The sequence below is a fragment of the Rathayibacter sp. AY2B9 genome (assembly GCF_002931595.1).
In the GTDB taxonomy this organism is placed as follows: Bacteria; Actinomycetota; Actinomycetes; order Actinomycetales; family Microbacteriaceae; genus Rathayibacter.
Map to the genome: position 1 here is coordinate 1 of NZ_PSUB01000006.1, position 57671 is coordinate 57671.

The window sequence follows — 57671 nt, forward strand, 5'->3', positions numbered from 1 at the left end:
GCGGGACGGGGGCCCCGGACCCGGGGCGCCACGGCCCCGGGCCCGAGGCCCCCGTCCCGCGGTCCGATGTCCCCCGACCCGGTCCCGCGGGAGTCTCCGGGCGTCAGCCCTTCACCGCTCCGCTCATGATGCCCGCGATGAGCTGGCGTCCGGCGAGCAGGAACAGCACCAGCAGCGGAATCACCGAGAGCACAGCGCCGGCCAGCACGATCGAGTAGTCGACGTAGTAGCCCGACTGCAGCTGCGCGAGCGCCGTCTGCAGGGTCGGGTTCGTCGGGCTGAGGACGATCAGCGGCCAGAGGAAGTCGGTCCAGGCCATCATGAACGTGAAGAGCCCGAGGATCGCCATCGCCGGTCGCGCCGCCGGGACGGCGACGGTGAGGAACGTCCGGAACTGGTTCGCTCCGTCCACGCGCGCCGCCTCGATCAGCTCGTCCGGGATCACGTCGACCAGGTACTGCCGCATGAAGAACACGCCGAACGCGGTGACCAGCGTCGGCACGATCACGGCGCCGAGCGAGCCGGTCCAGCCGAGCTGTCGCATCAGGATGAACAGCGGGATGATGCCGAGCTGCGTCGGGATCGCCATGGTCGCGACCACTCCGATCATCAGGCCGTCGCGCCCGCGGAACCGCAGCTTCGCGAAGGCGTAGCCGGCGAGCGTCGAGAACGACACGACCGAGAGCGTGATGATCCCCGAGACGATGACGCTGTTCAGCAGCGCCGTCCAGAACGGGATCGCCGTCAGCACCTGCGAGGCGTTGGCGAGGAAGTTGCCGCCCGGGACGAGCGGCAGGGTCTCGCTGCGGGTCGCGTTCGAGCCGCTCGCCACGACGAACGACCACCACAGCGGATAGGTCGAGCCGAGGATGAAGGCGCTCAGCAGCCCGTACGTGAGGAAGCCGGGCCGGTCGACGCGGCCGGCGCGGGAGGCGCGGACGCGGCGCACCGGGAAGGCGGCGGAGGTGGCGGGGGCGGTCATCGCTCGCTCTCGTTCTGGCCGAGGCCGGTGGTGGTGAGCAGGGGGTCCGCGGCGGCGATCTCGTCGGCGGTCGCGGGGCGGGCGGAGCGCCGCTTCGAGCGCTGCGAGATCCGGTTCTCGACGGAGGCGATCCGCCGCGAGATCGCGAAGTTCAGCAGGCCGATCAGCACGATCAGGAGGAACAGCAGCCACGCGATCGCGGCCGCCTCGCCGAAGTTCTGGCGGAAGAACGCCATCTCCCAGAGGTAGAGGACGGTGGTCTGGAACTGCCGGTCCGAGCCGCCGATGCCGCCCGCGTTCGACACGTCGAACAGGCGCGGCTCCGCGAAGATCTGCAGGCCGCCGATGGTGGCGGTGATGATCACGAAGATCAGGGTCGGCCGGATGCTGGGGATCGTGATCGAGCGGAAGCGGCGGAACGCGTTCGCCCCGTCGATCGCGGCCGACTCGTGCAGCTCGCGCGGCACGGCCTGCATGGCGGCGAGGAGGATGAGGGCGTTGTAGCCGGTCCAGCGCCAGTTGACCATCGTCGCGATCGCGACGTGGCTGGCGAGGCGGTCGTTGGTCCACTCGATCGGGCTGATGCCCACCAGGCCGATCAGATTGTTGATCAGGCCCTCCTGGTCGCTGAAGACGCTCGAGAAGATCAGCGCGACCGCGACCGGCGAGACGATGTACGGCAGCAGGACGCTCATCCGCCAGAAGGTGCTGGCTCGCAGCGCCTGGTCGAGGGCGGCTGCGAGCAGCAGCGCGACGGCGAGCTGCGGGATCGTGGAGAGCAGGAAGATGCTCAGCGTGTTGACGATCGAGTTCCAGAAGAAGCGGTCGCCGAGCACGGCCGCGAAGTTCGCGAACCCGACGAAGTCGCCCTGGCCCTGGAGCAGCTGCCAGTCGTAGAGCGACACGACGAGCGTGTAGACCAGCGGGAACGCTCCGGTGAGCGCGAAGAGCAGGAAGAACGGCGAGATGTAGAGGTAGGGCGAGGCCTTCACGTCGAAGCGGCTCGCGCGCTGGCGGAAGGTCAGCGGGAGTCGGGGCGCCGGGCGCCGCTTCCCCGCGGGGGGCGTCGCCGTGGTCGGCGGGGTGAGTGTGCTCGTCATGGCGCTCTCTTCGAGGTCGAGTCGGAGTCGGAGGGGATGCGGCGGGGCCGGCCGGGAGGGTCTCGGGCGGCGGGCCGGAGAGGCCTCGGGCCGGCGGGCGGCAGCGTTTCTCCCGTGCGGCGGGGCGGCCCGGGATGCGGACGGCCCGGCCGCACGGGGACCGGGAGGTCCGGTGGCGGCCGGACCTCCCGTGTCGGGTGGGCGTCGTCCCGGAGGCGTCAGCCCCCGGGCGTCGGCCCGACCGGATCAGTCGACGAGCTCGTCGAGGAGCTGGAGCGCCTCGTTCCAGCCCTCCTTGCCGTCGATCTCGCCGCGGTCGACCTTCTGCAGGACCGGTCCGAAGACGTTCTCCTGGATCAGCGAGTCGTCCGGGCCCTTGTACTGGGCGACGACGCCCTCGGCGCGCTGCGCGAGGATCGCGCCGGTCGGGGAGTCGTTCATGCCGGGGTCGGGAGCGGCCGCGGAGGCGAGCTCCTTCTGCGCGTCGAGGGTGCTCGGGAACGGTCCGGCCGCCTCGAACGCCTTCAGCTGCTGCTCCGGCTCGCTGAGCCACGACGCCAGCGCGGCGGCCTCGGCGGGGTGCTTCGACTGGGTCGGGACGGAGAGGAACGAGCCGCCCCAGTTGGCGGGGCCGCCGGGGAAGACGTCGGCGAAGTCCCAGCCGGTGGCCTCGGCGTTCCCGCCGCCGGCCTCGACGTTGCTCTTCAGCGTGCCGAACATCCAGCCCGGGCAGACGAAGGTGGCGAAGGTCTGGTCGGTGAACGACTTGCCCTTGTTCCAGTCCCACGCCTTCTGCGCGGCCGAGAGGCCGGAGGCGGTGGCGTCGGTCAGCTGGCCCCAGCGCTCCTCGAGCTCCGGGTTGCCCTCGACGTTCAGCTCGCCGTCGGAGGTGTAGTACCCCTCGGGCAGCTGGTTCACCATGGCGTTCCAGACGAATCCGGAGTGGTCGAACCAGGCCTTGCCGGTGGCGTCGTGGTACTTCTGACCGGCGGCGAAGTAGTCGTCCCAGGTCGCGTCCGGTCCGCCGAGCATCTCGGCGACGGCGGCGCGGTCGGTGGGCATGCCGGCGGCCTCGAAGGCTGCGGTGTTGTAGCAGAGGCCCTCGGGTCCGATGTCGGTGCCGTAGCCGATGACGCGTCCCTCGGGGTCGGTCGCCTGCTCGTACTTCCAGTCGACCCAGTCGGCCTTGCGGTCCTCGATGCCGTGGTCGCGCAGGTCGACGAACTGGTCCGAGACCTCCATGACGGAGCCGAGCCAGCCCTCCTCGATGGCGACGACGTCGGCGAGTCCGGACCCGGCGGCGAGCTTCGTGAACGCGTCGGTCCGCGCGTTGCCGCCGGTGTCGATGTTGTTCGGGACGATGGTGATCCCCGGGTTGGCGTCCTCGTACTCGCCGTAGAGCTCGTCGAAGCCCATGGCGTTGAACGTGGTGACGGTCAGCTCGATCTCGCCGCCCTCGGAGGCGTCGGATCCCGACGAGCATCCGGTGACGATCAGGGCGAGGGCCGAGGCGCCGGCGATCGCCGCGGCGATCCTGGTGCGTCGTGAATAGGGCACGGTCACTCCTTCGTGATGGTGGTGGGGCACCCCTGCGAGCGCTCTCACGCGTGCTGTTCCGCGTATGTGAGAGCGCTCTCACGAGATGTGCGGCGAGCTTACGCACGCCCCCGCGGAGAGGTCAAGCGTTTTCGAGAGAGCGCTCTCATCAAATTGATGGTCCGCGCCCAGCCGCGCGCCTCCCCGCCGCCCTCGCCCCCGCGAGAACGCAGAAGTCGCGGTACTCGAACGCGAGTACCGCGACTTCCGTGGACTCACCGCCCTCTGCCGATCGAGTAGCGGCTACTCGACCAGCAGGGCCGACCTCAGCCCACCAGCACCGCGAAGCCCTGCGCGGGCAGCTGCACGGACACGGCTCCGGACGGCGCCGTCTCGCTCACGAGCGCGCCGTCCTGCGAGTAGACGCGCAGCGTGCCGGAGCCGCCCGAGACGCCGATCGCCGTGGTGCGCACCCCGTCGGTGGAGTTGCGGATCAGCTCGGTGCGGCCGCCCTCTCCTCCGACCACGAGGCGCGTCACCAGCGGGCGCACCAGCAGCGCGTCGAGGCGCGTCCGGCCGCTCAGCGGGCGGACCTCGACGCTCGACGAGCCGGCCGGCACGGTGCGGCGGAGCTTCTCCGGGAGCAGCGCGCCCGACGCCTCCGTGACCCCCTGCGACCCGACGGTCGAGCGGAGCAGGTCGAGCGGGCGCGTGCCCGATGTCCAGACGCTCAGCGGCGTGCGCTCCGTACCGCGCTGCGGCTGGTCGATGACGGCCTCCACCACGCGGTCCTGCGTGGACGGACCGATCGGGATCGACACCGCGCGGCGCGGGTCGGTCAGCGAGAGGTACGAGCCGCTCCAGCCGGCCTCCCCGGTCCAGGACGACTCGGGCGTCACGACGGTGCCGCTGCGCGCGCTCTCCGCCTCGACCAGCGTCAGCCCGTCGCGCGAGCGCTCGGTGGCGACGGAGCGGGCACGGTCGGCGACGTCCGGGTGCTCGTCGAGCGCCAGCATCGCCAGCAGGCCGTGGATGGTGCTCTCGGCGCCGCTGTTGCGGTTGACGGAGCCGTCGGCCTGGACGCCGTCGAAGACGACTCCGGTGGCCGGGTCGTAGACCGGGGCGAGGCTGCGGTTCAGGCCGAAGAACCAGGCGCCCTGCACGGCCGCGAGGTCGGTGAAGGCGCTGGAGCCGGTGGCGTCGGCCAGGGCGAGCGAGTTCTGCAGGCGGGAGTCGGCTCCGTAGGCGATCTGCACGCGGTCGGTCGGAGTGGGGTTCCAGCCGTTGTCGGGGCCGCCGGCGGTGAGCAGCTCCGGAGCGAAGCGGGCGCCGTCGACGATCGCGGGCTCGAGGAGGGAGGAGTCATCGAGCGCCGCGGACGACGCGGCGAGTCCGCCGGCCATCTGCGACGACCAGGAGTGCCAGAGCGTGCGCGACTTCATCCACGGGAGGATCGCGCCGTACGGCCAGGCGGTGGTGTCCGCTTCCGTCGTCGTGGTGCGGGCGTAGGCGGCGACGCCCTCGGCGAGCTCGGCCGTGCTCGTGCGGACCGCGGAGTCGTCGGGGGCGGCCTCGAGGTAGGCGGAGAGGCCGAGCAGCGCCTCCGAGGTGGCGTCGGCCCCGTCGACGATCAGCCAGGCGGGGACCTGCACGCCGTCGGCCTGCGCGTACTCCCCGTAGCGCGTGAGCACCTCGCGGTCGACCGCCGCGACGCCGAGGCGCAGCCGCTCCTGCAGGAAGGCGGCGAACTCCGGATCCGTGTCGCGGAACGCCGCGTAGCCCTCGCCGAGCGCCCAGAGCGTGCGGGCGAGCCAGTAGCTGTCCTCGGAGTCGCTCGGATCCGGCAGCTCGACCGGCTCGGCGCTCGCATTGAGCTCCCCGTCGGTCTGCATCCAGAGCACCACGTTCCCGGCGTCGTCGCCCTCGGTGGTCTGGAAGTAGGCGAGGGCGCGGAGCGTCTCGAAGGCCTTCTCGCGGCTCTCGGTCGATCCGGTCTGCTGCCAGTGGCGGAGGTAGACGACCGCGGCGCGCGAGATGTCGTCGGTGTTGAACGCGCCCTGCTCGTAGTCGCCGGTCGCCGGATCGAGGCGGCCGCCGCCCACGCGCTCGAAGGCGCCGCCGTCGCGGGCGTCGGCGTAGGTCCACGGCATCACCAGGGTCGGCTCCTCGTCGAGCCGGTAGGTGGTGTGGCCGGGCTCGGGCACCGGAGTGGCGGTGTCGAGGAGGAAGTCGAGGTGCGCCGTGTTCGTCAGCGGCTCGGCCGCCTGCGCGGGGGTCGCGCCGAGGGCGAGGCCCCCGACGGTGAGGGCGGCGGCGGCCAGGACGGCCGCCGATCTGGTGAGCGTGTTCGTCATCGAACTCTCCTTGGGTGGGGGATGTGGGGGGCGCATCTCGATAGGCCCGCGATACGGGCTGCTCGATCAGCGGGAGGCGCCGGCGGACTCGATCAGCGGCGTCAGCCGTCCGTGCGGACGAGGCGGGCCGCGCCGATCTTCGAGTCGGCCATGCCGTAGAAGACGTAGTGCTGCCCGTCGATCTCCTCGATCGCCGTCGGGAAGACGACGTTCGGGACGATCCCGCTGCGCTCCTCCTCCGTCTCGGCCTCGAGCAGCGGCTCGGCGGTGCGCGCGATCACCCGCGACGGGTCGTCGCCGTCGAGGAGGATCGCTCCGGCCGAGTAGTTCACGTGCTGCTGCTGCGCGAAGGCGCTGTCGATCACTCCGGTCACCCCGTGGTGGATGAGCAGCCACCCCTCGGGCACGCGCAGCGGCGCGGGTCCGCCGCCGACCTTCAGCTCCTCGAACGGGAACTCCGGGCCCGCGAGGAACCGGTGCCGGGTCCAGCGCGTGAGGCTCGCCAGGTCGCGGTCGACCTCGTCCACCGGCACGTAGCTGATCCAGATGCTCTGCCGCGGGTCCTCGATCCCGGCCGGGAGGCGCACGCCCTCGCCCGGCCGCGTCTCGCCGAGGTCCCACATCGGCCGGTGCAGCACCGCGAACGAGCGGGTGCCGTCCGGGGCGGCGACGATCTCGGGGAAGAACACGCAGTCCTTGTTGTGGAACAGGCCCAGGTCGATGTCGAGCGCGTCGTCGTAGGCGAAGGTCACCGGGCCCAGGCGCCGCCAGTCGCGGAGGTCCTCGGACACGGCGAGCGCCGTCCGGGGCCCGAGCGGCCCGTAGGCGACGTACGTCATCACGTGCAGGCCGAGCGCCTCGATGAAGGTGATCCGCGGATCCTCGACGCCGGCGTTGTGCGCGCCGCGCTCGAAGCCGCGGTCGGGCGCGAGCACGACGCCCTCGCGCTCGACTCCGACGGGCACGCCGCCCTCGACGACCACGCGGGCCAGGCCCACGCGGGAGACGTTGCCGGCGGCGACCATCCGGGGCAGGAGGTACAGCTCGCCGTCGGGTCCGCGGCCGCTGCCGGGGTTGAGCACCCCCTCGGCTTCGAGGGCGTCGCCCGGGGCGGGCTCCATTACGACGCCGACGCGCTCGAGACGGTAGGGGACAGTGGTGAGGGTGGGAGACATGGTCAGCCTTTCACTCCGGATCCGAGATCGGTCGAGACGAAGTAGCGCTGGAACACGATGAACAGCACCACGACGGGCGCGGCGAGCACGACGGCTCCCGCGAGGATCGCCCCGAACGGGTTGTCGGTCGACGACGCCACGTTCGAGATGTAGTTGGCCAGGGACACGGCGAGCGGCTGCAGCGACGCGTCCTTGGTGATGAGGAACGGCCAGAGGAACTCGTTCCAGGGGCCGATGAAGGTCAGCAGCACGGCGGTCACCAGCGCGGGCCGCACCAGCGGGAGCGCGATGGTCCACAGCAGCTTCAGCTCGCCGGCGCCGTCGATCCGGGCCGCCTCGAACAGCTCCTTGGGGAGCTGCAGGAAGTACTGCCGGAAGATGATCACCGCCGTCGAGTTGATGGCGAACGGCAGGATCATCCCGAGGTGGCTGTCCGCGAGGCCGTAGTCGCGCGCGATCAGCACGTAGAGCGGGATCTGCAGCAGCTGGAACGGGATGACCTGCACCAGCAGGGCGAGCGCGAACACCGCGTTGCGCCCCCGCCACTGCAGCATCGCGAGCGCGTATCCGGCGAGGACGCCGAAGAACACCGTGCACAGCAGCACGCCGCCGGTGAAGATCCCGGAGTTGACCAGTCCGGTGAGCAGGCTGATCCGCTCGTTCACGTTGACGTAGTTGTCGAGCGTGAGGTTGCCCGGCTCCGGGATCGCTCCCGCCAACGTGGGGTCGGGATCCGTCTGCAGGGATCCGACGATCATGTAGTAGAAGGGGAAGAGGAAGACGATCGCGCCGATCGCGAGCACGACCCCGCGCAGGATCACGGCTCCGCGGCTGGAGCCGACGGGGCGCCTCCGCGGGGCTTTCTCCGGGGCGGCGGCGGGCACGGCCGAGGCGGCGCCTCCGGCACTGGACAGGGTGCTCATGAGTTCCTCTCCCCCGCGAAGCGGTTCTGCAGATAGGCGATGACCAGCACCAGCAGCACCAGGACCACGCCGATGGCCGAGGCCACGTCGGGCTGCCCCTGCTGGATCCCGAGCTGGTACATCAGCAGCACGGGCGAGGCGGACGCGCCGTTGGGGCCGCCTCCGCCGGTGAGGAGGTAGGGCTCGGTGAAGAGGTTCGCCCCGGTGACGGTCGACACCAGCAGCACCAGGAGGGTCGCGGGCCGCACGCTCGGCACGGTCACCGACCAGAACTGGCGGATGCGTCCGGCGCCGTCGGTCGAGGCCGACTCGTAGAGCTCCTTCGGCACGTTCTGCAGCGCCGCCAGGTACAGCAGGATGTAGAACCCGAGCTGCTTCCAGGTGACGTAAAGAGCGATGATCGGCATCGCGAGCTGCTCGTTGATCAGCCACGACGGGTTCGGCGCGAGCGGCCCGAGGAGGCTGTTGACCAGTCCGTTCCCGTTGAAGAGGAACAGCCACACGCCGACGACCGCGACGCTCGCCGTGACGTAGGGCACGTAGAAGCTGACGCGGAGGAACGTCCGCAGGTGCACGACCTTGTCGAGCGCCGCGGCGAGAAGCAGCGAGAGCACCACCGTCAGCGGCACGTTGATCACCAGGAAGATCCCGATGTTGCCGAAGGAGCGGATGACCTGCGGGCTCGAGAACGCCGTGACGAAGTTGTCGAGGCCGACGAACGGCCGCTCCACCTGCACGCCGGGAGCCGCGAAGAAGAAGTCGTGGAACGCGATCCAGACCGAGTAGACGACCGGGAACGCGAAGACCGCGAGCACGAAGAGGAGGTAGGGGCTGCCGAACAGCAGCCCGAGGGGCTGGGGCCCGAGGACGCGGTGCAGGAGGCTCCGCTTCCCCGGCGCCCCGGCCGGCGCGGGCCGGCGGGTGAGGGTGGTCACGGCCGGGTCACTGCTGGCCGGCGAGCCCGGTGACGGTCTCGGCCGCTCCGTCGAGCGCCGTCGTCACGTCGCCCTCGCCGAAGATGACCGTCTTGCCCCACGCGTCGCGGATCGCCTGCAGCATCTGCACCGTGTTCGGCCCCGACGGCACCTCGATGGTGCGGCTCGCCTGGTCGCCGAAGCGCTGGTAGGCGGGGTTCGCTTCGAAGTAGTCGGCGTAGGTGGTCTGCAGGTCGGTGCGCAGCGGCATCTGGCCGGTGGTCTCCAGCAGCGAGCGGTCCTGCTCCTCGCTGGTCGCGAACTTCAGCACCTCCCAGGCCGTGCCCTTGTTGGCGCAGGCGGAGTAGAGGCCGACGTTCTTCGCGTCGCTGAAGGTCCAGGTGTCCTCGGCGGGCGTGCCGTCGGGGGTGGGCACCGAGACGGAGCCCCAGTTCAGGTCGTCGTAGACCGAGACCGCCCACGGGCCGACGATCGACATCGCGGCCTGGCCGTCGGCGAACGCGTCGCCCTGGTACTGCTCACGGCCGGCGAGGCCCTGGTCGTAGAGGCTCTTCCAGAAGTCGGCGACCTCGTAGCCCTCGTCGTCGGCGAAGGTGGCCTTGCCGTCCTCGACGAGGCTCGTCCCTCCGGTGGCCGCGGCGTAGAGCGGTATGAAGTCGAACTGCGTCTGGAAGAACTCGCTGGTGGGAGCGGGCTGGATCGCGGCGGGCGCGGCTCCCGACTCGACGAGCGTCTTCGACGTGGCGAGGAAGTCGTCGTAGGTCGACAGCGACGGGTTCTCGGGGTCGAGTCCCGCCTTCGCGAAGAGGTCCTTGTTGTAGAAGATGACGACCGGGTTGCTCTTCCACGGCATCTGGAAGTACTCGCCGTCGGCGTTCTGGTACTGCTCGGCGAGGTCGCCGCTGCGGGTCTCGATGTAGTCGGCGCCGCCGTCGAAGCTCGAGAGGTCGACGAGCCCGCCCTGGCGCTCGAACTGGCCGACCGCGCTCGGGGCCGTGTTGAAGACGAGGCACGGCGCGTTGCCGGCCGTGATCGCGGCTCCGATGACCTCCTCGCTGCTCTTGCCTGCGGGGATCTCCTGCCCGGTGATCTCCTCGTCCGGGTGGTCGGCGTTCCACGCGTCGACCATCGCCTTGCCCCACTGCACCTCCTGCTCGTTGTTCGAGTACCAGATGGTGATCGGTCCGGTGGCGGTGAGGTCGGTCGACGCTCCGCCGCCGCCGCTGCAGGCGGTGAGGGCGAGGGTCGCGAGGGAGGCGGTGGCGATCCCGGTCAGCCAGCGTCTCGTCTTTGAGGTGCCCATGGTGTTCTCCTTGTCCGGCGTGCGCGACGGTGCGCACGCGTCTTCAGTGGGTCGACGGCCGCGGAGGAGCGGTCGAGTGGCGCACCACGAGCCCGGCGGGCTCGAGGTCGACGTCGGGGGCGCGGCCGGTCTCGATGAGGTCGAGCAGCGTGCGGGCGGCCTCCTCGCCCCAGCGCGCGGGGCGCGTGCGGGCCGAGGTCAGCGACGGGTAGACGTGGGCGGCGATCTCGGAGTCGTCGAAGCCCGTGATCGAGAGGTCGTCGGGGAGCCGGAGGCCGCGGGCGTGCGCGACGCCGAGGCCGGCGATGGCCATCGGGTCGTTGCCGAAGACGATCGCGGTGGGCGGGGTCGGGCTGTCGAGGAGGTGCTCCGTGGCCGCCGCGCCCTGCTGCGGGCTGAAGTCGGTGGCGATGGGGGTGGTGGGTTCGAGTCCCACCACCGTGCAGGCTTCTGTGAAGGCCTCGCGGCGGCGGGAGGAGTGGAGGAGGTGGTCCGGCCCCGCGACATGGGCGATGCGGCGGTGGCCGAGCTCCGCCAGGTGCCGGACGGCGTCGGCGATGCCGGCCGAGTCGTCCATCACGACGGCGGGCGAGAAGGAGCCCTCGAGTCGCCCGAGCGTGACGGCCGGGATCTGGAGCTCGGCGAGCAGCGCCGGTCGGGAGTCGTCCTGCCGGAGGTCGGTGAGGAACACGCCGTCGACGCGGCGGTCGGCCGCGAGCGTGCGGTAGACGGCCTCCTCGGAGGCGCCCGGGTCGACGACGCTGAGCACCAGCACCCGGCCGCGCTCGGCGAGCACCCGCTCGACCCCAGAGATGAAGGAGGGGAAGAACGGGTCGGCCGCGATGACCGCCGGGTCGCGCGCCACGACGAGGCCCACCGCGAACGAGACGCTGGTGGAGAGGGAGCGGGCGGTGAGGCTGGGCCGGTAGCCGAGCTCGGCGGCGACGCGGAGGATCCGCTCGCGGGAGTCGGGCGAGACGCCCGGCCGGTCGTTGAGCGCGAACGAGACGAGCGCCTTGCTCACGCCGGCCTCGCGCGCGACGTCGAGGATCGTCGGTCTGCCCGCCATGGGAGCTCCTTCGCTCGTCGCCGCGTCTGAACCGGTTTTGTAAACCGGTTCAGAGCACCGTAGCAGGGAGGCGGGCGGAGGAGAAGAGGGAGGTGGGTGAGGCGTTGCTCGTGCCACCTGGAGCCTGTTTCCCGCCTGTCCCCGGTGCTGGGACGTGCAGGCGTCGGCCGGTCGCTACGGTGTCGGACGCCTGTGCATGGGCGCCCGGGATGGCCGCCGAGCGAGTGGCTCCAGGCCGCTCACGGAACCGTCGAGCGACGGAGTCTGAGAGCCCTCCTCGTCCCGGCTCCGGCCCGCCTGCCGGGTGCTGGAGTGTCCCGGTGCCCGGTGACCCCGCAGGCACTCCCCCGACCCCGAGAGAGAGAACGATCATGGCCCGCCCCCACACCGCCAGCCGCACCACGAGCGAGCAGCGCACCGAGCACGCCGAGCAGTACTCGGCCGGAGCGCGCTACGCGTCGGAGGCGTTCGGCACCTTCCTCCTGGTCGCCGGCGGCGTCGGCACCGCGGTGTTCGCCTCCGCCTTCCCCGACTCCGGCAACGCGCTCGGAGTCGGCTTCCTCGGCGTCGCCCTCGCCTTCGGCCTCACCGTGATGGCCGGCATCTACGCCGTCGGTCACATCTCCGGCGGCCACTTCAACCCCGCCGTCAGCATCGGCCTCGCCATCGCGGGCCGCACCGAGTGGAAGCACATCCCCGGCTACATCGTCAGCCAGATCCTCGGCGGTCTCGTCGGAGCCGCAATGGTCTTCCTCGTCGCCGCCGACGGCCCCACCGGCTACCTCGCCGCCGCCCGCGACTCCGGCTTCGCCTCCAACGGCTACGGCGCCGCCTCCCCCGGCGGCTTCGGCCTCGGCGCAGTGATGCTCACCGAGATCGTCCTGACCGCCGTCTTCGTCGCCGTCATCCTCTCCGTCACCGCCAAGAGCGAGTACAAGGCCGTCGCGCCGCTCGCCATCGGCTTCACGCTGACCCTCGTGCACCTGATCAGCATCCCGGTGAGCAACACGTCAGTGAACCCGGCGCGGTCCATCGCTGCGGCGGTGTTTGCGGGGCCGGACGCGCTGGGGCAGGTGTGGGTGTTCCTGGTGGCGCCGATCGTGGGTGCGGCGATCGCAGGGGTGGGGACGAAGGTGCTGAACCGGCGGAAGTAAGGGGAGCGCGCGCGGTCGGCGTCGGCTCATGGCCCCGAAGCAGAACAGGCCTACGCTCGCACCCCCTCGGCGGAGCAAATATGATTTCGACTATTGGATGTCGGCGAGTGCGATTACTTCGAGGGAGATTGCAGCCAGCGTCAAGCGAGACCTGCGGGGTCCGAGCTAACGCTGAAGCCGGGCCGTTGACGCGGCGAACCTAATTCTTTGCTAAGTCTGACGCAATGATGGATTATTCTCCGCATTGTGATCCGCGGGCGCTCGGCATACTCTCGACTGCTTCGTCCTCCCTGTTCTACTGCCTGAGCCCCGGATACGCGTTCTCCACAGAGAGGCAACTTACCGCAATCACCAGTAGCGGCATAATTCGTAATTAACACCCCTATTAGATCGCCTTCAGCAACTGATCACCGGTACACACACCTTTTGCGCATGCTTCCAATCATCGATTGTTTCCGAATCAACAGAACTTTCGAAGACGACCTATGCGCGCTCAATCCAGCGAGAAAGAGGTGTCGACGACGCGGCTGGGGTTTCTTCGTGCGGCGCAGGTATCACGAATCATACTCGAGTGTTCAATTGTCGAACATCGACGCTCATGGGCGCCCCCGTGCCTACGCCGAAAAGTGCTCAAACCTGCTTCCTCTGCAGGAGTCCTGCCAGGGCTGCCACAACGATCGCACCAAGGAGCCATCCGAGAAGCGACATTGTCGCCGTCAACCATTGGGCCCAGCCGCACGCGACAAAAGCGTCGGCCTGCCCGAGAGAAACGACCGGGAAGAGGAGATCAATTGCGAAGAGCACTGAATTGAAAGGGGGGTTCGATTCTTTAGCACGAAAGAGGCCAAATTTGTTCGCCGCATCGATAAGCAAGCTCCCGAGGACGATTAGTGACAAGAGCCAGCCGAGTGCTCGCTCGAGCCGGTAACCGTATCCAACTGTGACCCGCAGTAGGAGGCTCAGGGGAAGTGCCATGATTTTCCCTGGGCCCTTCGTGGATACCGCCGCCTCACGCTTTCCTGCCATGAGGACCTGCGTCGCGAAGGTGCCTCGACCTACGTTCCGGTAAGCATCAGCGACAGCGGCATACTTCTCCGGGTGGTATCGGTCGTCCAGCTTGATCCATTCCAAGCGCGAGCGAAGCGCGTCTCTATTCGCTCCATCAGCCTCCTCATCTCCTCTTAGGCGCCCGATGGAGACCCCAATGAGCTGCGCCGACGTCGGCCAGGATGACTGTGTATCTCGGTACGTCTCCATCGTCGCGTTCGTGAGGTCGAGTCGGCCTGAGATTTCCTTGAATAGGGCATGCACTGGACCGGAGACTGTAGAGCCGTCTAGGTCCAGGCAGGTCTTGCCCTCGTTTTTCAGCGTCGTGTCGGTACAGTCAAGAACGCGGAGGCGAGATCCGGCGATCTTTACCTCCCCTACGATCGTAGCGTCGGAGAGGATCACTGCACCGAGGTCGGCGGAGGACGCATCTATTGCCCTGAGCCCCGGCGCGAGAATGCTCGCTTCGTGAAAGGCGAGCTCCCCGCGCGAGACCAGGCCCACGAGCCAGATCCCGCCATTCACCGTGGCGTTCTGAAATTCGATTCCGCCGTGGATTGAGGCCGAGTCGAGCTCGATCGAGAACTCGGCGGCGCTCTCCACACGCGCTCCAGTAAAATCTAGCTGACCATTGACGGTGGCTCCGATCAACTGAACGACCCCCTTAATGATTGTGTCTTCGAAGGAGGCAAAGCCTTCCACGTGAAGATAGTTCCCATTGAGTGACTTGCCGTTCGGATTGATGAAACGACCGCCGACCGCTTCCACTCTCGCCATGCGAGCCCCGAACAGATTCACCTGACCGCGGCATTCGAACCCTTCGGCGAGGTTGAGAGCGCCGCTCATGACGATGTGCCGGGCGCTCAGCCCACGCATCTTTGATCCACGGAGACTTATGTTCGACGCTGTTGCCTTGGTCAGAATGAGCGGCTTATCGAAAGCGCACTCCTCAAGAGCTAGAGGGCAGATAATCGATCGGTCGCCGACGTTGAGAGACCCAGTGATCCGCGCACCTCGGAGCCTGACAGCGACCGGAGATGGTTCCCCCAGTTCTCCGGGCGCGGTCAGAAGAAGACGGAGCAACTCCCCACGTATTCGCCGTTCTTCTTGCCCCCTGAGGCGGAGATCTTCGACGACCCCTCGACGGGCCGCCAGTAGCACAGCACGTTCAGAAGCGGTGAGGGTCGTTGCGATCGACGCGGTCATGCGCAAGAAATAGCACATCTCTTGCTCTAAGTTGCGGAGGCGTAGGCCGATTCACGCATCAGAGGTCGCTTCCGAGCCAGAGTTCTCCGCCAATCCGGAAGCAACCCGCCGCAGCCGGTGCAAATCGCCGGCTGGTTCTAAGATATGAGTCGACCTCAAGATAGGGATGCGCGGGGCTCCCCCTCTGGAGTTGCTCGAGGAGACGCAGAGTCTCGCTTGCACGGGAGTCAGCCCTCGAGTCGGAGCGTCGGGGCGAACGCCCCGATGAGGGTGATCGAATTGGACAGCTGCGTCGACCCTCGTGGCGGCCAGACCGTCGGTCTGCCGGCTGTTCACGAGCGGTTGCAGCGACTCGCAGACACAGCGGCGAGATGTCGATCGCGGGTCTCTGTACCCGCTCGTCTCTGCCTGGCTACGGCAAGGTCGTACCTGAGCTATAGATTGAAGATCTTGTGATTCTTGAAGGCTGGTGACGATGCGAGCGGACTCACCGTTGTGGCGGGTGATGGGCGACCCCGCGCAGGCTGTAGAAGCCGCAGCGCTTGCGCGCGTGTGCCAGCTCCTCCCGGACGACGGCGTCGCGCGAGCGTGGGCGAACGTCAGCTTCACGGACAGCGACGGCAAGCTCAACGAAGTTGACGTTCTGATCCTCACCCGGGCGGGTCTGCTCCTCGTCGAGTTGAAAGGCTGGCACGGAGACGTCTCAGGCGACCAGCACAGCTGGATGCACGCGGGCCGGCGCGAGCCGAACCCCCGCAAGCTGGCCAATCTCAAGGCGAAACGACTCGCCAGCGTCCTGAAGGATCTCGCGCGGGCCAACGGTGCTCCTGCCAACACGGTGCCCTTCGTCGTCGAGGCTGTCGTCCTGCACGGACAAGACTCACGGGTGAACCTCGATCGATACGGGGCAGAGGCGGTGTTCGCACTCGATGGTTACAAGGTGAAGAGCGCTGGAGAGCCCCTCCGATTGTTCTCGGAGGTGATCGTGGCGCCGCCGACGCAATCCCTCATCGATCGCACCGCAGCGAAGACCATCGATGCGCTCATGAATGCTGCCGGCCTGATGCCACGCGCGAAGCAGCGGATGATCGGCCAATTCGCTCTCAATTCGCTAGATCCGCTCGGCGAGGGTCCCGGCTGGCAGGACTTCATCGTCACCCACCCTCGAGCCAAAACGAAGCACCGCATCCGCCTCTTCCCGTACCCCAAGGGCTCGAGTAAGGACGCTCGGGCAGAGGTCGATCGGCGCGCTCAGCGGGAGTTCCGGCTGACCTATGGCGTCATCCATCCGGGCATCATCGGACCGACGGAGCTGCTCGACTCCGAGGAGGGTCCGGCCCTCGTCTTTGCGCACGATCCGGATGAGGCGAGCCTCGGGGAGTACCTCGCTGAGCATGCCGACGACCTCGACTTCGCAGATCGCGAGCGTCTCGTGCAGCAGCTCGCCGAGCTGGTGCGATTCGCCCATGGGCAGCGGCTCACCCACCGCGCCCTGTCGCCGGTCAGCGTTCGAGTCACATCGAGCGCAGACGAGACGACCCTCCGCATCCGCGACTGGGATCTCGCGCGTCGACCGGAAGCCGGAACGACGACCGCCACGCTGCTGTCCCGCGGGATCACCAACATCTTCGGGCTCGTGGAGCAGGACGCAATGCTGTATCTCGCTCCTGAAACGCTGCGCGGTTCGGCGCCGGATTCGGCGCAGACATTGGACGTCTACGGGCTCGGTGCGCTCGCCTTCCTCCTCCTCACTCAGCAGCCGCCCGCCGCAAACCTGCCTGCACTCGAAGCACTCATCGCGTCTGGCGCAGTGGGCCTCGACCCGCGGGCCGTGACGCCGGAGGTCTCGGACGCCCACGCAGCAGTCATCCTCGAAGCGACCGCCTTCCACGAAGAACTCCGCCTTCTCGATGTCGGAGAGTTCCAAACCTCGTTCGAGTTGGCGCGACGCGCTGAGCGTCGCGCCAAGGAGCCCATACCCGCTCGGGGCGATCCGCTGGACGCACTGATCGGTGATTACTTGGACGAGCGATTCGAAATCGAGCAGCGCCGCGGCTCCGGCTCGACTGGTGTCGCCCTCCAGGTGACCGACTACACCAACAACCATGCCGAGGTGATCCTCAAGCTTGCGAAGGACGATGCGGCCGCCGCGCGGCTGGCTATCGAAGCAGATGTCCTCGACCGCCTGGACAGCCCTCGCATCGTGAAACGACTCGACGGGCCCCTCGCTGTCGGCACTCGCCAGGGGCTCCTGATGACGGACGCGGGGCGAGAAACGCTTGCCGACCGTATCCGCCTCGAGGGGAAGGCGACGATCGAGCAGCTGGAGCGGTGGGCGGACGACCTCTTTGAAGCGGCTCACCACATGGCAAAACGCGGCGTCTTCCACCGGGACATCAAGCCGTCGAACCTCGCGGTGAAGCCCGACCCAGGGAATCGGAAGCCGCGGCTCATGCTGTTCGACTTCTCCCTGGCGGAGGAGCCCCTCGAGAACGTCAAAGCGGGCTCGCGCCCCTATCTCGACCCTTACCTCGGGTCGGGCGGGCGGTCGCAGTACGACAGCGCTGCCGAACGCTTCGCCATCGCCGCGACGTTGTTCGAACTGTCGACGAGCTACCCGGTCTGGTGGCCCTCGGGTGATGCGCCGATCAACGCGACGGATTCACCTGTCGTCGAAACCTCGTCTTTCGATCCGAGCGTTGCCGAGGGCCTCAGCGCATTCTTCCGGGCGGCGCTGGCACCGAAGGTGTCGGACCGGCACCTATCGCTCGACGAAATGCGGAAGGCCTGGAGCACAGCACTCGTAGGCGCACGAACCGACGAGCAAGACGCGGAGGCCAACGACGCGAAAGCAGCCACCGCTACGCTCGATACTCCGCTATCGGATGCCGGGCTGAGCGCCCGAGCTCTCTCAGCCCTCAGCAGGGTCAAAGCGAAGACGGTCGGCCAGCTGCTGGGGATCCCGCCGATGACGATCAATGGAGTTCGTGGCCTCGGTGAGCAGGTGCGGCGCGAGATTCAGTCCCGGACTCGCGAGTGGCGTCAGCGGCTGACGTCCGCGACCGAGATCGTGGAGCCACCAGCGCAAGCAGGACGCCGCTCCGTCGAGTCCCTCTTCGGTTCGGTCTCGCAGAAATCTGGCGAATCCGTGGAAGACCAGTACAGGCGACTGCGCAAGAACAGCACGCTGAAGGGCCCTACTGCAGACACCGCTCGCTGGGTGCAAGAGCTCGGAGGAATAGCGACCCTCGACGAGGTCTCGACGAAGTTACTCCGCGAGTACGGGTCAACGCTCGATGAGGGAAAGCGGAGACAGCCTGCGAACGAAGTCGTCCGCACGATCCTCGAGCTCGACACTCGCTTGAGTGCGCCTCGCTTCGTCTTCCAGACCCTTCGGCAACGATCGGGCACCGCCGTCGCGTTCGCTCCGGACGATGGCAGCGGCTTCTCGTTCGACGACGCGGAGCTCCACCTCGAGGTACTGCTCCGGCACGCACAGCTGGTCGACCGACTCCTCGTCGATGAGGACGTCGTCCCGGCGACTCGCCTTCGCGAAACGCTGCTCGCCGAAGACGAACCGGCTCTTCGGCTCTCCAACTCCCGGGTCGCTCAGCTAGCTGTCGGGCTGTCTGCAATGGGGCGCCTCTCGTCGGTCGGGGAGGCGTATCGAGCTGATCTCGACCCCGCGCGAGCTGTCGAGTTGGCGCTTCGCGGTGCTGCGACACAGGACCTCGCAGTCGTCACGATCGAGCAGCGCGTCCGTGCGCGCTTCCCCGCGATCCACACCATCCCGAGGCGACCCGCTCTCGACACCGCCGTCATGACCGCGATGCCGTATCTCGAGTGGCGCGATGACGAGGCGAGATACAGGCTTCGCGATTCCGACCTGCAGTCATCGAGTCGCACGGGCACCTCGACGGTCTGGGGGCGGCCTGCCGATGATCCGGTGGTCGCGAGCCGGCTGAGCGGCTCCCTGCGAGACAAGGGCGCCGTTGTTCTCGTCACATCGCGTCAACGAGGGCTCGCTCTCACGGCAACTCGCCTGGCACACGAGCATGGCCTCCGCGTTGTCGATCTGGCCGATCTCGCCCTCGGTGCCTTGAAAGTGACGGCGGAGTCGAAACGCGTCGCGTGGCCCGTCGTGGTTCGCGCTGACGGTCAGCCGTCAGGTTCTCAGGATCGACGAAACCTTCTGAATCTCGCTCGTCTATCCATCACTCCTGCCTGGCAGAACCTTCTGGTCGAACCGGAGCCGATGATCTTCCTGAACGCGGCCGTGCTCGCTCGCCTCGACCTCGTTGATCTGCTCGCTGAAGTGACCGACCTCGGCACATCGCGTGCCGCAGCGCGCTGGTTCCTCCTGCCGAGGCCGCTCTCCAGCGGTACCCCTGACCTCGACGGGTCACCCTTCCCCTTCGGCGCGGACGGATGGCTCGAGTTGTCACTCGGGGATCTCGATCCCACCGGCTCCGAACTGCCCGCCTCAACGACGCACCGAAAGATCGGCACCCCGTGATCGACTCAGCCCTCCTCCTCGCCGATCTGAAGCGCCAGCTCAAGCTGCTCGAGGCAGATCTCCGTGCACGCGCCGACGACGTCGAGAACTCGTGGGGAGCGCGCCTCCGCGAGGAGCACGACGCTGCGACGCGGCGCGAGCGCACAGGCCTCGCCTGGATCGCCTGGCGCGATGGCGAGGTCGCCCAAGCCGCCGTCTCTTGGATCCTCGCAAGTGTGTTCATCCGCTTCGCCGAAGACAACGGTCTGCTCGCCGGCGCCCAGCGGAACGACCGTCCGATTGCTCAGCCGTGGTTCGCCGCCCCTGGCGAGGGGCTCGACAGGGCTGTGGAGAACGAGGCCGCTTTCTACGCAGCCTCTCCGACCATGACCAGCCGCGACTGGATGCAGAACGCCTTCCGCGCTCTCGCCGATCTGCCCGCCGGCCGGACTCTCGTCGATCAGCAGCACTCGGCCGTCTGGCATGCACCGATCTCGGCGGACGCGTCCGACGGACTGCTCGCCTTCTTCCGCCGAACCACTCCGAGTGGCGAGCTGGTGCACGACTTCAGCGACGCCGAGCTCGGCACTCGCTTCCTCGGCGACCTGTATCAGGACCTCTCAGACTACGCGAAGAAGACCTACGCGCTGCTCCAGACGCCGGACTTCATCGAGGAGTTCATTCTCGATCACACCCTGACTCCCGCGATCGCGGAGTTCGGGCTCACCGGGCTGAAGCTCATCGATCCCGCTTGTGGATCCGGGCATTTCCTCCTCGGCGCCTTCGAGCGGCTCACTGCCGAGTGGGCCGCAGTCGCACCCGGCCTCGACAAGGGCGAGCGTGTGCAACGCGCGCTCGACTCCGTGCACGGCGTGGACCTGAACCCCTTCGCGGTCGCTATCGCCCGCTTCCGCCTCACCGTCGCAGCTATTAAGGCCGCCGGCATCCCGACGCTCACCGCGGCGCCCGCCTTCCGCTACCGGCTCGCGATCGGTGACTCACTGCTCGGGAGCGTGAACCAGTCATCCACGCTCGACCTCGGTGACGGCGAGTACTTCGAGTACGACACGGAAGACCTTCGCGACTACACAGGAATACTCACGGATGGCCAATACCACGTCGTGGTGGCCAACCCTCCCTACATTCAGCCGCCTGACGCCAAGCTTCGCGATCAGTACCGCGCGCTTTACTCGACCTGTCATGGCAAGTACGCGCTCTCGGTACCATTCATGGAACTTCTTTTCCGACTCGCAAAGCGGCAGAACGGAGGCGGAGCGGGATATGTAGGGCAAATCACCTCAAACTCCTTTATGAAGCGTGAATTCGGCAAGAAGCTCATAACAAATTTTCTTTCTGGGAGATATACGGGCATTTCCCCAGAATACGTCGACCTGACTCACGTGATCGACACTTCCGGGGCCTACATCCCAGGCCATGGGACACCGACGGTGATCGTTATTGGGAGACCGCGGCGACCGCAAGCAGGAACCGTGCGCGCGGCTCTAGGAGTCCGCGGAGAGCCCGGTCAGCCGGAAATCGCCGCTAAGGGGCGGGTCTGGAGCGAGCTCATAGTCCACTTCGAGCGGCCTGGATACAACGGCACCTATGTGTCTATCGCAGATCTGCCCCGCTCGTCCTTCACAACGTTCCCATGGTCTCTTTCAGGGGGAGGATCCGGAGCGTTGAAAGAACAGCTGGAAAGTTCGGCCGCTACCACTGTAGGAGCAGTTTCGGTCAGCCTTGGCATCACTTCCGTGACGGGCGAAGACTCTTTTTATATGCTCGGCGCGAAGAGAACGGGAACGCGCTTGGGAATCCTCTCCACGCGGCCACTCGTCGAAGGCGAAAGTATCCGCGACTACGAGTTGCGTGCGAGCGAAGCTGCAATCTGGCCTTACTCTGAAGACTTTGACGTACTCGCATACGAGGCTATCGAAGTAGGGGCCGAACATCTCTTTTGGCAGTTTCGAAATGCGTTAAATCGTCGGCGCAGGTTTGGGACTCCGATGCTTGAACGGGGACTGACGTGGTGGGAATGGCAAGAATTGTACGTCAACAAGTTACGCACCCAACTCACGATCACGTTTGCGTTTGTGGCGACGCATAATCACTTCGTGCTCGATCGTGGAGGCAAAGTTTTCAAGCAGTCGGCGCCGGTGATCAAGTTGCCGGAGGGGGCGACGGAGGACGACCACTACGACCTGCTCGGCGTCCTCAACTCCTCCACCGCCTGCTTCTGGCTCAAGCAGGTCAGCCAGAATAAGGGCAACGGCGGGATCGGCGGTGGGATCGGCGATGAAGCCTGGGAGCCGCGCTACGAGTTCACTGGAACGAAGCTCGACGCATTTCCGCTTCCGATTGAACGGTCCGGCGGCCTGGCTAGGAGGATCGATGAGCTTGCGCGAGTTCGAGCATCCATGGCACCCAAGGCTGTCCTCAGCGGGCCCGGTCCGTCTGCGATCCCCCAGGCGGAAGCGACTTGGCTGCAACTGGGGCGAGAACTTGTTGCACTCCAGGAAGAACTCGACTGGCGCACGTACGTCGCTTACGGGCTGGTGGGGGAAGAGCTTGCTTTCGACCGGGCTGAGGCGGTGGAAATCGATCCGAATGAGCGGGTCTTCGAGATACGACTTGCCCGGGAGCTGGCTGCCGGGACTACGCAGACCTCCTGGTTCGACCGTCACCGGCGCAAGCCGCTGACGGCGCTCCCAGGTCATCTGCCCGAGTCGTATCGGGATGTCGCCGAGCGGCGCCTCGCGGCGATCGAGACGATTCCGTTCCTCCGGTTGCTGGAGCAGCCCGAGTACAAGCGTCGCTGGGCGGTTGCGAACTGGGAGGAATTGCTTGTGGAGGCGACGCAGAACGCGCTTCTCGACCGCCTCGAAGCAGCCGAACTCTGGCGCGACGCGTCGGGTCGGCCGCTCGTTCGCTCCGCCGCTCAGGTGGCGGATGAGCTACGGCGCGACGAACAGTTCCGCGAGTTGCTGGTGATTCACGCCGGATCGCAGGACTTCGACCTCACCGTCGAGGTGGGCAAACTACTCGCTCTCGAGGCAGTCCCCGCGCTTGCGGCACTCCGCTACAAGATGACCGGTCTCGAGAAGTTCCATGAGTGGGAGCGCGTCTGGGAGCTCCAGCGTGCGGAGGATCGCGGCGAGCTCGTCGAGGTGCCGGTGCCGCCGAAGTACAAGCCTGCCGATTTCCTCAAGACCAATTACTGGTCCGCCCGCGGGAAGCTCGACGTTCCCAAGGAGCGGTTCCTCTCGTTCCCCGGCAGCACGCTCCCCGACGATTCGACGGCTCTCTTCAGCTGGGCCGGCTGGGACCACGCGGAGCGCGGGCAGGCAATCTCCCGTCTGACGAACGAGCTGTCCCGCGCGGGTGCACCGGACGAGCAGGTCATCCCTCTCGTCGGCGCCCTGATCGAGCTCGAGCCCTGGCTGAAGCAGTGGCACGATGAGCTCGACGCTCGCAGCGGTGTGAGCCCTGCCGTCGCGATCTCCGGACTCATCACCACGCTGCTCGACCGCCTGGGTCTCGGCAGAGACGACATCGCCGCCTGGCGACCGCCCGCGCCGACGCGCGGAAGAAGGAGCGCTTCGTGACCGACTACTCCCTGAACTCTCCCCTGCGAGACCTGATCCGGCTGCCGGAACGGGTCGAGGCGGCCGACTTCGTCATCAAGCTCGATGAGGGTGTCGCCCGGCACGAGCAGACCATCAAGGACTACGTGGTTACCGAGGCGATCGCCGGCGCGCTCGCGGCTGGACTCGATCTCGTCACGAGCGCCCTCCGCAGTCAGTCGTCGCGCGGCTCGTTCCTCGACGGGTCTTTCGGCTCCGGAAAATCCCACTACATGGCGGTGCTCCACCTCCTGCTGTCGGGCAGTATCGCGGCCAGGCAAATCCCTGGGCTCGCACCCGTCATCGCCACCCGCCAGGAGACCCTCGAGCGCAAGCTGCTCGTCCTCGACTTCAACCTGCTCGGCGCACGCTCCTTCGAGGATGCGATCTTCGGCGGCTACCTCAACACCGTGGCGAGCAAGCATCCCGACGCGCCGGCACCTGTGCTGCACGCGAGCGACTCCCTCCTCGCCGATGCGCGAACGCTCCGAACCCGCATCGGTGATGTCGCCTTCTTCGACGGCCTTGGCGGTGGCGATGCGGCATGGGGAGATTTCGGAGCATCGTGGGATGCGCGGAGCTTCGACGCAGCCGCCGAGCAAGCTCCGGGCTCTGCCGATCGTGACCGCCTCGTCGGGGACCTGGTCTCCACCTACTTCGCGGGGTACGCGCGGTCGGGTGAATGGTTGCCCATGAAGGACGGGCTGCGGGCCCTCTCCTCACACGCGAAGTCGCTCGGCTATCAGGGCCTCGTCTTCCTGATCGACGAGATCGTGCTCTGGCTCGGCCAGCACCTCGCCGATCAGGCATGGGTCCAGGGCGAGATCGAGAAGGTCGTGCAGCTCGCCGAGAACGCCGCCGCGAATCTTCCTGTCCCCATTGCGTCCTTCCTCGCTCGGCAGCGCGACCTCCGCGACTTCCTGGGTTCGCACATCGCCGGTGCCGAGCGCGCAGCGCAAGGGCAGCTCTTCCAGTACTGGGAGGATCGGTTCTCGAAGATCAAACTTCAGGCCGCCGATCTACCCAGGATCGTCAAGCAGCGCCTCCTCCAGCCGATCTCGCCCGATGCCGCGACCACTCTCGGCCGCGCCCTGACCGAGGTGAAGCGGGACTACGCATCCTGGGGCTACCTGCTCAGCGACGACGCGAACTCCGACGAGCGCGCCTTCGCCGACGTATACCCATTCAGTCCGGCGCTCGTCGACACGATGGTCGCCCTGTCGAGTCTCATGCAGCGCGAGCGAACCGCGCTCAAGCTCATGGCCGAGCTGCTCAGCGATGGACGCGACGTGTTGCTGGTGCGCGATGTGATCCCGGTAGGCGACCTGTACGCGCCGGTGGTGCTCGGTGGATCGCAGCCCCTTTCCGAGGAGATGAAGCAGCACTTCGCGATCTCGCGGCGCTTCTACGAGTCGAAGATGAAGCCCTACCTGATGCGCAAGCACGGGCTCACGGAGAGTGACGTCGCAGGGCTGCCTCGCGGACATGCGTTCGTCACCGAGGACCGTCTCGCGAAGACCGTGCTCATCGCTTCTCTCGCACCGGAGGCCACGTCGCTCGCGAACCTCACCGCCGCAAAACTCGCCGCGTTGAACTGGGGAACGATCGACGCTTTCATTCCCGGCACGGAGGCCGAGCAGGTGCTCTCCCTCGTCCGTGGTTGGTCGAGCGAGTTCGGCGAGATCAGCGTCGGCGACGGCGCGGACCCGATCATCACTGCGACTCTCAGCGGCGTCGACTACGACTCGATCCTCGACCGGGTGCGGACCGAGGACAACCTGCACACCCGACGCGAGATCGTCCGCAAGCTGATCGCGGCCGAACTGCAGCTTCCGCCGGACGACACGCTCGTCGGGAAGCGTCTGACGCACGTCTGGCGGGGTCACAAGCGAGTCGTCACCGTGAAGTTCGGCAACGTCCGAGACGACACGGACGTGCTCGACAGCGATCTCCTGCACAGCGACCCCGAGTGGCGGGCGGTCATCGACTTCCCCTACGACAGCGGAACGCATTCTCCTGCCGACGATGTGGCGCGGCTGCGGAAGCTCCGCGAGGGCACGCGGGGGTCGAACACCATCGCGTGGATCCCCAACTTCCTGTCGGAGGCACGCCAGGCCGATCTCGGCAAGCTCGTCCTGCTCGAGTACCTCCTAACGGGGAGCCGCTTCGACCAGAACGCCGACCACCTCACGCAGGCCGACCGCGGACCCGCTCGTCAGACACTCGAGTCGCAGCGGCGGACCCTCCGCGACGTCCTCACGACCGCGCTACGGCAGGCGTACGGGGTGAACGCTCCTGACGAGACGAACGTCGGCAGCGACCTCGCCGGCAACGAGATCTTCTCGGCGCTCGCGCCCGGTGTCCCCATCAGTCCGCCTCCGACCGGCTCCCTTCTCGCTGGTCTGCGGCACGCTCTCGAGACCGTCTGGCGGGACGAGTTCCCGGATCACCCGGATCTCGGGGCTGAGGAGGTCACCGATCGGCGACTTGCGGAGGCGCTCGGCCTCGTCACCTCGACGGTCGAGCTGGGCGGGCGCCGCCAGGGACTCGCCGCCGCCGAGCAGCGCCTCGCAAGGGACATCATCGCTCCCTTGGGGCTGGGTGCGCAGAATGAGAACGTGCTGGTCATCGACGCCACGAACTTCGGCTGGGGTGGGCGCTTTGCACGCTGGGAGGGCGAGCTCGCTCCTGCGATGACCGTCGGCGCTCTCCGCGGGAAGCTCGCGTCGTGGGGCATGACACGGGGGATGGAGGACGCGGTCCTCATCACCTGGGCGCTGCTCGGTAACTGGGAGTTCGGCGGCGGCGTTCCGACGATCGGATCCTTGCCTGAGGGAGCGAGCCCTCGGAAGGCGAACCTGCCGAGCATGGAGGACTGGGATCTCGTGCAGCAGAGAGCCGGGTCGATCTTCGGGACAGTCCCTGAGGTGAACCTGACTCCGCGAGCGGTCGGCCGATTCGCTACTGCTCTTCGGGCCGCTGTCGTCAGCAGCCGGGCCTCGACGCTCAGCGCGGCGCTCGAGCTGCACGCGGAGGTGCTCGGCATCGATGCCGCCGCCGCAACGGGCCGCTTGGCCACAGCGCGGCGAATGGCGGAGTTGACCGAGGCGCTGTCCGCTACAATCGGCGACAAGGCGCTGATCGAGACGCTCGTGACGTTCGACCTGCCGACAGAGCTCAGCGCCATCCGCAGCTCGCACGGTTCGGCGGATCGGATCGCGCGCGAACTCGACGGTCTCGACTGGGACATGATCGCTGCGGCACAAGCAAAGCACGGCGCTCCGTTCGCCGTAACGCTTGCGCAGCTGCGGGAGGCTGCGGTTGTCGACGAGTCGGTTGTTGCATTGGAACCGCGTCTCAAGGCAGCTGCAACGAAGGCCCGGGAGCTCGTCGTACGGCGCACCGACCAGAAGCCCGATCCCGACCCGAAGCCCGACCTCGACCCGACCACTCCCCCTCCGACTGCGGAACGTCGGAGGAGCGCAGTCGTCGCCGACCTCGACGAGCTCTTGAGAACGCTGCGCACCGAGATCGAGCAGGAGGTCGGCACCGACGGCAGCGTCACGATCACCTGGCAGGTTGACTGAGCATGCCCGCGTCGACCGTGACCGAGCCTGCCCTTCGTCAGCACCTCACTGCCTGGCTCTCGAGCGAGCGCCGACGCGCGAGGACGATCCTCGTCCGTGCACAGCCGACGTGGTCGGGAGCAGAGACGCTCACCGTCGGCAACGCCACCGTGCGCGTTGTGGAGGGCGTCTCGGGGCTCGCCGCGCTCGACGCGATGCGCTCCGCGAGCGAGGACGAGTTCATCGCCGTGCTCACCTCGCTGACCGAATCCGAGCTGGGTACGGCGGTCGTGCTCGATGCAGAGACGCAGAAGGTCACGGATCTGGACGAGTGGAACATCGTGCCGGCGCTGTTCGGCGCGCGCGAGTATCCCGCCCAGCCCGTTCGCGCGCTCGGGTCCTGGGTTCCGCGGCTCCTCGTCTCCCTCCGCCGAGAACGCGGGTTCATGCCGGCTCCGGGTGGAGTGCTCTCTGCTCAGCACGTCATCCAGTCGATGCTCGTGGCGATGCTCGGCCTCGACCGCGTCGACGCTCTCGCTGCTTCCACCGCGCTCGCGACGCTCGATGACCCCGGGGTGAAGGCCCGTCTTGCGGACCTGGATGAGGAGTCACGCGCTGGTCTCATAAAGGCGACCGCCATCCATGTCGAGCAGCACCTGGCAATGGCGCTGCGCGCCGCGTCCGCCCCTGGTGGTGTCTCCTCCGTCGCGGTGGGGCTCGTCGTCGGTGAGCTGTGGGCATCCGGACGCGTTGCACCGGACACCGCCGTCGCCGCCGCCCGCGTGAGAATCGAGAGGTACGTGGGGACGGCGCCGGGCGCATCGGCTGCGCAGCGCTACGGCGCCTCCGCGAAGCTCATCGCCCAGCGATGGCTCGCCGACGGCAACGAGCACGCTCGTTCCGTCCTCGACCAGGCTGAAGCGCTCTGCGGAGACCTCGGCTGGGCCGAGGGCGCGGCGGCATCCGATTTCCTCCACGCCGGCCTTCGCGCCCGCGTCTCGGTCTTCGCGGAAGCGGTCGAAGCCGCTGCAGCCGTCCCGAGTGCCCGTGCATCTCTCGCCGTCGACGATGCGCTCTCGCGGATCGAATCGCATGGCGCGCGCTCCTCCTTCGAGCGGTCCCGTTCCACCGCCCTCATGGCGGCGCGCCTCGTCCGGTGGCTGAGCGGCTCTCGCGCCTCCTCCGTAGGCCTGAGTTCCGCGATTCTCGCCTACGCGGCGGACGGCTCCTGGGCGGAGCGGGCCCTCGGAGACCTCTGGGACGGTGACACCGATCGAAGCCTCGCCGGCGCGTACCGCGCGCTCGCCTACGCGGTGCAGACCCAGCGTCGTCTCGCGGACGCCACCGCTGCACGGGCACTCACCGGCGATCTGTCGACGGATGACTCCGTGCTCCCCGTGGAGAGCATGCTTTCACGCCTCGTCGTACCGCTCAGCACGCACGGCCCGGTCCTCCTCATCGTTCTGGACGGCATGAGCGTGCCCTCAGCGGTGGAACTGGCGACCGACCTCCCCTCTCGGGGCTGGACGGAGGTCGTCCGGAAGACGTCTCTGCGACGCGGTGCCGCCCTCGCAGCTCTGCCGACCGTGACGGAGTACTCACGCACCTCGCTCTTCTCCGGAGCATTGCGCAAGGGAACGCAGCAGCTCGAGAAGGCGCAGTTCGCCACAGCGGTCGATGGAGTGGTGTTCCACAAAGACGATCTGCGTTCAGAGCCCGGACACGCGCTACCGCCGGTCGTCAGCGACGCGATCGCCGACTCCGGTCGAAAGATCGTCGGCATCGTGCTGAACACGATCGATGATGCATTGGCGAGCGCCGATGTCGATTCACTCCGCTGGAGTCTGCGCTCGATAGCGCACCTCGAAGCGGTTCTCGACGCCGCGCTCGAAGCCCGACGAACCGTCATCCTCACGTCCGATCACGGGCACATCGTCGAGCGCGGCAGTGAGCTCCGGAGTGTCCCGCAGTCGTCGGCGCGGTGGCGCGAGGTCACCACGGGGACCGCACTGGCCGACGAAGTCCTCGTCAGCGGCCCGCGCGTCCTCGCCCCCGGCGGCAGCGCGGTGCTCGCCGTTTCCAACGGCCTCCGCTACGCCTCGAAGAAGGCGGGCTACCACGGAGGCGCAGCCCTCGCCGAGCTGACCATTCCGATCCTCGTCGCCAAGCCCCGCGGTGCTGGTGACCCGGCCGGTTGGGTGGAGGCTCCCCCTCAGGAGCCGTTGTGGTGGAACGAAACCCTCAGGGCGCCGACGGCTCCGCCCCCTGCATCGCCCAAGCGCAGGGCGACGAAGACGAAGGAGCCGGCGGTGCGCGGCGGGTCGACGCTGTTCGAGATCGAGCCGACCGCGGAAGAGGCTCCCACATCTCGTCCGAGCACCGCCGAGCAGCTGATCACGAGCGATATCTACCGAGCCCGCCGCAAGATGGCCGGTCGTCACCCGATCGAGGACAGCGTCGCAAGCGCGATCGTCGCGGCTCTTCAGGCAGGCGGCGGTCGCGCGCATCGCGACACCCTGGCCGTCCGGGCTGCCGTTCCGGGTGCGAAGATGCCCGGTCTCCTTGCGGCGTTCCGCCGGGTCCTCAACCGGGACGGCTACCTGGTCATCGACACGGATTCAGACGGGGTCACTGTGGTTCTCGACCTCGCGCTTCTCAAGGAGCAGTTCGAGTTGGGTACTGGATCATGACGGCCGTCAGCCCGCGTCGGCGCCGCGAGATCATCGATGCCCTGCGCCGCGGCACGGTCCCTCAGCGCGGACTGGATGTCATGGCCGTCGGTCTCGATCGCTTCGAGGCCTCGGTGATCGACGAGCTGGACAGCGTCTCGGACGGCGGTGCGGTCTTCAAGGCCGTTCGCGGCGAATACGGAGCGGGCAAGACCTTCTTCGCGCGGTGGCTGACGGAGACCGCGAAGCAGCGAGGATTCGCGACTGCGGAAGTGCAGATCTCGGAGACGGAGACACCGTTGCACCGTCTCGAGACGATCTACCGCAGAGTGACCGAGAACCTCTCGACCGAGGCGACCCCGCCGAGTGCCTTCCGCGAGGTCGTGGACGGATGGCTTCGGGTCCTCGAGGAGGATGCGATCGCCTCGGGTGCCTCTTCCGTCGACCGCAGCGAGGTCACGCGGCTCACCGAGTCGTTGCTGGAACGGCGTCTGGCTGCGGTGTCCAGCACGGCTCCCGCTTTCGCTGCCGCCCTTCGGGGATACCACGTCGCGACCGTCGCGGGAGATATCGAGACCGCTGACGGGCTCGCCGCATGGCTCGCCGGGCAGCCTCACGTCGCGGCGTCCGTCCGACGCGTCGCGGGTGTGCGCGGTGACCTCGACCATTTCGGCGCGTTCGGATTCCTCCAAGGTCTCCTCGCCGTTCTCCGCGACTCGGATTACCGCGGCCTCGTGCTGGTTCTGGATGAGGTCGAGACCCTGCAGAGAGTGCGCAGCGACGTGCGCGAGAAATCCCTCAACGCGCTCCGGCAGCTTCTCGACGAGATCGACGCGGGACGCTTCCCTGGCCTCTACGTCCTCATCACCGGTACGCCTGCGTTCTTCGACGGGACACAGGGGGTGCAACGTCTCCCTCCACTCGCTGCTCGGCTCGGAGTCGACTTCAGCGGGGATCCTCGATGGGACAACCCCCGGGCGCCGCAGGTGCGGCTCCTCGGGTTCCAGCGCGACAGTCTCCTGGAGCTGGGCACGCGCGTTCGTGGTATCTACATCTCGGGCAGTGCCGAGGCCGATCGGATCGGGGCACTCGTCACCGACGACTATCTCAAGGCGCTCGCGGAGACGGTCGCCGGTCGACTCGGCGGCAAGGTCGGGATCGCCCCACGGCTCTATCTCCGGAAGCTCGTCGACATCCTCGACAAGGTCGAGCAGTTCCCCGATTTTGTGCCGATGGAGCCTTCGTCCGTCACCGTGTCGTCAGCCGAGCTGAATGAGGACGAGCGCGCAGCGATGGGCGGCCTCGACGCGATCCAGCTCGATGTCTGACGGCGCCGAACTGGCGGGCGCGCTCGAGTACCACGTCGCGAATACGCTCGGCTGGCACGACTTGCGGCCGCTGCAACGTGCAGCGATCGAGCCCGTGCGCTCCGGCGCCGACTGCCTCCTCATCGCCCCGACGGCCGGAGGAAAGACAGAGGCGGCGGCGTTCCCCCTTCTCTCCCGGATGGTGGACGAAAGATGGAGTGGACTCAGCGTCGTCTACGTCGCTCCTCTGAAGGCTCTGTTGAACAATCTCCTCCCACGGCTCGAGCAGTACACCGCGTGGCTCGGCCGACGGGTCGCCCTCTGGCACGGAGACATCGGAGACGGCCCTCGTCGGGAGATCCTCAGCGAACCACCGGACATCCTTCTCACGACCCCGGAGTCGCTCGAAGCGCTGCTCGTCTCTCGACGAGTGGACCACCGGCTGCTGTTCCGCGGACTCCGGGTCGTCGTCGCCGATGAGATCCACTCGTTCGCGGCCGGTGACCGCGGATGGCACCTGCTCGCGGTCCTGGAGCGGATCCAGCGCATCGCGGAGCACCGTATCCAGCGCATCGGACTGTCCGCGACGCTCGGGAATCCGAGCGACGTCCTCGCCTGGTTCCAGGGATCGAATCTGAGTGCGGGCATCGCGAGCCGGGTGGTGACTGCCGGCGATCCACCGATGCCTCCGGATGTCACACTCGATTACGTCGGCTCGACCGAGAACGCCGCAGTTGTCATAGCCGCGCTGCACCCCGGCGAGAAGCGGCTCGCCTTCTGTGAATCCAGGAAACAGGCGGAGGAGCTCGCCTACGAACTGCGAGATCGCGGCGTCACCACGTTCATCTCGCACTCCTCCCTCTCCCTGGACGAACGCCGACGAAGCGAACAGGCGTTCGCCGAGAGCCGTGACTGCGTCATCGTCTCGACGTCGACCCTCGAGCTCGGGATCGACATCGGTGACCTCGACCGCATGATCCAGCTCGATTCACCGCGATCGGTCGGGTCGTTCCTGCAGCGACTCGGCCGGACCGGACGGCGGGCCGGCGCAGCGAGGAACGCGCTGTTCCTCACCACCGAGCACGAGACCTTCCTGCGTGCAGCCGGATTGCTCCACCTGTGGGGGACAGGCTTTGTGGAGCCGATCACTCCGCCGCCCTCCCCTCGGCACCTCGCGGCGCAGCAGTTCCTGGCACTCGCTCTCCAGGAAGGCCGATTCGCTCGGGACTCCTGGCATGAGTGGTGGGCGGGAAGCCTGGTGATGGCCGACGGCGAGGAGGTGCTCGACTACCTCGTCGAGGAAGGCTTTCTCGCCAGTGACGGTGGCTGGGTCTTCATCGGACCGACAGCCGAAAAGAAGTTCGGAGGTAAGAACTTCCTCGAGCTCCTGAGCACCTTCGTGGCAGATCTCGAACTGACGGTCGTCCACGGGCGGAAGGAGATCGGTGGAGTGGCGCCGATCTCTCTGAGTGCCACGATCATCCGCGGCGAGAAGCCGTTGCTGCTGGCCGGGAACGCGTGGAGGGTGGTCTCCGTCGACTGGAGCCGGCACCGCATCGTGGTCGAGCCGGAGATCAGTCGCGGCAATGTGCGGTGGTCGTCAGGCGCGCTGCCCGAGTCGTTCGACATGGTCCGCGCCCGCAGAGAGGTTCTTCTCGGCGCCGAGCCACCCGTCCAGCTGTCGGAGCGTGCCTGGAGGGCGCTGGCCGTGGGCCGAGAGAGCTGGTCGAGCCGGGTGGACGCTGACGGACTCGTGCTGACTCGCGACTCCGCCCACGTCGAGCTCTGGAGCCTGGCCGGCCTCAAGGCGCACGAGACGCTGGCTGCGGCGTTGCCACCAGCGTTCGAGGCGCGATCGACGAACGAGTCGATGCGTTTCACTTCTGCGTTCGACGTCTCGGTTCTCCGCGAGGCCGTTCTGGATACTGCGTTGCCTTACATCTCGCCGGACGCCGTCTCCGGGTTGAAGTTCTCGGCGGCGCTGCCACCGGACTTCGCGCGAGCGACTCTGGCTGAGCGGTTCGTCGACCGCGTTCATGCAGCGACGGTAGCTCGTGAACCCATCGTGTCGATGGCTGCGACCGACGGTTAGGTCTTCACCAGGTCGCTCGTTCTCGGCGAACGAGGAGGCGATATCCGCTGCCGTGGTCCCGACCTCACCGAGGGCGGACCGCTCAGCGGGCGCCAGAACTCGAACATTGAGACCAAATCATCCCCTGTAGCAGGAGCTCCGGAAGGTTCCTGAGGTCAGCGAGAGTGGAGGTGTGTGCCACTCATCCTGATCATGGGATCGCCCGTACTCTGAGGGCACCGCCCACCCGAAGAACAGGACCAACCGCTCATGGACGTGCAAGAGACCCGACTCCAGCAGGTCCTCGAGGGCGCCAAGCAGTACCGCGTGCCGCTGTACCAGCGCCCGTACTCCTGGACGGCGAAGCAGCTCGATCGGCTCTGGTCCGACGTCGTCGACCTCGCCGAGCAGCGTCTCAATACTCCGGGCGCCACTCACTTCACCGGTTCCCTCGTGCTTTCGCTGGGCGAGATCGGGCCGGCAGGGTCGCAGTTCCTCGTGGTCGACGGGCAGCAGCGACTCACCACGCTCAGCCTGTTGATCTGCGCCCTGCGCGACCACTACTCGGAGACGGAGCCGGAGTACCCCGAGAAGGTGCAGCGGCTCGAGGAGACGTACCTGTTCGACCGGTTCAAACGCGGCGACGATCGGCTGAAGGTCCTGCCCACGCAGGCCGACAGGCAGGCGTTCCGCGCCATCGTCGACGGGAACGTCGATCAGTCCGTGGCGTCCGGCGTGCTCGACGCCTATCGGTTCTTCCGCACGAAACTACACGGCGCGGATGATCCGGACGACGCCTACGACATGGGTCGCATCGAGTCGGCCGTGCTCAACGGCCTGGTCTTCGTCTCCATCACGGCGCACGCCCACGACAACGTCTACCGGATCTTCGAATCGCTCAACAACACCGGCCTCAAGCTGACCCAGGGCGACCTGCTGCGCAACTACATCTTCATGCGGCTCGGGTCGCGCAGCGAGGAGATCTACGACAGCTGGTGGCTGCCCCTGCAGAAGGCCCTCTCTCCGGCCGATCTCGAAGCGCTCTTCTGGATCGACCTGATCTGGTCCGCCCCCGATGCGAAGCAGGGCGACATCTACTCGCTGCAGGTCGATCGAATGCGATCGCTCGATGCGGATCAGATCGTCGCCGAGGTCCGCCGGTACAGCGGACTCGCCCAGTTGCTGGCGGTGATGCGGAACCCCGAGAACGAGCAGAACACGGCCGTCCGTGCCGCGCTGCAGCGCAATGTTCAGTGGGGGCTTTCAGCGACCGATGCGCTCGTCCTCCACCTCCTCCGACTGCGCGAGGCGGGCTCGGTCAGCTCCTCCGAGGTCGCCGAGTCATTGCGGCTGCTCGAGTCGTTCATGGTGCGACGAGTCCTGATCGGCGCAAGCAGTGCGGCGCTGTCGAGGATCCTCTACCGCGCACCTCTCGAAGTCGGGGGGTCGGACGTCGCGTCGACCCTCCACCACTACTTCTCCGTCGGGCGGAAGTTCTTCGCAACCGACGCGCAGATCCGCGAAGCCGTCCTCTCGAAGCCCTTCTACTACCAGGGCCGACCCGCGCAACGGAAGATGATCCTCGCCTGGCTCGAGGACGTGACTCCGATCGAATGGCGCGACAGAGACGTCACCGCGAAGGAGCACACGGATCCCAGCGCGGCCACCATCGAGCACGTCATGCCGCAGAAGCTCAGTCAGACCTGGCGCGAGGCGCTTGCCGGCGACCTTGAACCTTTCGACACCGTCGACGAGATGCACGAGTCCTATGTGCACACGCTCGCGAACCTGACTCTGACCTCGTATAACTCCGAGCTCAGCAATCGCCCGTTCTCCGAGAAGCGGCAGCTCCTCGATGCGTCGAGCTTCCGCCTCAATCGCGAGATCGCCGGCCAGACAGCCTGGACTCGCCGCCAGATCGTCGAGCGCGGCTCCGTCATCGCGGACAGGATCATTTCCACCTGGGCCGCCCCTCTCGCTGACACGGATTCTGGGGGATCGCGCATTTCCTGGAAGCTCGTCCTCGACCTCGTCGCTGCGATTCCTGCGGGGCGGTGGGCCAGCTACGGCGACATCGCGACTGTCGCCGGGACCCACCCCGTCCCTCTCGGGCAGTTCCTCATTCATGCTCCGGCGCCGAACGCTTATCGCGTCCTCAGGCAGTCAGGTCAGATCTCGCCCGGCTTTGTCTGGGGCGCCGACAGCCCGCATGCTGACGTCGCCCCTGAGGAGCTGCTGGCATCGGAAGGTGTGACGTTCGACTCCGCCGGCCGCGCCGATCTCCGACACAAGCTGACGGTTCCGGAACTCGCCGAGCTTGTAGGGCTCTCGATCCACTCCGACATCGACTTCGTCCCGGATGAGGGGAACAACGAGCGAGCAGAGTTCCTCGCCGGTCTCGCCGACAGGCAGGCTCCGTCGACCGTCCACGGTGTCGTCGAGCTCCTCGACGAGTGGGAACGTCTCGGAGGCATTCTGGACTTCGGGGCGGCGGAAGAGACGTCCTGCTTCCTGGTTGCACGCGGCTCCAGTCCGGCGTCGAAGAGCATCTGGCCGCTGACCATCTACCCGAGCGGCAGTGTCGAGGTCGTCTTCCAGCACATGCGGAGTCGCCCGCCGTTCGACTCGCTCCCTTTGCGACAAGCGCTGCTCAGTCGCCTCAATACCGTCAGCGGCGTCGACCTGCCCGCCGACCGGTTGGAGAAGCGACCTTCTTTCGATCTCGAAGTCTTCGCCGACCGCTCTGCTCGACGGCAACTCGTCGAGGTGCTCGAGTGGTTCGTGGGCGAGCTGGCGTCGCACGACAACGCGCTTATCAGCAGCAGCGGGTGATCTGGGAGCAAATCATCGCGCGGGGTTGAAGCGCGGATCCGTTCTAGAGTCGCAGAATGCATCCCCAGCGACGCCACTGAGCCGCACCCGGGAGCCACGCACCGCCGCTTCTCTACCCGACTCATGCCCCGATGCGATAGGAGAAGCGACCGTGAGCGCTTCAGGCGCCTGACCTTGCTTCGCGCCGCGGCCCCATCGGCGACCGCCTGCTCCAGTCCCCGATCTTCGCCAGCCGCACACGAGGCCTCGGGTGCGGAGGACCAGAATCACGACATTCCACCCCTCACTCGGCGAGCGACTTCCACAACGAGGCGTTGGTCTCCGTCATCGCCCAGCCGTCGCCGGGCCAGAAGATCGGCCAGCGGGTGTCGCCGCCCATGCGGTTCTTCATCCACACCGTTGCCCGGCCGAACGCGCGCTGCATGGTCAGCGGCTCGACGCCGGTCACCTTCGCCACGTCCTCGAGGGCGACCGCCGACGGCGACGCTGCGGCGAGGATGTCGAGGACCTGGCAGAAGAGCTTGATGGACTTCGCTTCGCCGGACCGGAGGACCTCGAACTCCTCGAGGGTCCACTCTCGCGAGTCTTCGATCGTCTCGTCATCGTTGCCCAAGACTCTTGCGGCTCCCGGGTTGCTCACGCTCGCAGCGCTGGAGTTCTGCCCTGCGATGAAACGCATCACGGGAATAACCAACTCTTCGGGCACGGGCACATTCACGTAGGCGGTCATTGTTCTTTCCTTTTCTCTGAGACGAAGTCGAACAAGAAGACCGTAACACGTCTTGCATGAGTCTTGCAAGAGCCGCCGTGCTCAGCGTGTGCGCCAGCGCTCGACCCCGTGCGCATGAGGCGAGCAAGAAGATCGCCGCCGCCGCGCTTCTGGGATGGGAGCCTCGGGCCGATGCCGTAGCCGAAAGGTCCGGCTCTTCCCGCCTGCGCACCTCGCCAAGCTGACGAGCAGCGCGCACCGATCGCCTCTGCGCAGAGGTTCACGATCTCCTACCAGGAGTCCCCTCCGCCTCCTTCGGTACCGTCTCCCCCATGCCCGGCCCCTCTCCCGACGCTCCCGAGGTCGCCGCCGAGCACCTCCGCGCCGAGTTGCAGCTGCGGCGCTTCGGCCGGCTCCGCCTCACCATCGACATGGCGCTCGGCAGCGGGATCCTCGCGCCCTACGACCTCGTCGTCGTCCGCCTCGACACCGGGGCCGAGATCATCCGCGTGAAGGCCGACCTCACCGATCCCCACTACCTGCTCGGTCAGGTCGAGCTCGACCTCGAGACGAAGACGGTCGCCGAGTTCCTCGAGGAGTGGCGCCCCGCCTGACCGGGCCGGCACAGCCGCGATCCCGTTGACGGGGACAGCACGGCGCCGAGGCGACTGGAGCAGGACAGCGGGGATCCGCGCCCCCTCGCCTCACAGATCCGCAGGGACCCTGTCGCGCTCCTCGTCGTCGACCACCACCGGCACCCACGCACCGCGGGCCGGCCGCCCCGCCCACCATACGTACACCCCGGCGGCGACCACAGCGCCTCCAGCCGCGATCGCCCACCACGGGAACCCGGCGACGTCGGGGGACTCCCCCGCCGCGTCCACGTCCGACTGCGGCGTCGGGATCACCCTTTCGCCGGTGACGAGGATGCGATGGGTGTTGATCCCGAGCGGGGTGCAGGTGACGAGGGTCAGGAGGTCCTGGCCGGGCTGCACGAGGAGGCTCTGCGTGTCCTCCGGCTCGACGACGAGCGTCTCGCGCACGCGGTAGGTGACCACCTCGCCGTAGACCTCGATGGTGAAGGTGTCGCCGACGTCGACGCGGTCGAGGTGGGTGAAGAGCTCGGCCGAGGCGAGGCCGCGGTGGCCGGTGAGCACCGAGTGGGTGGAGGGGCCGCCGACCGGCAGGGCGGTGCCCTCGAGGTGGCCGACGCCGCGCTCGAGGACGGCGTCGCTCGTGCCGTGGAAGATCGGCAGGTCCACGTCGATGGCGGGGATCCGGATCCGGGCCATCAGCCCCTCGGCGTCGCCGCGCAGGAGGGAGGAGTAGCGCTCGCGGTCGGCGACCTGCTCGTCGTCGGCGAGGGGGAGGCGCTCGTTCGCGGCGACGGCCGCGCCGCCTCCGCTGAGGCTCTGGTTGTAGGCGCGGGCCTCGACGAGGTTCTGCCGGAGGGTCTCGGCGCCGAGGTCGGTGATGTCCTGGGTGAGGGAGTCGATCTCGCGCGCCTGCTCGACGGCGCTGAGCCAGCTGGCGGCGACGGGGTACAGCAGCAGCGCCACTCCCGAGAGGCTGATGAGCGCGATGACCAGCGGGGCGATCGGCAGCCGCCAGCGCGGCCGGCGGTGGATCCGCCTCCGCGGAGGAAAAGGGCTGGAGACAGAGGAATGCGGGGCACCCGACGGGTGCCCCGCATTCGACTTCGTCATGGTGCGACGTTACTCCGCGGTCTGAGCAGCCAGCGCGGTGCGGCGGCGCGAGGCGATCAGGCCCGAACCGATCGCGAGGGCGAGGAGCGCGCCTCCACCGAGGGTGAACCACTGCGCGCCGCCACCGGTGAGGGGCAGGGCGAACGCGGGCACCTGGGTGTGGAGGAACTCGACGTAGTTCTGGATCGGCGCGGTGGCCGAGCTCGGTCCGGCGACGACCTGCGTCAGCACCTGGGCCGGGGTGGGCAGACGGAATCCGGCGGGCGGGGTCAGCTCGCGGACGTAGTAGTTGCCCGGCGTGATGATCGGGATCTCGACGAAGCCGTTCGCTCCGGTGGTCCAGTTCTGGTTGCCGTTGATGAACACCGGGTTCTGGCCGAGGTTGGCGTCGTTCTCGGTGAGGAACACCTGGTAGACGGCACCCGCGAGCGGCACGCGGTTGGCGCCGTTGTTCTGGTAGGCGTACACGGTCAGCTGACCGATCGGGGTGCTGCCGGTGACCGTCTCCGTGGCCCCGTTCACGACGCTCGTCGCCGAGTTGGTGATGATGCCGTTGGCCGGGATGGCGGTGGCGCGGGTGAGCACCGTGAGGGTGACGACGCCGCCCTGCAGGCCCTGGAGCTTGGTGAGGCCGGACTGCAAGAAGTTCAGCGTCACGTTCCGGGTCGCGGCGTCGTAGCCGAGCGTGTAGTCGGTGTTCGCGATGAACGCCGGTGCGGGCGCGGTGCCCGCGGCGCTGGTCACCGTGATGCCGGTGGGCGCGACGCCGGCCGGGCCGGTCGGCAGGTAGGTCAGCTCGGCGGGGAGCGTGTCGGTGAGGGTGAACGCCTCCAGCGCGTCACCGGCGGCGAGCACCGGGACGTCCGAGGCGATGGCCCAGCGGATGAGGTCGGGGTTGCGCGCCTCGACCGAGTTCGCCGCCGCGGGGACGCGCGTCTTGGTGAGCTCCGTGACCGCATTCTTGGGGTAGACGTGGACGTCGTAGATCCACTGGTTCGCCGGCGCACCGGTCGGGCCCGTCGGGAACGGCAGGGTGACGAGGAACGGCGCCGCGCCGTTGGTCGCTCCGGCGGGGAGCTGGGTCTCGGTCACGAGGTAGAGGCCGAGCGGCATGCTCGCGCCGTTGTTGAACACGGCCTCGCCGTCCGTGCCGCTGGTGGCGGTGAAGGTGTCGGCGGCGGTGACACGGGTCGCGGCGGTGCCCGGGGTCAGGTTCGCGACCTGGTTCCAGCCGTCGGGCGTGGTGAGGTCGACGCCCTGGACGCGCGCGGCGGTGAACACGGCTCCGGGCAGCGCGTCCCCGGGGACCGTGATCTCCTGGCCGGTGCCGATCGCCTGGCCGTTGTTGGATCCCAGCGCGAGCTTGTGCACGGTGAGGGTGCGGCTGATGGTCGGGTCGATGTTGCCGGGCAGCGTGACCGCTGACGCCGGCGCGACGGCGGTGAAGACCGCCGCAGCGCTCAGCGCGAGGACGCCGGCTGCGGCGGCGAGCCGCCTGGTGAGTGAGCGGGACATGTGATCTCTCCTACTGAGGTCGTGAGTGCTGGTGTCGTGGAGTCGAAGGTGTGCGGGAAGGGGTCTGCGGGAGAGCGCGGGGGCTCTCGGTCGGGGCGTCACCGGGAGGGGCCTCGCAGCCTCCGGCGCCGCTCCCAGAGGAGGAGGCCGAGTGCGAGAGTGAGCACCGACCCCCCGCCCAGGAGGAACGCGTCGGTGCTGGCGCCACCGGTCAGCGGCAGGCGTGTGGGGTCCACGGGGGCGTTGACGAAGCGGTAGACCGCCGTCTGACCGGCCGTGGGGGCCGTGATGCTCCGCGAGGCGACCGGGGACCACGTCGTCCCGGTCAGGCGCTCGAGACGCAGTTCCTGGTAGGCGAGGCGGCGGGTCGGATCCGTCGCCGCCTCGGACAGCGTGTAGCCGTGGCCCGGTCGCACCTCGAAGGTGCTCGCCGGGTTGCCCGCGGCGGCGTACTCCGCTCCGGCCCGGGTCTCCGTCGGGAGCGTCGCTCCGGCCAGTGCGGCGGGCGTCGCGGTGACGCGCCAGTCGGCCGCCTGGAAGCCGGTCTGGGGGCGCAGGACCTGCTTGACCAGGGTGATCGTCGCGCTGGCGTTGTCCACGGTGCAGGTGACGGCGGCGCCGTTCGTCGGGGTCACGTCTCCGGCCGCGCTCACGGTGAGGGCGGCGCCGGTGTCGGTGCGGCACTGCCAGGGTGCGGTCTGCACGTAGGTCGCGGAACCGCCGGTCTCGGCGAGCCGGTAGGCCACACCCGGGGTGACGGGGATCGCCGACACGCCCGCGGAGCCCGCGCGGCCGGTCGGGCCGGACAGGGCGCCGGACGGGCCGGTGGCGCTGAGCGTGAAGTCGCTGGGCAGCGCGCTGCCGGAGCTCACCGTCTTCACGAGCGTGAGGGAGGCCGTGGGCCGGTTCACGATCGAGCACTCGACGACCGCCGCGGAGGCGATGCCGGTGAGGCTCGCGCTGATGACGGTCCCGGACTGCGAGAACGTGGTCGCCCGGGCGGTGCCGTTGACCGTGCAGGCGCCGCTGACGAACGCGAAGCCCGTCTGCTGCACCTCCGAGACGGTGAGCGTCGCCCGCGACGCCTCCGTGCCGAACAGGACGGTCCAGGCGGCCTGGCCCGCCGCGTCCGTCTGCTGGCGGGGCGACTGCTCCGGCAGCAGGGCGACGGTGCCGGCGGTGGCCGTCGCCGTCGTGCCCACGGTCCAGTCCACGCCGGGGCGGGTGGTGCCGGAGGCGTCCCGGATCGTCTTGGTGATCCGCACGGTGGAGGCGGGGCGCGGGGAGTTGAAGAAGGTGCAGGTGACGTTGACGCCGAGCCGGTTCGGGAGGGTGACTGTCCCGGTCGGGTTCGAGCCCGTGCTCACCCGCACGCCGTCCGCGTAGCACTCGTAGATGCTCGTGTAGGCGGCGATCGGGGAGGCGGAGCCCGCGGCCATCGCCTCCGAGACCGTCACCGTGCTGTTGATCGGAGTGGGGAAGGGGCCGATCTGCGCGGTCTGGCGGCCGGTGGTGGCGCCGGTGGTGGTGGCCGTGGCGAACGGCGACGCCGGAGAGCCGGCGGCGGCCATGAGCTGGAACTGGTCCGCCGCGGCCAGGCGGCCCACCACGCTCTTCTGCACGGTGATCGTGGCCGGCGAGGAGCAGCCGGAGAGGTCGACGGCGTTCACGCTCACGCGCGGCGTGCCGCTGACGCGGGTCCAGGTGGTGGCGTCGAACTCGTAGGCGCTGCCGGGAATGGCCGGGGCACCGTTCGCGGCGGCGACGTCGCCGTTGGCGAGGTAGACGGTTCCGCGCGGCGAGAAGGCGATGCCGTTGATGTTGGCGAAGGCGGCGTCGGTCCCCGTCACGGCCTTCGCGATCGACGTGTTCACCGGGAGGGTGCCGCCGGTCGCCGCGGCCAGGGCGTCGGCCGGCACGGTGAAGATCGCGGCGCTGCTGGCGTTGTTGACCGAGCCCGCGCCGACGACGTAGAGGTTGCCGCGAGCGTCGAACGCCATGTCGCCGTTGCCGTTGGGGGTTCCGGAGGTGGGGAAGGAGCCGACGAGGGCGAACCGGGTGGCGACGGGGTTCGCCTCGGTGAAGCTCCAGATGTAGAACTGGCCGCTCGCGAAGCTGCCGAACAGGTACCGGCCCGTCCGGAGGTCGACCGCGCCGGCGACGATGCTGCCGGCCACCTGCGCTCCGCCGGCCACGGTCGTGTACGCGCTGTTCGCGATCCTCTGGAAGCCGGCGTCCGGCGTCCACTTGAGGACGGCGTCGACGTCCGTCGCGTCGGACGAGCGGTCCAGCGCGTAGGCGAAGGCGCCGTTCGCGCCGACGCCGAGCGCGTTCGCCTCGGCGGTCCCCGACCAGCTGCCGATCGAGGTCAGGGATCCCGTGACGATGTCGGCCTGCTGCAGGGCGCCGGCCGCCGTGAGGGAGTAGAAGCGGCCGGTGTCGCAGAACAGGCGGGGCGTCTGCACGGTGTTCGTGAAGGTGCAGAGCACCTCCGCCCCCGCCTCGCTGGGGATCGTGATCGACCCCGCGGCGGAGGCTCCGGAGGCGATGACCGTGCCGCCGCGCGAGCACTCGTAGCTGTTGGAGTACCCCAGGCCCGCGCCCGCGGTCTGCGCCTCGGCGATCGTGTACGTCGCTCCGGACTGCACGGTGAGGCGGCTGATCTGCGCGGCCTGGATCCCGGTGGCGGTGCCCGTGGTGGTCGCCGACGCGAGGACCGTCGTGCCGCTGCGCACCGAGAGCGTGAACTGGTCGCCCGTGGCGCTGCGCACCGGCAGGTTCTTCCGGACGGTGAGGGTCGTCGCGGCCTGGATCGTCACCGACGTGGGGGCGGAGGCGATGAGGCCGGTGGGAGTCGTGGTCCCGGTGCTGTACGTCCCGGCGGCGGCGGCCACCACGTCCACGGAGATCGTGCACGAGGTCGCACCCGCGGCGAGATCGCCGCCGAGCGTCGAGACGGTGGAGGATCCGGCGGCCGCGGTCACGGCGAACGCCGTTCCGGTGACGTCGGTGCAGGACCCGCCGACAGCCGGCGTCGGGGCCACGACGAGGCCGGCCGGGAGAGCGGTCGAGAAGCGCCAGTCCGCCTTCGCGAGGAGGTCGCTGGTGTTGGTGACCGTGTAGGTCAGCGTGGTCGGCACCGTCGCGGTCGGCACGGCCTGCGTGAAGGCCGCATCGAGAGCGGGAGTGACGTCGAGCACGCGGAGGTCGTCGACGGCGAAGGCGCTTCCCGTGCCGGTGACCGTGTTCACGAGCTGCACCTGGGCTGCGGCGATCTGCGCCGGAGTGAGGAGCGCGGTGCTCGTGCCGGTGTAGGCGGCGGCGCGGGCGGAGGCGGGGAGCGCGGGATCGACGAGCGCGCCGAGCCCGCCGACCAGCGGGAGGGTCGGGGACGTGTAGAACACGCTGCCGGTCGCGGCGCAGGGCACGACCGGTGCGGCGAATCCGGTGAGGACGGTGGACCCGCCCGAGACCAGGTTGAGGGAGAGGGACGCGTTGTTCGTCCCGCACTGCCCGCCGGCGGCGTTCATGCCGACGGCGTAGTAGCGGGCGGCGGGAGCGGAGACGCCGATCCCCGCGGCGCTCTGGGCGACGGTCGTGCCGCCGGTGACGGCGGCGTACGGGTACTCGACCAGGGCGTGGTTCGCCTGCGTACCGGTGTTCGAGCCGTTGGCCGGTGCGGTGCTGGAGGTGGACCCCGGCACTCCGGCCGCCACCTGGCCGAGGACGTCCGCCATGCGGCGGGTCTCGCGTGCGGCCGACGATCCCGTGCCGACGGTGAGGAGGGGCCGGGTCGGGCAGAAGGCGGAGTTGGGGTAGGGCGCCGTGTAGTTCACCAGGACGCCGGTGCAGTTCGTGGCGGTCGACCAGCCGGTGGCGGCCGTGTAGCGGCCGTTCGCGTAGGCGGTGAGCGCGCTCGGGGTGGCGGTCAGACCCTGCTCGAAGGTCTCCGTCCACACCTGTCGCGGGGCCTCGGCGACGCCGGCCGCGAGCGTGGAGAAGCCTCCCGCTGCTCGCGCCGTCGCGGGCGGGCCGCGGTCCGACTCCTGGTCGTCGTCCGAGGCCGCCGGAGGAGCGGGCGCCGATCCGGCGGGCGCCGACTCGACGGGCTGCTCCGTCCCTGCGGCGCCGCGGGGTGCTGCGGGATCGGGCTCGTCCTGAGAAGGCTCCTCCGCCGTGGCAGTCGGCGACTCCGCGGCCTCGGCGGGTGCGGGCGGGGCGGACGTCGACGGGGCGGACGCTGACGGAGTGGGTGCCGACGGAGCGGGTGCCGGATCGGCCTCGGGGGCTGTCGGCGGTGTCGGTGCGACCGGCGTCGGGAGAAGGGCGGGGGCGTCGCCGGCGACCGGATCCGCCTGGTTCGCGGCCTGAGCGGGAGACGAGGCGGAGACGTCGCCGAGCCCCCACGAGCCGACGAGGAGAGCGCCGATCGTCGCGAAGACGACGGCTCGCATTCCGAGGCGCGACGGCGCTCGGTGCCGTGAGTGGCGGCGCCGCCGGGTCGTGAAAGCCATGGTTCTGCTTCTCAGTCGTGTTGTCGATCGTGGAAATGAGCGAAACGTCGACACGACGAACGACACGGATGTCGCAGCGAGTGCGGAGGCCCCAGACTCCGGAGGGGAGCACGCATTCCGCGCGGGCTTCCGAAGATGAACGTATAGGTCGGCCTCCCTCTCGCCATAGAGAAGTGAGCCCCCCTTGTCGGGGCCATAACCGATGAGAAAAGGACCGGGGTGAAGCCGAATATGGCGCCTTTTGACGGGTCCTCGCGAAGGAGTTCTAAGAAGTGAGCGCGCGCGACCGGCTCGGCTCACTCCTCCCGTCAGGTCCCGTGCAACGCTCGGGCCCCACCCGGCCATGTACTCGGTAGACGCTCGACCGACGAAGGATGGACCCGATGACGCGACGCACACTCGACGACCTGCTCTCCCGCAGCGACCCCGCGACCGACGACCGGGCGCCCGGTGTCCGCACCGCCCTGCACAGCGTGATCGCCGAGACCCGCGAACGCGCGCCCCGCCGTCCCGCGCGGTCGAGGGCGTGGTGGCTGGCGGCTCCCGTCCTCCTCGTCCCGGGTCTCGTGCTGGCGACCAGCGCCGGCACCGACGTCCGCTCGGTCCCCGACTTCACGATCCCGATCAGCTACACCACCGACTCCGGCGCAGCGGTGTCGTGCTCGATCGACTACTTCAACGGCGAGATCGACTACCGCGAGGTCACCACCTCCGCGACCGACTACCTGCGTGCGCAGGACTGGAGCGGCGTCGGCCAGCGGATCCACGACGACGCGGTCGCCTACACGACCGACCCCGTCTGGCTGGCCTCGGACATGAACAGCGACGGCCCCGGCCTCTCGGACGAGACGATCCGCTGGCGCGCCTGGATCACCGCGGCGGACGACCACATCCTCGACACGATCCCCGAGGGCGTGATCGTCGAGGGCGACGGCGGCCTGGGCGGCAGCACCGACTGCACGGGAGAGCTGTGATGAGCGCCGGCGAGGCGGCGCCGTCTATGGCCCGCAGCGTCGTCCGCTCCCCCGCGCGCGACCGCGAGGCCGAGATCACGGCCCTGGTCGAGCGGGAGGCGCCGGACCTGCTCCGCTACTTCGCGCGGCGGACGGCGAGCCCCGAGGACGCCGCGGACCTCCTCAGCGACACCCTCCTGATCCTCTGGCGGAAGGAGCGGTCGATCCCCGAGGACGAGACGCGCGCGCGGATGTGGGCGTTCGGCGTCGCACGGCGGGTGCTCTCGGGCCAGCGCCGCACCGCGACCCGGAGGAGCGCGCTCGTCGAGCGGCTGGCGGAGGAGCTCCGCATCACTCCGCCCGCGCCGGCCGACGACGCGGCCGAGGACGTCCGCGCCGCGATCGCGCAGCTGAAGCCCGTCGACCAGGAGATCATCACCCTCGTCTACTGGGACGGCTTCTCCCTCGCCGAGGCGGCCGAGATCCTGTCCCTCCGCGCCGCGACCGTGCGGAGCCGGCACGCGCGGGCGCGGGCGACGTTGCGGGAGGCGCTGGGGGCGGCGATGTGAGGAGGGGTGCGGGGCACGGTCGCACCCCTTCACCCGGCACCCCCGCCTGAGTAGCATCCCCCGCATGAGCAGGCTCGTCGTCTCCGTCCTCACCTCGCTCGACGGCCGCTTCGAGGGGCCCGGGCACGACCTCTCGGCGCTGCCGTTCGAGGACGCGTTCAACGACCACAACCTCGAGCTGCTGCGCCGCGCGGGCACGCTCGTCTACGGCGGCGGCTGGTTCCGCGACAACTGGGACAGCTGGAGCGCCGTCGCCGCGGACGGGACGGCGGGCGAGCGGGAGCACGAGACCGCACGGCTGGTCACGTCGCTCGACGCGCTGGTGATCAGCGACTCCCTGGCTTTCGATCCGGAGGCGCCGTGGGCCGCCACGACGCGGATCGTGCCACGGGAGCAGGGTCCGGCCGAGATCGGACGGCTCAAGCAGGGCGACGGGGGCGACCTGCTGATGTTCGGCAGTGGCACCACCTGGAATCCGCTCCTCGCGCAGGGCCTGGTGGACGAACTGATCGTCCTCGTCGGCGCCGGACTCGCGGGCGGCGGGACGCCGCTCTACTCCGGGGCGCCGCAGCACGGCCTGCGCCTCCTCGACGCGACGGTTCTGCCGGGCTCTGAGCTGGTGCGGCTCCGCTACGACGCGAGCGGGGCCGGCGGGCGCTGAGCGGGACCTGCCGACGCGCGAGGACGCCGGCGGACCTGCGCCCTTCGAGCCGTCGAGGCGCTCGCCTCCGCCGGGGTGCGCACGACCTCGGCTGAGACAGGGCGGCCTCCCTCAGGAGCCGACGCCCCCTCCCGTCAGCTGACGTCGTGCGCGCGAGGCGCAGGGGCCGCCCCGGACAGCGAGCGGTCGCCCGACGCTGCAGGCCTGCGGAGTGCCCCGGCGCACAGCCGGACCCCCAGAACGACGCTCGTCACGCCTCCCGCCAGCAGCCCGGCACACACCGCGGTCCAGATCGTCATGCTCGAACTCGGCACGGCGTGCAGCCCGAAGACGGGCCCCGCTCCGCTGCCGACCAGCGCGGCCGCGACCAGTGGGATCGTGAGCGCCGAGCTCTTCTCGGCGGCGGTCCACGACGAGCTCCACAGGACCAGAACGGCGCCGATCGGCCAGCCGATTCCGGGGATCAGCAGCCAGCCGAAGGCGAAGACCAGGGAGGCCGCGACCGCGAACCACCGACGGGCGAGAATCCCCCGCACATTTCCGTGCTGAACTCCGGCCTGGACCTGATCAGACATGCGTCGGAGCCTACGGAGACGGACGGGACCGCGGCACGAACTGGCGCAGGGCCTCCGCGCACCGGCACACGGCGCGGCGAGAATCGCGTCTGTGGCGCAGCGAACGCGCCACCGTACTCCGAAGCCTTGGCCGCCTGTGCACGCCATCAGTACCTTGTCACGCAATGTTCCACCCGGAACAAGAAACGGAGACACTCATGTCTGGATTCAGATCCAAGCTGATGGCGGGGATCGCCGTCCTCGCACTCGCTCTCACCGGAGCCGCGCCTGCGAGCGCGAGCACGGAAGCCGAGCACTCGGAGGTCGTCACCGCCCGCGAGTTCCTCTCGGAGTACGGCGTTCCCTCCGAGACGCAGGACGACCTGGTCGAGGCGTACCTCGCCGGCGAGGCGTGGGACTCGCTGTCGAGCGCTAACCCGACCGTGAAGGTGGTCGAGGAGAAGCGTCCTGATGGCGATTACACGATCTCCACCTATGAGGACGGATCCGTCAGTGTCGTCCGCATCGGAGGAGAAGGCGCCGACGTGAAGACGCGCGGCATCAGCGAGTGCTCCGTGAGCGGGTCCGCGCGGAACGGCTGCAAGATCGACACCTGGGTCGGACTGGTGAGCATGAGCTTCTACACCTCCTACAACCTGTCGAGCAACACGGTGACCGCCAACCCGTGGGGCCCGGCCTGGACGATCGGGGGAGCCTGTGGCTCGTCGCTCAACTATCTCGGCCGACCGCTCGCCAACCGCGCGCAGATGCTCATCAACGCGCAGATGTGCGGCGTCCCCTACAACACGACCTTCGAGTTGCGCCTGACGGTCTCCGGAGGAGCCGCGACGGTGAGCTGGAGCTGACGAGCAGAGCTCATCCGGCTCACTCCAACGCGCTGTGCGCCCGCCGCGTCCTCACGAAGCGGGCGCACAGTCGCGTCCCGAGAACAAGGCTGGTGCCACCCCCGACCAGCCACGCACCAGCCAGGACCGTCCACGTCGTCATACCGGAACTCGGCATCGCCGACAGCCAGTAGTAGAGCCCGATCGCCCCGCCGACCACCACGGTAGCGACGACGGGGATCACCAGCGCCCTCCTCTTCTGCGAGACGGTCCAGGACGAGCAGAGGAGAATCGCGACGGCGCCGAGGAGCCAGCCGAATCCGGGAATCACCAGCCAGCCGAAGGCGAAGACCAGCGAGGCGACGACGGCGAACCAGGGGCGGTCGAAGATCGACCCGCCGCCCCCAGCGAGCGATCCGCCGGCGGCCTGCGCGATCCGAGAGGGACTTCCCAGTTCATCGATCCGCTCACGGGCGGCATCGTCGTCGAGGCCGTCCAGCTCTTCCGCGATCCCGCTCCAGATCTCACTCCGGAGGTCGGCGGGCACGCCGGACAATGCGATCCTCAGCTCCTCGAGGTAGCGCGCCGCCGCCGGCGATGTCGTCGTGCTCATGACGTTCCCCTTCCGATCGTCTCGTTCACCTGCCCGACGAAGGACGGCCACTCCGCCCTGAACCGCCCGAGCTCGACCTTGCCCACGTCGGTCAACGAGTAGTACTTCCGAGCCGGACCCTGCGCACTCGGGACGACGACTGCAGTGATCGAGCCTCGGTCCCGCAGCCGACCCAGGAGCGGGTACAGGGTGCCGATACTCCCGATCACACCGACCTCCTGCAAGCGCGTGGACAGTTCCCACCCGTACATGGGAACGGTATCGAGCAGCCCCAGGATGCAGAACTCGGCTACGCCCTTTCGAAGCTGTGCCCCGACTCCATCTATCATGCGTGACAGCATACGGGTATGCCCGGAGTGGCGCCATACGACCGCGACGTCGGCGCGGTCGAGCCGAGCCCCGTCTGACCTCGGCACCGAGAGCGCCGCGACACTCCCGCGCAGCCGGCGATCCATCCGGTCGCCCCGACGCGGTCAGTGGCGCAGAGGTTCCGCTCCCCGGCGACGTCCGCCGTGCCGATGGCCGGCAGGGGAGGAGCCGGATCGACGACCATGTCGCCTCCCTCCCCGCGGTCGACCGCGTCTTCCTGGTCGGCGCGGGCGGATCGCTGATGGGCGTCCAGGCCGCTCAGTACCTGCTCGACACGGCCGCGATCACGCCCGCCGCCTCCTACAACTCGGACGAGTTCTTCTTCCGCGCGCCCGCCTCGGTCGGCCCCGGCGCCCTCGTCGTCGTGCTCTCGGGCACCGGCGAGACCCCCGAGACCGTGCGGGCCGGCGAGTGGGCGCAGGAGCGCGGCGCCGCCGTGGTCGGAGTGACCCTCAAGCAGGAGGGACCGCTCGCGCTCGCCCTCGACACCGCCTTCGTCGCGCAGACCGGTCAGGGCACGCAGCTCGTGCTGCAGCTGCTCGCGCTCGCGGTCCTGCGCCGCGACGGGGTGGACGTGACGGATCGGCTCGAGGCGCTGCGCGCCCTGCCGTCCGCGATGGTCGCCACGGTCGCCGCCTTCGAGCCGAGGGCCGAGGAGCTGGCCGCCGCGATGAAGGACGTCTCTGTGACCTACCTCGTCACCTCCGGGTCGCTCATGGGCCCCGGTCAGACCTTCACCACCTGCTACCTGCAGGAGATGCAGTGGATGCACGCCGCGACGATCAACGCGGACGAGTTCTTCCAGGGCCCCTTCGAGGTCTTCGACGGCGAGACGCAGAGCCTCGTCCTCCTCGCCGAGGACGCGACGCGGCCGATGGGCGAGCGCGCCCGGAGCTTCCTCGACCAGTACAGCGGGACGACCCACTACGTCGACTCCCGCGACCTCGAGCTGCCCGGCATCGCGGCGCCCCAGCGCGCCTTCGTCGCACCGCTCGTGTACTCGACGCTGGTCTCCCGGCTCGCCGCCCACTGGGCCGCGGCCCGGGGCTGCGCGCTGGAGGGACGCCGCTACATGTGGCAGTTCGCCTACTGAGCAGCACCGAGACCGGGAGGCGGGGGCGACTGCGGTCGTCCCCGCCTTCCGCCCTCCCTCACCCCGCGACCGTCAGCGACACCTCGACCGCCACGTCCTCCGGCCCCTCCCCCAGCACCGTCTGCCGCACCTCGACCCCGTCGAGCCGCAGGCCGCGGTCTCCGGCGGCGTCGAAGAGCGCGACGATCGCCGGATGCAGGGTCCCCTCGGGCAGTTCCTCCCCGTCGCGGGGGCGCCAGGTGGCGACCAGCTCGGTGCGCGCCGGGAGGATCGCGGCGAGATCGGCGAGGTCGCCCTCCGCCTCCGCCGACGTCGGCCAGCAGCAGACGAGCTCCGCCGAACCCGGCTCGCCCGCCCGGAGCGCCGTCCAGAAACGTCCCGTCGGCCCGAGCCCTGCCGCGTGCACTCGGGTGGCGAGCGCGCCGAAGATCTCGTTCGCCTCGTCGTCGCCCGGTCCGTCGACCTCGTCCAGCGCGATCGTGAGGACCTGGCCGACGTACGGCTGCGCCGGCATCGTCCGCTCCGCGACCTCGACCGGCACGGCGAGCGCCCGCAGCGCCATCTCGGCGGCCTCGAACGCCCGGTCCTCCTGCTCCCGCTCCGCGAGCACGCGCTCCCTATGCGCCTGCAGCGCCTCCGCCGCGGTGCCGGCTCGAGTCGCCGCCGCGACCTCGGGCAGCGGCACCCCCGCGCTCCGGAGGGCGCTGATCACGACTCCGGCCCGGACCTGGGCGTCGGCGTACCGGCGGTACGACGACCGCTCGTCGACCTCCGCCGGGACCAGCACGCCCTTCTCGTCGTAGTGCCGGAGCGCCTTCACGCTCAGACCCGTGATGCCTGCGTACTCCCCGATGCCCAACATGCCTCCAGCATCCCGTCTCCCCCGGCGGGAGGGTCAACGGGCGGGAGGGGAAACGGGCGGCGAGGTCGACCAGCAGGAGGGTCGACCGGCGGGACGGGTCGACCCGCGGGACGGCTAGCAGCGGAGCCGGGCGGGAGGCGACGCGACCGGCGTCGGCGGACCCGACCCCGCATCACGCCACGCGCCGACGCCTCAGCCCGCGCGCCTCACCGCGAGCTCACCAGCCCTCGGGCCCCGCGCTCCCCGCCTCGTACTCGTCCAGTGGAGCGTCGCCCGCGGCCCAGGCGGAGAGCACCGGAGTGATGATGCGCCAGCACTGCTCGGCCACGTCGCCCGGGACCGAGAGCAGGGTGTCGCCCTGCAGGATCCCGGCGAGGACCTGCGCGTAGGGGTCGAGCGTGGCCGCGCCGGGCTGCGCCGTCAGGGTGGTGCGCTCGAGATCGGTCAGCTCGTCGGCGCTGTTCACGACCAGGTCGAGGCTGACGTCGCCGCCCTTGAGACCGATCCGGAGGACCGTCCCGGCGTCGCCCTCGGCCGCCTGCAGGCCGCGCGGGGGCGTGGCGGCGCGGAAGTGGATCGCCACCTCCCGGCGCGGGTCGCCGATCGCCTTGCCGGAGCGGAGGACGAAGGGGACGCCCGCCCAGCGCGGGGTGTCGACCTGGAGCAGCAGCTGCGCGAGGGTCTCGGTGCCGGTCTCGGGGTCGACGTCGGGCTCGTCGACGTAGGAGGGGAAGAAGCGGCCGTCGACGCGGCCCTCGGTGTAGCGGGCGCGGCGGGCGGAGGAGGGGTCGTCGCGCCAGAGCCGCACGGCGCCGAGCACCTCGGCCATGCGCGCGTGGACCTCGTCGGGCGCGACCTCGTCGGGGCGCTCCATCGTGGTCAGCGCGAGCACCATCAGGAGGTGGCTCTGCAGCATGTCGCGCAGCGCGCCGGTCTTCTCGTAGAAGGCCGCGCGGCCCTCGATGCCGAGCGTCTCGTCGTAGACGATCTCGACCTTCTCGATCCACTCGGCGCTCCAGCTCGCCTCGAGCATGCTGTTGCCGAAGCGCAGGCCCAGCATCCCCAGCACGGTCGCGTTGCCGAGGAAGTGGTCGATGCGCCAGAGGCGGCTCTCGGGGAGGACTTTCGCGAACGCCGCGTTGAGGGCGATCGCGTCGTCGAGGTCCTCGCCGAACGGCTTCTCGATGGCGACGACCAGCTCCTCGGGCAGGTCGAGCTCGGCGAGCGAGGCGGCGACCTTGTGCCCCATCGCCGGCGGCAGGGCGACGTAGAGCACCGGAGTCGACGGGCAGGCGTCGAGGAGGGCCTTCAGCTGCTCCGGGTCGGAGGCGTCGGTGGCGACGAAGCGCGCGCGCGACGCGAGGGCCTCGACCGTGTGCGCGGCGACTCCGGCCGCCTCGAGGCTGCGGCGGACGAGGCTCTGCCACTCCTCGTCGGTCTGGGGCGTGCGCGCCGCGCCGATCAGCGTGAGCTCGAGGTCGCGCGCGAGCTCGGCCACCCGGCCCAGGCCCGGCAGCAGCAGCCGCTCGGTGAGGTCGCCGCCCGCTCCGAGGATCGCGATGCTCCGCCGCTCGCTCCCCAGTGCCGCGGCCTCGGGGATTCCGATCTGCTCCGTCATGGTGTCTCCCTCGTAGCCGTCGTGAGTCAGCGGCCACAGTACGCGCCGGGCCCTGGCGCGAGGCCGGGAGCCGGGAGGGGTTGAGGAAGCGGGCGCGGAGTGGCAGGGCGGCGCGGTCGGGAGCGAGAGAGCTGCACGACCTCCGCTGAGACGCGGCCTGCCGTGTCGGGGCAGGGACCCCCCTTCTCAGCCGACGTCGGGCCGCGACCCGCGGACGTCCGGCCCGCCGCAGCCGTCCCGCACAGCACGTCATCCCCCTCCAGTGCTCGTCCGGCGGTACCCTGCCCGCATGCGCCTGCGCCAGGTCGTCCTCGACACGGAGGACGCCCGCGCCCTCTCCGCCTTCTACCTCGCCCTGCTCGGCGGCGAGTACCGCCCCGGCGACGAGCCGCCCGCGGACGGCTCGGACGACGAGGCGGAGTGGGTCGCGATCGTCACCGCCGACGGCGCGAAGCTCACGTTCCAGCGGGTGGCCGCCCTGCCGCGCGCGACCTGGCCGGAGGGGCCCGTCCCGCAGCAGCTGCACCTCGACTTCATGGTCGCGGACGCCGACGAGCTCGACCGGCAGAAGACCCGGGCGCTCGCCCTCGGCGCCGAGCTGATCGAGGACAGGAGCAACGACCCGGAGGAGGCGCTCCACGTCCTCGCCGATCCGGCCGGCCACCCGTTCTGCGTCTTCGTCGCGCCCGACTACCCGGCGGAGTAGGGGCGCGCGGCTTCAGCGAGCCGCACGCGTCGGATCACATGCCGGTGATCGTGACCGTCGTCGTCGCCGCGATCACCGCGGCTCCCGTGACGCTCGCGGCGGTTCCCGCGAGGACGGCGGCGGCCGCCGGCCCTGCCCAGTGCTGCGCCGCGAGCGACCGGATCGCCTGCCGGTCCGGGATGCCGGGCCTCGGCGAGAGGGCTCCGGCCGCGTCGAGCAGGCCGATGAGCGCCGCGTCCGACGGAAGGGGCGCCCTCCGAGCCGCGAGGACCTCGGCGACCCGGATCCGCAGCCGCTCGTCCTCCGCCGGCTCCACGGCGGCGACCCGCTCGAGGAGGGCGGCATGCAGCTCCCTCCGAGTGAGGCGGGCGATCCACCAGGAGACGCTGCGCGGTGCTCGCTCCGCTGCGATCCACCCGAGGGCCCCGTCGAGCACGGCGTCCCCGAGCGCGGACCGCTCCGGCCCGAGGGCGACGACTCCGGCGTCCACCTCGACGCGCCGCTGGAGGGAGAGCTCCGCGAGGACGGAGGCGGCCAGGACGGTGTCGAGAGCGCCCGACGAAGCCGCGGGCCGCCCGTCGCTCCGCCGCAGCAGGAGGAGGAGAGCGACGGGGAGGGGCGGCTGCCCGGCTCCGGGGGGCGCAGCGGCCGGCGGGGTGGTGGGAGCGGGCTGTTCCGAGGAGTTCCGTGTCGAGTCGTCCATCCCTCGAGCCTGACACCCGACCCGTCGAGACCGCATCCGCCGGGCGACGGGTCCTCCGTCGTCCGACCGGCCGACCGGCCGGACACGCCCGAGAGCCCACGTCGCGCCCCGAAGCGGACCGCTCCTCCGCCACATCGGGCGTCAGACCACCCCCGCCGCCGTCCCCGACACGATCAGGTCGGCGCGGTCGCGAGTGGCCTCGATCAGCAGCGCGTTCCGCCCGTCGACCTCGGAGGCCCAGGCGGAGGCCGCCTCGGGGGCGCGGCCGAAGGAGACGTGGCGGTCGACCAGGCGCTCGAAGCGCTCGGTCTCGGGAGTCGCGCAGAACCAGGCCTCGTCGAACTCGGCGCGCAGCAGCGCCCACGGGCCCTCGTCGACGAGGAGGTAGTTGCCCTCCAGCACGACGAGCGACGCGGAGGGGTGCACGGCCAGCGCGCCGGCCACTCCCTCGTCGACGGTCCGCTCGAAGGTGGGCGCGTAGACGACGTGGTCGGTCTCGGCGCGCAGCCTCCGCACCAGGGCGAGGAAGCCCCAGCCGTCGAACGTGTCGAGGGCGCCCTTGCGATCGTGGCGGCCGAGCTCGTCGAGCGTGGCGTTGGCGAGGTGGAAGCCGTCCATCGGCACGAAAGCGGCGGTCCCCTCCCCCGCGAGCTCGTTCGCGCGGGCGACCACCGCCCGGGCGAGCGTGGTCTTGCCGGCCCCGGGGCTGCCGGCGATCGCGACGATCGCGCGGCGGCCCGGCGAGGTCAGCGCGAGCGCGCGCCCGGCCAGCTCGTCGAGGCCGGGCCGCACCGCGTCGGGCGCGACCTCGGTCTCAGGCCTCGCCACGGCTGCTCTCCAGCGCGTTCACCAGGAAGCCGTGGGCGTGGCGAGCGAGCGCGGGGCCGTCGTTCCAGAGGTTCCGCCACACGGCCAGGTCGTTCGAGAGGGTCGGCGAGACGACGGCCGACGAGAAGGACTCGAAGGTGATGGGTCCGCGGTAGTCGATCGCGGCGAGGGCGTGGAAGAACGTCGTGAAGTCGAGGTGGCCGCTGCCGAGGTAGCCGCGGTGGTTCTCGCCGATGTGGACATACCCGAGACGATCCCCGACCAGCAGCACCGGGCGGAAGAAGTCGTCCTCCTCGATGTTCATGTGGTACGTGTCCAGGTGGATCAGGACGTTGTCGGCGCCGATGTCGTCGGCGAGGCGCAGGGCGTCCGCGGCGGTGTTGATGACGTTGGTCTCGTAGCGGTTGCAGATCTCGAGGCCGAGGGTCATGCCCTTCGTCGCAGCCTCGGCGGCGAGGTCGGTCAGCACCGAGACGACGTTCGCGCGGCCGGCGGCCGAGAGGGGCGCGCTGTACTTGCCGAGCGCGCTGTAGAGGGCGCCGGTGAAGTGGGTGCCGCCGAGCGCGTGGGTGGTCTCGAGGGAGTCGGCGAGCAGCTTCGCGCCGCGGGCCACCACCTCCGGGTCGTCGCTGGAGACGTCGGCCGAGAAGGCGAGGCCGCGCGAGCAGACGATGCCGAGGTCGTTCGCCTCGAGGGCGGCGCGGGCGGAGGCGGTGTCGAGGTTCTGCACGTCGTGCAGCGAGAGCTCCAGCAGGTCGAATCCGGCCGCCTTGGTCTGCTCGATCGTCGCGGTCACTTCGTCGGGGGTGGTGCCGCCGGCGAAGACGAGGGCGTGCACTCCGAGAGGGTTCGTGGTCATGGTGGTGCTCCTTGGTTCGAGAGGTTCAGGGGCGGCGTCGGGCCGCGGGGTCGGTGTCGAGCAGGTCCGCGAGGAACGCGTGGCCGGAGGTCGCGAGGGCGACGGGGTCGTGCCAGAGCTCGCGCCAGAGGCCCATGCCATCGGCCGAGGCCGGGGGCTGGACGGCGGGCGAGAAGCTCTCGAGGGTGAGCGGACCGCGGTAGCCGGAGTCGGCGAGCGCCGCCGCGAGCCCGGTCCAGTCGGTGCTCCCGGTGCCCAGCTCTCCGCGGTGGTTCTCGGAGGCGTGGAGGTAGCCGAGCAGGTCGTCGGCGTCGCGGACGGCGCTCGCGAGGTCGACCTCCTCGAGGTGGGCGTGGAACGTGTCGAGATGCAGGAGCACGTTCGGCGCGTCGAGCTCGCGGAGGAACGCGGCGGTCTGGGCGGCCGTGTTCAGCAGGTTGCTCTCGTAGCGGTTCACGTACTCCGCTCCGACGACGACGCCGGCGGGAGCGGCGGCCGCGGCGACCCGCCGCAGCACGTCGAGCGAGCGCGAGCGGGCAGCCGCTTCGGCCGCGTGCTCGTACTTGCGCATGGCGGAGTAGGTGACTCCGCCGACGTACCGCGCGCCGATCGCCTCCGCGAACCGCACGGCCGCCAGCAGCCGCTCCTCGCCGCGGCCGACCGTGGCCTGGTCGGTGATGTCGGAGTCGGCGTCCAGCGCGAGCGAGACGACCGCGTCGATCCCGTGCTCGTCGAGCAGGTCGGAGGTCCATGCGGAGGCGTCGGGGTCGTCGGGCGCCGGGATCTCGATCAGGTCGAAGCCGATCGAGGCGGCGGCGCCGATCGCGCGGCGCCCCGACTCCGGCGTCCAGTCGCCGACGAGCAGGCCCGCGTGGACCCCGATCGGCGACAAGCGCTCCGTGCTCCCGCGGTGCAGGAACTCGGGGTGCATCAGGCGGCCTTCGCGCCCGTGATCAGCGAGACGAGCTCGTCGCCGCTGGTCTCGGCGGTGCGGCGGCCGGCGACGGCGAGGCCCGCGCGCATCACCCACACCTGGTCGCTCAGGCGCATCACCTGGTCGAAGTTGTGGCTGATCAGCAGCACGGCCACTCCGGCGTCGCGCAGCTTGAGGATGATCTTCTCGACGCGCGCCGTCTCCTGGACGCCGAGCGCCGCGGTCGGCTCGTCCATGATCACGATCTTGCTGCCCCAGCCCGCGGCCCGGGCGATCGCGACCGCCTGGCGCTGGCCGCCCGAGAGGCGTCGGACCTTGCTGGTGACCGGCGGGACGTTCACGGCGAGGTCGCCGAGCAGCTCCTGGGCAGTCTTCTTCATCTGGGTGCGGTCGAGGAACCGCACCCCGGGCACGCCCTTGGTGAGCTCGCGGCCGAGGAAGAAGTTCTGCCACACGGTCAGGTCCTCGACCAGGGCGAGGGTCTGGTGCACCGTCTCGATGCCGCCGTCCCGCGCGCCGAGCGGAGTGGTGAAGTGCACCACGTCGCCGTCGAGGGTGATGGTGCCGGAGTCGGCGGGGTGCACCCCGGAGAGGCAGCGGACGAGGGTGGACTTGCCCGCGCCGTTGTCGCCGATCAGGGCGGTGATCTCGCCGCGGCGCATCGACATCGACGCTCCCTTGAGAGCGTGGACGCCGCCGAAGGACTTCTTGATGTCCCGCGCTTCGAGCAGGATGTCGCTGGTCATGGCTGGGCTCACTTCTTCTGGTAGCGGGTGATGAGGGCGGCGAGCACGACCACCAGGCCGACGGCGAGGGGCTGGTAGAACTGCGAGACGCCGAGCAGGGTCAGGCCGTTGGTCAGCGCGGTCAGGAGGAACGCTCCGATGATCGGGCCGACGATCTTGGCCTTGCCGCCGGTGAGGCTCACTCCGCCGAGCACGACGGCCGCGATGGAGTTGAGCAGGTACTGCGTGTTGATGGCCGGCTCCGCGGCGCCGACGCGGGCGACGAGGAGGAGCGAGCCGACTCCGGCGAGGACGGCGGCGATGATGTACACCGCGATGCGCACGCGTCCGGCCTTGATGCCGTTGGCGACCGCGCTCTCCTCGTTGCCGCCGACCGCCTGCACGTGCAGGCCGAAGCGGGTTCGGAACATGACGACCCAGGCGACGACTCCGATGACCGCGGCCAGGATGATCGGGTAGCCGATGATCCCGATCGAGCCGGTGGTGAGGCGGAGCAGCTCGGGGCTGCCGACCGTGATCGGCTTGCCGTCGGAGACGATCAGCGCGAGGCCGGTCGCCACCGAGAGCGTGCCCAGTGTCGCGATGAAGTCGGTGACCTTGCCCTTCGCGATCAGGAAGCCGTTGATCACTCCGATCAGCCCCGCGAAGAGCAGGGCCGCGAGCGCCGAGAGCCAGAAGCCCCAGCCGGCGCTCCAGCCGATGCCGAAGCCGACCGCTCCGACGGTCATCGTCGCCGAGATCGAGAGGTCGATGCCGCCGGTGGTGATGACGAAGGACTGGCCGATCGAGAGGATGACCAGGATCGCGGCGGCGACGAGCATCGCCTTGATGTTGCCGAGGCTGAGGAACGTCGGCGTCGCGATCGAGAACACGATCACCAGGGCGACGAGCCCGATCGGTGCGGCGTTCTCGGCCCAGAAGCTGAGCTGACGGAGGTTCGCCAGCAGCGGGGAGGCGCTGGCCGGGG

Annotated in this window: 40 protein-coding genes (1 of these 40 running past the window's edge); 15 read left to right on the forward strand and 25 right to left on the reverse strand. The window is 69.3% G+C overall.

Annotated elements, in window-relative coordinates; translation table 11 throughout:
* Nucleotides 1–103: 103 nt before the first annotated feature.
* The 9 genes from C5C25_RS07335 to C5C25_RS07375 form a co-directional block, all read right to left on the reverse strand.
* The gene (locus C5C25_RS07335; RefSeq protein ID WP_104223961.1) at nt 104–982 is read right to left on the reverse strand and encodes a carbohydrate ABC transporter permease; all 879 of its coding nucleotides are present in this window, start codon (nt 980–982) and stop codon (nt 104–106) included.
* Nucleotides 979–2082, reverse strand: a complete 1104-nt coding sequence (locus C5C25_RS07340) for a carbohydrate ABC transporter permease (RefSeq protein ID WP_104247219.1) — start codon at nt 2080–2082, stop codon at nt 979–981. Before C5C25_RS07340 ends, C5C25_RS07335 begins: the two co-directional genes overlap by 4 nt.
* Before the next feature lie 246 nt (nt 2083–2328).
* Nucleotides 2329–3639 carry an ABC transporter substrate-binding protein gene (locus tag C5C25_RS07345; RefSeq protein ID WP_104232944.1) on the reverse strand — a complete coding sequence of 437 codons (1311 nt, stop codon included), beginning with the start codon at nt 3637–3639 and terminating at the stop codon, nt 2329–2331.
* A 305-nt stretch (nt 3640–3944) separates the two neighbouring features.
* Nucleotides 3945–5972: a hypothetical protein gene (locus tag C5C25_RS07350; RefSeq protein ID WP_104250208.1), complete on the reverse strand. Its 2028-nt coding sequence runs from the start codon at nt 5970–5972 to the stop codon at nt 3945–3947.
* Between the two features lie 101 nt (nt 5973–6073).
* On the reverse strand, nt 6074–7147 hold the full coding sequence (locus C5C25_RS07355; RefSeq protein WP_104247217.1) for a glycosidase: 1074 nt from the start codon (nt 7145–7147) through the stop codon (nt 6074–6076).
* Between the two features lie 2 nt (nt 7148–7149).
* Entirely contained in the window at nt 7150–8070 is a 921-nt protein-coding gene (locus C5C25_RS07360) for a carbohydrate ABC transporter permease (protein WP_104250209.1), read from the reverse strand.
* On the reverse strand, nt 8067–9005 hold the full coding sequence (locus C5C25_RS07365) for a carbohydrate ABC transporter permease (RefSeq protein ID WP_104223956.1): 939 nt from the start codon (nt 9003–9005) through the stop codon (nt 8067–8069). Before C5C25_RS07365 ends, C5C25_RS07360 begins: the two co-directional genes overlap by 4 nt.
* Nucleotides 9006–9012: 7 nt before the next feature.
* Nucleotides 9013–10308, reverse strand: a complete 1296-nt coding sequence (locus C5C25_RS07370; RefSeq protein WP_104250210.1) for an extracellular solute-binding protein — start codon at nt 10306–10308, stop codon at nt 9013–9015.
* Between the two features lie 43 nt (nt 10309–10351).
* Nucleotides 10352–11377, reverse strand: a complete 1026-nt coding sequence (locus tag C5C25_RS07375) for a LacI family DNA-binding transcriptional regulator (protein WP_104250211.1) — start codon at nt 11375–11377, stop codon at nt 10352–10354.
* A gap of 371 nt (nt 11378–11748) precedes the next feature.
* Between C5C25_RS07375 and aqpZ the strand changes: the two genes are divergently transcribed.
* Nucleotides 11749–12531 carry an aquaporin Z gene (aqpZ, locus tag C5C25_RS07380; protein ID WP_104250212.1) on the forward strand — a complete coding sequence of 261 codons (783 nt, stop codon included), beginning with the start codon at nt 11749–11751 and terminating at the stop codon, nt 12529–12531.
* A gap of 630 nt (nt 12532–13161) precedes the next feature.
* Here the strand turns inward: aqpZ and C5C25_RS07385 are convergent.
* Nucleotides 13162–14784 (reverse strand): pentapeptide repeat-containing protein, encoded by a 1623-nt coding sequence (locus C5C25_RS07385; RefSeq protein ID WP_146079448.1) that lies wholly within the window; start codon nt 14782–14784, stop codon nt 13162–13164.
* Between the two features lie 505 nt (nt 14785–15289).
* On the opposite strand from C5C25_RS07385, the gene C5C25_RS07390 reads away from it, so the two are divergent.
* The 7 genes from C5C25_RS07390 (at nt 15290) to C5C25_RS07420 (ending at nt 35347) form a co-directional block, all read left to right on the forward strand.
* A complete protein-coding gene (locus C5C25_RS07390) occupies nt 15290–19300 on the forward strand; it encodes an NERD domain-containing protein (RefSeq protein WP_258069371.1) in 4011 nt (1336 codons plus the stop codon).
* Complete coding sequence (pglX, locus tag C5C25_RS07395) at nt 19297–22884, forward strand: BREX-2 system adenine-specific DNA-methyltransferase PglX (protein ID WP_219814391.1); 3588 nt, start codon at nt 19297–19299, stop codon at nt 22882–22884. Before C5C25_RS07390 ends, pglX begins: the two co-directional genes overlap by 4 nt.
* A complete protein-coding gene (locus tag C5C25_RS07400) occupies nt 22881–26489 on the forward strand; it encodes a hypothetical protein (protein ID WP_104250216.1) in 3609 nt (1202 codons plus the stop codon). The genes pglX and C5C25_RS07400 overlap by 4 nt, the downstream gene beginning before the upstream one ends.
* Nucleotides 26490–26491: 2 nt before the next feature.
* The gene (gene pglZ, locus C5C25_RS07405) at nt 26492–29158 is read left to right on the forward strand and encodes a BREX-2 system phosphatase PglZ (protein ID WP_104250217.1); all 2667 of its coding nucleotides are present in this window, start codon (nt 26492–26494) and stop codon (nt 29156–29158) included.
* Nucleotides 29155–30465, forward strand: a complete 1311-nt coding sequence (brxD, locus tag C5C25_RS07410) for a BREX system ATP-binding protein BrxD (protein ID WP_181133662.1) — start codon at nt 29155–29157, stop codon at nt 30463–30465. The genes pglZ and brxD overlap by 4 nt, the downstream gene beginning before the upstream one ends.
* Nucleotides 30458–32536 (forward strand): DEAD/DEAH box helicase, encoded by a 2079-nt coding sequence (locus C5C25_RS07415; RefSeq protein WP_104250297.1) that lies wholly within the window; start codon nt 30458–30460, stop codon nt 32534–32536. The genes brxD and C5C25_RS07415 overlap by 8 nt, the downstream gene beginning before the upstream one ends.
* Before the next feature lie 249 nt (nt 32537–32785).
* Nucleotides 32786–35347: a DUF262 domain-containing protein gene (locus C5C25_RS07420; protein ID WP_104250218.1), complete on the forward strand. Its 2562-nt coding sequence runs from the start codon at nt 32786–32788 to the stop codon at nt 35345–35347.
* A gap of 283 nt (nt 35348–35630) precedes the next feature.
* Here the strand turns inward: C5C25_RS07420 and C5C25_RS07425 are convergent, their stop codons facing one another.
* On the reverse strand, nt 35631–36077 hold the full coding sequence (locus C5C25_RS07425; RefSeq protein ID WP_146079450.1) for a hypothetical protein: 447 nt from the start codon (nt 36075–36077) through the stop codon (nt 35631–35633).
* A gap of 311 nt (nt 36078–36388) precedes the next feature.
* On the opposite strand from C5C25_RS07425, the gene C5C25_RS07430 reads away from it, so the two are divergent.
* Nucleotides 36389–36670 (forward strand): hypothetical protein, encoded by a 282-nt coding sequence (locus C5C25_RS07430; RefSeq protein ID WP_104250220.1) that lies wholly within the window; start codon nt 36389–36391, stop codon nt 36668–36670.
* Between the two features lie 90 nt (nt 36671–36760).
* Here C5C25_RS07430 and C5C25_RS07435 read toward each other — a convergent pair whose 3' ends face one another.
* The 3 genes from C5C25_RS07435 to C5C25_RS07445 all read right to left on the reverse strand — a co-directional run bounded on the left by C5C25_RS07435 (nt 36761) and on the right by C5C25_RS07445 (nt 43791).
* Nucleotides 36761–37762, reverse strand: a complete 1002-nt coding sequence (locus tag C5C25_RS07435; protein ID WP_219814392.1) for a class C sortase — start codon at nt 37760–37762, stop codon at nt 36761–36763.
* Nucleotides 37763–37771: 9 nt separating this feature from the next.
* Nucleotides 37772–39277, reverse strand: coding sequence for a SpaH/EbpB family LPXTG-anchored major pilin (locus tag C5C25_RS07440; RefSeq protein ID WP_104250221.1), 1506 nt, complete (start codon nt 39275–39277; stop codon nt 37772–37774).
* Nucleotides 39278–39375: 98 nt separating this feature from the next.
* Nucleotides 39376–43791, reverse strand: a complete 4416-nt coding sequence (locus C5C25_RS07445) for an LPXTG cell wall anchor domain-containing protein (RefSeq protein WP_146079451.1) — start codon at nt 43789–43791, stop codon at nt 39376–39378.
* A 383-nt stretch (nt 43792–44174) separates the two neighbouring features.
* Between C5C25_RS07445 and C5C25_RS07450 the strand changes: the two genes are divergently transcribed.
* The 3 genes from C5C25_RS07450 to C5C25_RS07460 all read left to right on the forward strand — a co-directional run bounded on the left by C5C25_RS07450 (nt 44175) and on the right by C5C25_RS07460 (nt 45974).
* Nucleotides 44175–44765: a hypothetical protein gene (locus C5C25_RS07450; RefSeq protein WP_104250223.1), complete on the forward strand. Its 591-nt coding sequence runs from the start codon at nt 44175–44177 to the stop codon at nt 44763–44765.
* A gap of 26 nt (nt 44766–44791) precedes the next feature.
* Nucleotides 44792–45313: an RNA polymerase sigma factor gene (locus C5C25_RS07455; RefSeq protein WP_104250224.1), complete on the forward strand. Its 522-nt coding sequence runs from the start codon at nt 44792–44794 to the stop codon at nt 45311–45313.
* A 64-nt stretch (nt 45314–45377) separates the two neighbouring features.
* Nucleotides 45378–45974, forward strand: a complete 597-nt coding sequence (locus C5C25_RS07460) for a dihydrofolate reductase family protein (protein WP_104250225.1) — start codon at nt 45378–45380, stop codon at nt 45972–45974.
* Nucleotides 45975–46108: 134 nt separating this feature from the next.
* On the opposite strand, the gene C5C25_RS07465 is transcribed toward C5C25_RS07460, so the two are convergent.
* On the reverse strand, nt 46109–46549 hold the full coding sequence (locus tag C5C25_RS07465) for a hypothetical protein (protein ID WP_146079452.1): 441 nt from the start codon (nt 46547–46549) through the stop codon (nt 46109–46111).
* 197 nt (nt 46550–46746) lie between these two features.
* Between C5C25_RS07465 and C5C25_RS07470 the strand changes: the two genes are divergently transcribed.
* Nucleotides 46747–47394 (forward strand): hypothetical protein, encoded by a 648-nt coding sequence (locus tag C5C25_RS07470; RefSeq protein ID WP_146079453.1) that lies wholly within the window; start codon nt 46747–46749, stop codon nt 47392–47394.
* A gap of 19 nt (nt 47395–47413) precedes the next feature.
* On the opposite strand, the gene C5C25_RS07475 is transcribed toward C5C25_RS07470, so the two are convergent.
* Together C5C25_RS07475 and C5C25_RS07480 are read right to left on the reverse strand one after the other, a co-directional pair.
* On the reverse strand, nt 47414–47986 hold the full coding sequence (locus C5C25_RS07475; protein ID WP_104250228.1) for a hypothetical protein: 573 nt from the start codon (nt 47984–47986) through the stop codon (nt 47414–47416).
* Nucleotides 47983–48315, reverse strand: coding sequence for a PadR family transcriptional regulator (locus tag C5C25_RS07480; protein ID WP_104250299.1), 333 nt, complete (start codon nt 48313–48315; stop codon nt 47983–47985). Before C5C25_RS07480 ends, C5C25_RS07475 begins: the two co-directional genes overlap by 4 nt.
* A gap of 2 nt (nt 48316–48317) precedes the next feature.
* On the opposite strand from C5C25_RS07480, the gene C5C25_RS07485 reads away from it, so the two are divergent.
* Nucleotides 48318–49448, forward strand: a complete 1131-nt coding sequence (locus tag C5C25_RS07485) for an SIS domain-containing protein (protein ID WP_258069362.1) — start codon at nt 48318–48320, stop codon at nt 49446–49448.
* Nucleotides 49449–49506: 58 nt separating this feature from the next.
* Here the strand turns inward: C5C25_RS07485 and C5C25_RS07490 are convergent, their stop codons facing one another.
* Both C5C25_RS07490 and C5C25_RS07495 read right to left on the reverse strand, forming a co-directional pair.
* Nucleotides 49507–50310 (reverse strand): MerR family transcriptional regulator, encoded by an 804-nt coding sequence (locus C5C25_RS07490; RefSeq protein WP_104250230.1) that lies wholly within the window; start codon nt 50308–50310, stop codon nt 49507–49509.
* Nucleotides 50311–50527: 217 nt separating this feature from the next.
* Nucleotides 50528–51928, reverse strand: coding sequence for a glucose-6-phosphate dehydrogenase (locus tag C5C25_RS07495; RefSeq protein ID WP_104250231.1), 1401 nt, complete (start codon nt 51926–51928; stop codon nt 50528–50530).
* 289 nt (nt 51929–52217) lie between these two features.
* On the opposite strand from C5C25_RS07495, the gene C5C25_RS07500 reads away from it, so the two are divergent.
* Nucleotides 52218–52634 carry a VOC family protein gene (locus C5C25_RS07500; protein ID WP_104250232.1) on the forward strand — a complete coding sequence of 139 codons (417 nt, stop codon included), beginning with the start codon at nt 52218–52220 and terminating at the stop codon, nt 52632–52634.
* A 34-nt stretch (nt 52635–52668) separates the two neighbouring features.
* Here the strand turns inward: C5C25_RS07500 and C5C25_RS07505 are convergent, their stop codons facing one another.
* From C5C25_RS07505 to C5C25_RS07530, 6 genes are all read right to left on the reverse strand, one after another.
* Entirely contained in the window at nt 52669–53337 is a 669-nt protein-coding gene (locus tag C5C25_RS07505) for a GPP34 family phosphoprotein (protein WP_181133663.1), read from the reverse strand.
* A gap of 141 nt (nt 53338–53478) precedes the next feature.
* On the reverse strand, nt 53479–54165 hold the full coding sequence (locus tag C5C25_RS07510) for a nucleoside/nucleotide kinase family protein (RefSeq protein ID WP_208543338.1): 687 nt from the start codon (nt 54163–54165) through the stop codon (nt 53479–53481).
* A complete protein-coding gene (locus C5C25_RS07515) occupies nt 54152–55024 on the reverse strand; it encodes a sugar phosphate isomerase/epimerase (protein ID WP_104222717.1) in 873 nt (290 codons plus the stop codon). The genes C5C25_RS07510 and C5C25_RS07515 overlap by 14 nt, the downstream gene beginning before the upstream one ends.
* A 25-nt stretch (nt 55025–55049) precedes the next feature.
* Complete coding sequence (locus C5C25_RS07520) at nt 55050–55955, reverse strand: sugar phosphate isomerase/epimerase (protein WP_104250234.1); 906 nt, start codon at nt 55953–55955, stop codon at nt 55050–55052.
* Entirely contained in the window at nt 55955–56704 is a 750-nt protein-coding gene (locus tag C5C25_RS07525; protein ID WP_104222715.1) for an ATP-binding cassette domain-containing protein, read from the reverse strand. Before C5C25_RS07525 ends, C5C25_RS07520 begins: the two co-directional genes overlap by 1 nt.
* An 8-nt stretch (nt 56705–56712) precedes the next feature.
* Nucleotides 56713–57671 carry the 3' portion of an ABC transporter permease gene (locus tag C5C25_RS07530; protein WP_104222714.1) on the reverse strand. Its footprint extends 22 nt past the window's final position, so the window shows 959 of its 981 coding nt (coding positions 23–981); the start codon falls outside the window, past its right edge; its stop codon occupies nt 56713–56715.

Excerpts from the sequence above, each read along its gene's own strand:
- C5C25_RS07335 (WP_104223961.1), bottom strand. The coding sequence starts at position 982 with ATGACCGCCCCCGCCACCTCCGCCGCCTTCCCGGTGCGCCGCGTCCGC.
- C5C25_RS07340 (WP_104247219.1), bottom strand. The coding sequence starts at position 2,082 with ATGACGAGCACACTCACCCCGCCGACCACGGCGACGCCCCCCGCGGGG.
- C5C25_RS07350 (WP_104250208.1), bottom strand. The coding sequence starts at position 5,972 with ATGACGAACACGCTCACCAGATCGGCGGCCGTCCTGGCCGCCGCCGCC.
- C5C25_RS07355 (WP_104247217.1), bottom strand. The coding sequence starts at position 7,147 with ATGTCTCCCACCCTCACCACTGTCCCCTACCGTCTCGAGCGCGTCGGC.
- C5C25_RS07360 (WP_104250209.1), bottom strand. The coding sequence starts at position 8,070 with ATGAGCACCCTGTCCAGTGCCGGAGGCGCCGCCTCGGCCGTGCCCGCC.
- C5C25_RS07370 (WP_104250210.1), bottom strand. The coding sequence starts at position 10,308 with ATGGGCACCTCAAAGACGAGACGCTGGCTGACCGGGATCGCCACCGCC.
- C5C25_RS07375 (WP_104250211.1), bottom strand. The coding sequence starts at position 11,377 with ATGGCGGGCAGACCGACGATCCTCGACGTCGCGCGCGAGGCCGGCGTG.
- aqpZ (WP_104250212.1), top strand. The coding sequence starts at position 11,749 with ATGGCCCGCCCCCACACCGCCAGCCGCACCACGAGCGAGCAGCGCACC.
- C5C25_RS07385 (WP_146079448.1), bottom strand. The coding sequence starts at position 14,784 with ATGACCGCGTCGATCGCAACGACCCTCACCGCTTCTGAACGTGCTGTG.
- C5C25_RS07390 (WP_258069371.1), top strand. The coding sequence starts at position 15,290 with ATGGGCGACCCCGCGCAGGCTGTAGAAGCCGCAGCGCTTGCGCGCGTG.
- pglZ (WP_104250217.1), top strand. The coding sequence starts at position 26,492 with ATGCCCGCGTCGACCGTGACCGAGCCTGCCCTTCGTCAGCACCTCACT.
- brxD (WP_181133662.1), top strand. The coding sequence starts at position 29,155 with ATGACGGCCGTCAGCCCGCGTCGGCGCCGCGAGATCATCGATGCCCTG.
- C5C25_RS07415 (WP_104250297.1), top strand. The coding sequence starts at position 30,458 with ATGTCTGACGGCGCCGAACTGGCGGGCGCGCTCGAGTACCACGTCGCG.
- C5C25_RS07420 (WP_104250218.1), top strand. The coding sequence starts at position 32,786 with ATGGACGTGCAAGAGACCCGACTCCAGCAGGTCCTCGAGGGCGCCAAG.
- C5C25_RS07425 (WP_146079450.1), bottom strand. The coding sequence starts at position 36,077 with ATGACCGCCTACGTGAATGTGCCCGTGCCCGAAGAGTTGGTTATTCCC.
- C5C25_RS07430 (WP_104250220.1), top strand. The coding sequence starts at position 36,389 with ATGCCCGGCCCCTCTCCCGACGCTCCCGAGGTCGCCGCCGAGCACCTC.
- C5C25_RS07435 (WP_219814392.1), bottom strand. The coding sequence starts at position 37,762 with ATGACGAAGTCGAATGCGGGGCACCCGTCGGGTGCCCCGCATTCCTCT.
- C5C25_RS07440 (WP_104250221.1), bottom strand. The coding sequence starts at position 39,277 with ATGTCCCGCTCACTCACCAGGCGGCTCGCCGCCGCAGCCGGCGTCCTC.
- C5C25_RS07445 (WP_146079451.1), bottom strand. The coding sequence starts at position 43,791 with ATGGCTTTCACGACCCGGCGGCGCCGCCACTCACGGCACCGAGCGCCG.
- C5C25_RS07450 (WP_104250223.1), top strand. The coding sequence starts at position 44,175 with ATGACGCGACGCACACTCGACGACCTGCTCTCCCGCAGCGACCCCGCG.
- C5C25_RS07455 (WP_104250224.1), top strand. The coding sequence starts at position 44,792 with ATGGCCCGCAGCGTCGTCCGCTCCCCCGCGCGCGACCGCGAGGCCGAG.
- C5C25_RS07460 (WP_104250225.1), top strand. The coding sequence starts at position 45,378 with ATGAGCAGGCTCGTCGTCTCCGTCCTCACCTCGCTCGACGGCCGCTTC.
- C5C25_RS07465 (WP_146079452.1), bottom strand. The coding sequence starts at position 46,549 with ATGTCTGATCAGGTCCAGGCCGGAGTTCAGCACGGAAATGTGCGGGGG.
- C5C25_RS07470 (WP_146079453.1), top strand. The coding sequence starts at position 46,747 with ATGTCTGGATTCAGATCCAAGCTGATGGCGGGGATCGCCGTCCTCGCA.
- C5C25_RS07475 (WP_104250228.1), bottom strand. The coding sequence starts at position 47,986 with ATGAGCACGACGACATCGCCGGCGGCGGCGCGCTACCTCGAGGAGCTG.
- C5C25_RS07480 (WP_104250299.1), bottom strand. The coding sequence starts at position 48,315 with ATGATAGATGGAGTCGGGGCACAGCTTCGAAAGGGCGTAGCCGAGTTC.
- C5C25_RS07490 (WP_104250230.1), bottom strand. The coding sequence starts at position 50,310 with ATGTTGGGCATCGGGGAGTACGCAGGCATCACGGGTCTGAGCGTGAAG.
- C5C25_RS07495 (WP_104250231.1), bottom strand. The coding sequence starts at position 51,928 with ATGACGGAGCAGATCGGAATCCCCGAGGCCGCGGCACTGGGGAGCGAG.
- C5C25_RS07500 (WP_104250232.1), top strand. The coding sequence starts at position 52,218 with ATGCGCCTGCGCCAGGTCGTCCTCGACACGGAGGACGCCCGCGCCCTC.
- C5C25_RS07505 (WP_181133663.1), bottom strand. The coding sequence starts at position 53,337 with ATGGACGACTCGACACGGAACTCCTCGGAACAGCCCGCTCCCACCACC.
- C5C25_RS07515 (WP_104222717.1), bottom strand. The coding sequence starts at position 55,024 with ATGACCACGAACCCTCTCGGAGTGCACGCCCTCGTCTTCGCCGGCGGC.
- C5C25_RS07520 (WP_104250234.1), bottom strand. The coding sequence starts at position 55,955 with ATGCACCCCGAGTTCCTGCACCGCGGGAGCACGGAGCGCTTGTCGCCG.
- C5C25_RS07525 (WP_104222715.1), bottom strand. The coding sequence starts at position 56,704 with ATGACCAGCGACATCCTGCTCGAAGCGCGGGACATCAAGAAGTCCTTC.